Origin of the sequence: Duganella levis, assembly GCF_009857605.1 — a bacterium.
GTDB lineage: Bacteria > Pseudomonadota > Gammaproteobacteria > Burkholderiales > Burkholderiaceae_D > Rugamonas > Rugamonas levis.
Map to the genome: position 1 here is coordinate 56,256 of NZ_WWCT01000013.1, position 56,950 is coordinate 113,205.

52 protein-coding genes (2 of these 52 only partly in view) are annotated in these 56,950 nt (G+C 62.6%); 21 read left to right on the forward strand and 31 right to left on the reverse strand.

Features of this window, described 5'->3' with window-relative positions; genetic code table 11:
* On the forward strand, positions 1 to 721 hold the final stretch of the coding sequence (locus GTP69_RS16535) for a beta-galactosidase (protein WP_161055895.1). The gene continues 1,646 nt to the left of window position 1, outside the view; the window shows 721 of its 2,367 coding nt (coding positions 1,647-2,367); its start codon lies beyond the left edge, outside the window; the stop codon is at positions 719 to 721.
* 24 nt (positions 722 to 745) lie between these two features.
* Here the strand turns inward: GTP69_RS16535 and GTP69_RS16540 are convergent, their stop codons facing one another.
* The 5 genes from GTP69_RS16540 to GTP69_RS16560 form a co-directional block, all read right to left on the reverse strand.
* Positions 746 to 1,003, reverse strand: coding sequence for a PAAR domain-containing protein (locus GTP69_RS16540; protein WP_161055896.1), 258 nt, complete (start codon positions 1,001 to 1,003; stop codon positions 746 to 748).
* Between the two features lie 256 nt (positions 1,004 to 1,259).
* On the reverse strand, positions 1,260 to 2,864 hold the full coding sequence (locus tag GTP69_RS16545) for a T6SS phospholipase effector Tle1-like catalytic domain-containing protein (RefSeq protein WP_161055897.1): 1,605 nt from the start codon (positions 2,862 to 2,864) through the stop codon (positions 1,260 to 1,262).
* Positions 2,855 to 3,451: a DUF3304 domain-containing protein gene (locus GTP69_RS16550; protein ID WP_161055898.1), complete on the reverse strand. Its 597-nt coding sequence runs from the start codon at positions 3,449 to 3,451 to the stop codon at positions 2,855 to 2,857. Before GTP69_RS16550 ends, GTP69_RS16545 begins: the two co-directional genes overlap by 10 nt.
* Positions 3,448 to 4,263: a DUF4123 domain-containing protein gene (locus GTP69_RS16555; protein ID WP_161055899.1), complete on the reverse strand. Its 816-nt coding sequence runs from the start codon at positions 4,261 to 4,263 to the stop codon at positions 3,448 to 3,450. The genes GTP69_RS16550 and GTP69_RS16555 overlap by 4 nt, the downstream gene beginning before the upstream one ends.
* Entirely contained in the window at positions 4,260 to 6,899 is a 2,640-nt protein-coding gene (locus tag GTP69_RS16560; RefSeq protein WP_371867973.1) for a type VI secretion system Vgr family protein, read from the reverse strand. The genes GTP69_RS16555 and GTP69_RS16560 overlap by 4 nt, the downstream gene beginning before the upstream one ends.
* A 140-nt stretch (positions 6,900 to 7,039) precedes the next feature.
* On the opposite strand from GTP69_RS16560, the gene GTP69_RS16565 reads away from it, so the two are divergent.
* Positions 7,040 to 8,530 (forward strand): sensor domain-containing diguanylate cyclase, encoded by a 1,491-nt coding sequence (locus GTP69_RS16565; RefSeq protein WP_229260987.1) that lies wholly within the window; start codon positions 7,040 to 7,042, stop codon positions 8,528 to 8,530.
* Here the strand turns inward: GTP69_RS16565 and GTP69_RS16570 are convergent.
* Complete coding sequence (locus GTP69_RS16570) at positions 8,519 to 9,280, reverse strand: AraC family transcriptional regulator (protein ID WP_229260988.1); 762 nt, start codon at positions 9,278 to 9,280, stop codon at positions 8,519 to 8,521. The two genes, GTP69_RS16565 and GTP69_RS16570, sit on opposite strands and share 12 nt — an antisense overlap.
* Positions 9,281 to 9,371: 91 nt before the next feature.
* On the opposite strand from GTP69_RS16570, the gene GTP69_RS16575 reads away from it, so the two are divergent.
* The 4 genes from GTP69_RS16575 to GTP69_RS16590 are packed head-to-tail and all read left to right on the forward strand — an operon-like array spanning position 9,372 to position 12,916.
* Entirely contained in the window at positions 9,372 to 10,304 is a 933-nt protein-coding gene (locus GTP69_RS16575) for a 4-hydroxyproline epimerase (protein WP_161055901.1), read from the forward strand.
* A complete protein-coding gene (locus GTP69_RS16580; RefSeq protein WP_371867974.1) occupies positions 10,301 to 11,407 on the forward strand; it encodes an NAD(P)/FAD-dependent oxidoreductase in 1,107 nt (368 codons plus the stop codon). Before GTP69_RS16575 ends, GTP69_RS16580 begins: the two co-directional genes overlap by 4 nt.
* Positions 11,400 to 11,657: a (2Fe-2S)-binding protein gene (locus tag GTP69_RS16585; protein WP_161055903.1), complete on the forward strand. Its 258-nt coding sequence runs from the start codon at positions 11,400 to 11,402 to the stop codon at positions 11,655 to 11,657. Before GTP69_RS16580 ends, GTP69_RS16585 begins: the two co-directional genes overlap by 8 nt.
* A complete protein-coding gene (locus GTP69_RS16590; protein WP_161055904.1) occupies positions 11,654 to 12,916 on the forward strand; it encodes an NAD(P)/FAD-dependent oxidoreductase in 1,263 nt (420 codons plus the stop codon). Before GTP69_RS16585 ends, GTP69_RS16590 begins: the two co-directional genes overlap by 4 nt.
* A gap of 6 nt (positions 12,917 to 12,922) precedes the next feature.
* On the opposite strand, the gene GTP69_RS16595 is transcribed toward GTP69_RS16590, so the two are convergent.
* The 6 genes from GTP69_RS16595 to GTP69_RS16620 all read right to left on the reverse strand — a co-directional run bounded on the left by GTP69_RS16595 (position 12,923) and on the right by GTP69_RS16620 (position 19,107).
* Entirely contained in the window at positions 12,923 to 13,915 is a 993-nt protein-coding gene (locus tag GTP69_RS16595) for a LacI family DNA-binding transcriptional regulator (protein WP_161055905.1), read from the reverse strand.
* A 69-nt stretch (positions 13,916 to 13,984) separates the two neighbouring features.
* Complete coding sequence (locus GTP69_RS16600; RefSeq protein ID WP_161055906.1) at positions 13,985 to 15,082, reverse strand: aldose epimerase family protein; 1,098 nt, start codon at positions 15,080 to 15,082, stop codon at positions 13,985 to 13,987.
* Positions 15,082 to 16,485 (reverse strand): MFS transporter, encoded by a 1,404-nt coding sequence (locus GTP69_RS16605; protein WP_110845124.1) that lies wholly within the window; start codon positions 16,483 to 16,485, stop codon positions 15,082 to 15,084. Before GTP69_RS16605 ends, GTP69_RS16600 begins: the two co-directional genes overlap by 1 nt.
* A gap of 137 nt (positions 16,486 to 16,622) precedes the next feature.
* A complete protein-coding gene (locus GTP69_RS16610) occupies positions 16,623 to 17,897 on the reverse strand; it encodes an MFS transporter (protein ID WP_161055907.1) in 1,275 nt (424 codons plus the stop codon).
* Between the two features lie 68 nt (positions 17,898 to 17,965).
* Positions 17,966 to 18,286 (reverse strand): thioredoxin family protein, encoded by a 321-nt coding sequence (locus tag GTP69_RS16615; protein WP_110845126.1) that lies wholly within the window; start codon positions 18,284 to 18,286, stop codon positions 17,966 to 17,968.
* Positions 18,283 to 19,107 (reverse strand): ChaN family lipoprotein, encoded by an 825-nt coding sequence (locus GTP69_RS16620; RefSeq protein WP_229260989.1) that lies wholly within the window; start codon positions 19,105 to 19,107, stop codon positions 18,283 to 18,285. The genes GTP69_RS16615 and GTP69_RS16620 overlap by 4 nt, the downstream gene beginning before the upstream one ends.
* A 286-nt stretch (positions 19,108 to 19,393) precedes the next feature.
* Here GTP69_RS16620 and GTP69_RS16625 point away from each other — a divergent pair, with 286 nt between their 5' ends.
* Positions 19,394 to 19,741, forward strand: a complete 348-nt coding sequence (locus GTP69_RS16625) for a PEP-CTERM sorting domain-containing protein (protein WP_161055909.1) — start codon at positions 19,394 to 19,396, stop codon at positions 19,739 to 19,741.
* Positions 19,742 to 19,768: 27 nt separating this feature from the next.
* On the opposite strand, the gene GTP69_RS16630 is transcribed toward GTP69_RS16625, so the two are convergent.
* On the reverse strand, positions 19,769 to 21,349 hold the full coding sequence (locus tag GTP69_RS16630; protein WP_161055910.1) for a sensor histidine kinase: 1,581 nt from the start codon (positions 21,347 to 21,349) through the stop codon (positions 19,769 to 19,771).
* A gap of 121 nt (positions 21,350 to 21,470) precedes the next feature.
* On the opposite strand from GTP69_RS16630, the gene GTP69_RS16635 reads away from it, so the two are divergent.
* Positions 21,471 to 21,818 carry a hypothetical protein gene (locus tag GTP69_RS16635; RefSeq protein ID WP_161055911.1) on the forward strand — a complete coding sequence of 116 codons (348 nt, stop codon included), beginning with the start codon at positions 21,471 to 21,473 and terminating at the stop codon, positions 21,816 to 21,818.
* On the forward strand, positions 21,811 to 22,656 hold the full coding sequence (locus GTP69_RS16640; RefSeq protein WP_161055912.1) for an HDOD domain-containing protein: 846 nt from the start codon (positions 21,811 to 21,813) through the stop codon (positions 22,654 to 22,656). Before GTP69_RS16635 ends, GTP69_RS16640 begins: the two co-directional genes overlap by 8 nt.
* A gap of 60 nt (positions 22,657 to 22,716) precedes the next feature.
* Here the strand turns inward: GTP69_RS16640 and GTP69_RS16645 are convergent, their stop codons facing one another.
* Together GTP69_RS16645 and GTP69_RS16650 are read right to left on the reverse strand one after the other, a co-directional pair.
* Positions 22,717 to 23,055 (reverse strand): hypothetical protein, encoded by a 339-nt coding sequence (locus GTP69_RS16645; protein WP_154366540.1) that lies wholly within the window; start codon positions 23,053 to 23,055, stop codon positions 22,717 to 22,719.
* A 255-nt stretch (positions 23,056 to 23,310) separates the two neighbouring features.
* Positions 23,311 to 23,634: a hypothetical protein gene (locus GTP69_RS16650; RefSeq protein WP_161055913.1), complete on the reverse strand. Its 324-nt coding sequence runs from the start codon at positions 23,632 to 23,634 to the stop codon at positions 23,311 to 23,313.
* Positions 23,635 to 23,740: 106 nt separating this feature from the next.
* Here GTP69_RS16650 and GTP69_RS16655 point away from each other — a divergent pair, with 106 nt between their 5' ends.
* Both GTP69_RS16655 and ybeY read left to right on the forward strand, forming a co-directional pair.
* Entirely contained in the window at positions 23,741 to 24,841 is a 1,101-nt protein-coding gene (locus GTP69_RS16655) for a PhoH family protein (protein WP_161055914.1), read from the forward strand.
* A complete protein-coding gene (ybeY, locus tag GTP69_RS16660) occupies positions 24,825 to 25,289 on the forward strand; it encodes an rRNA maturation RNase YbeY (protein ID WP_161055915.1) in 465 nt (154 codons plus the stop codon). Before GTP69_RS16655 ends, ybeY begins: the two co-directional genes overlap by 17 nt.
* On the opposite strand, the gene GTP69_RS31730 is transcribed toward ybeY, so the two are convergent.
* Positions 25,280 to 27,040, reverse strand: a complete 1,761-nt coding sequence (locus GTP69_RS31730; protein ID WP_161055916.1) for a DUF4132 domain-containing protein — start codon at positions 27,038 to 27,040, stop codon at positions 25,280 to 25,282. The genes ybeY and GTP69_RS31730 overlap by 10 nt on opposite strands.
* A gap of 182 nt (positions 27,041 to 27,222) precedes the next feature.
* Between GTP69_RS31730 and GTP69_RS16670 the strand changes: the two genes are divergently transcribed.
* From GTP69_RS16670 to GTP69_RS16700, 7 genes are all read left to right on the forward strand, one after another.
* A complete protein-coding gene (locus tag GTP69_RS16670; protein ID WP_161055917.1) occupies positions 27,223 to 28,107 on the forward strand; it encodes a CorC family transporter in 885 nt (294 codons plus the stop codon).
* Positions 28,107 to 29,678 (forward strand): apolipoprotein N-acyltransferase, encoded by a 1,572-nt coding sequence (gene lnt / locus GTP69_RS16675; RefSeq protein WP_161055918.1) that lies wholly within the window; start codon positions 28,107 to 28,109, stop codon positions 29,676 to 29,678. Before GTP69_RS16670 ends, lnt begins: the two co-directional genes overlap by 1 nt.
* An 80-nt stretch (positions 29,679 to 29,758) precedes the next feature.
* Complete coding sequence (gene glyQ / locus GTP69_RS16680; RefSeq protein WP_161055919.1) at positions 29,759 to 30,676, forward strand: glycine--tRNA ligase subunit alpha; 918 nt, start codon at positions 29,759 to 29,761, stop codon at positions 30,674 to 30,676.
* A 15-nt stretch (positions 30,677 to 30,691) separates the two neighbouring features.
* A complete protein-coding gene (gene glyS, locus GTP69_RS16685; RefSeq protein WP_161055920.1) occupies positions 30,692 to 32,800 on the forward strand; it encodes a glycine--tRNA ligase subunit beta in 2,109 nt (702 codons plus the stop codon).
* A gap of 15 nt (positions 32,801 to 32,815) precedes the next feature.
* The gene (gmhB, locus tag GTP69_RS16690; protein WP_161055921.1) at positions 32,816 to 33,382 is read left to right on the forward strand and encodes a D-glycero-beta-D-manno-heptose 1,7-bisphosphate 7-phosphatase; all 567 of its coding nucleotides are present in this window, start codon (positions 32,816 to 32,818) and stop codon (positions 33,380 to 33,382) included.
* A 66-nt stretch (positions 33,383 to 33,448) separates the two neighbouring features.
* Positions 33,449 to 34,141, forward strand: a complete 693-nt coding sequence (locus GTP69_RS16695; protein ID WP_371867980.1) for a lysophospholipid acyltransferase family protein — start codon at positions 33,449 to 33,451, stop codon at positions 34,139 to 34,141.
* Between the two features lie 5 nt (positions 34,142 to 34,146).
* Positions 34,147 to 35,103 carry a M48 family metallopeptidase gene (locus GTP69_RS16700; protein ID WP_371867982.1) on the forward strand — a complete coding sequence of 319 codons (957 nt, stop codon included), beginning with the start codon at positions 34,147 to 34,149 and terminating at the stop codon, positions 35,101 to 35,103.
* 4 nt (positions 35,104 to 35,107) lie between these two features.
* Here the strand turns inward: GTP69_RS16700 and GTP69_RS16705 are convergent, their stop codons facing one another.
* A complete protein-coding gene (locus GTP69_RS16705; protein ID WP_161055923.1) occupies positions 35,108 to 35,590 on the reverse strand; it encodes an Lrp/AsnC family transcriptional regulator in 483 nt (160 codons plus the stop codon).
* A 123-nt stretch (positions 35,591 to 35,713) separates the two neighbouring features.
* Here GTP69_RS16705 and GTP69_RS16710 point away from each other — a divergent pair, with 123 nt between their 5' ends.
* Positions 35,714 to 37,090 carry a M28 family peptidase gene (locus GTP69_RS16710; RefSeq protein ID WP_161055924.1) on the forward strand — a complete coding sequence of 459 codons (1,377 nt, stop codon included), beginning with the start codon at positions 35,714 to 35,716 and terminating at the stop codon, positions 37,088 to 37,090.
* 6 nt (positions 37,091 to 37,096) lie between these two features.
* On the opposite strand, the gene waaA is transcribed toward GTP69_RS16710, so the two are convergent.
* From waaA to rfbB, 6 genes are all read right to left on the reverse strand, one after another.
* On the reverse strand, positions 37,097 to 38,380 hold the full coding sequence (gene waaA / locus GTP69_RS16715) for a lipid IV(A) 3-deoxy-D-manno-octulosonic acid transferase (RefSeq protein ID WP_161055925.1): 1,284 nt from the start codon (positions 38,378 to 38,380) through the stop codon (positions 37,097 to 37,099).
* A gap of 4 nt (positions 38,381 to 38,384) precedes the next feature.
* Entirely contained in the window at positions 38,385 to 39,377 is a 993-nt protein-coding gene (gene waaC / locus GTP69_RS16720; protein ID WP_161055926.1) for a lipopolysaccharide heptosyltransferase I, read from the reverse strand.
* Positions 39,378 to 39,384: 7 nt separating this feature from the next.
* Positions 39,385 to 40,767 (reverse strand): phosphomannomutase/phosphoglucomutase, encoded by a 1,383-nt coding sequence (locus GTP69_RS16725; protein ID WP_161055927.1) that lies wholly within the window; start codon positions 40,765 to 40,767, stop codon positions 39,385 to 39,387.
* A gap of 124 nt (positions 40,768 to 40,891) precedes the next feature.
* A complete protein-coding gene (locus GTP69_RS16730) occupies positions 40,892 to 41,986 on the reverse strand; it encodes an MraY family glycosyltransferase (protein WP_161055928.1) in 1,095 nt (364 codons plus the stop codon).
* A 148-nt stretch (positions 41,987 to 42,134) separates the two neighbouring features.
* The gene (rfbA, locus tag GTP69_RS16735) at positions 42,135 to 43,031 is read right to left on the reverse strand and encodes a glucose-1-phosphate thymidylyltransferase RfbA (RefSeq protein ID WP_161055929.1); all 897 of its coding nucleotides are present in this window, start codon (positions 43,029 to 43,031) and stop codon (positions 42,135 to 42,137) included.
* On the reverse strand, positions 43,028 to 44,098 hold the full coding sequence (gene rfbB, locus GTP69_RS16740; RefSeq protein ID WP_161055930.1) for a dTDP-glucose 4,6-dehydratase: 1,071 nt from the start codon (positions 44,096 to 44,098) through the stop codon (positions 43,028 to 43,030). Before rfbB ends, rfbA begins: the two co-directional genes overlap by 4 nt.
* Positions 44,099 to 44,192: 94 nt before the next feature.
* Between rfbB and GTP69_RS16745 the strand changes: the two genes are divergently transcribed.
* The gene (locus tag GTP69_RS16745) at positions 44,193 to 45,047 is read left to right on the forward strand and encodes a symmetrical bis(5'-nucleosyl)-tetraphosphatase (protein WP_161055931.1); all 855 of its coding nucleotides are present in this window, start codon (positions 44,193 to 44,195) and stop codon (positions 45,045 to 45,047) included.
* Here GTP69_RS16745 and GTP69_RS16750 read toward each other — a convergent pair.
* Genes GTP69_RS16750 through GTP69_RS16775 form a run of 6 tightly spaced genes read right to left on the reverse strand, consistent with a single transcriptional unit; the run spans position 45,044 to position 49,632 of the window.
* A complete protein-coding gene (locus GTP69_RS16750; protein WP_161055932.1) occupies positions 45,044 to 45,790 on the reverse strand; it encodes a lysophospholipid acyltransferase family protein in 747 nt (248 codons plus the stop codon). The two genes, GTP69_RS16745 and GTP69_RS16750, sit on opposite strands and share 4 nt — an antisense overlap.
* Positions 45,791 to 45,799: 9 nt before the next feature.
* A complete protein-coding gene (locus tag GTP69_RS16755) occupies positions 45,800 to 47,110 on the reverse strand; it encodes a dihydroorotase (protein WP_161055933.1) in 1,311 nt (436 codons plus the stop codon).
* Positions 47,107 to 48,072 (reverse strand): aspartate carbamoyltransferase catalytic subunit, encoded by a 966-nt coding sequence (locus GTP69_RS16760; protein ID WP_110845154.1) that lies wholly within the window; start codon positions 48,070 to 48,072, stop codon positions 47,107 to 47,109. The genes GTP69_RS16755 and GTP69_RS16760 overlap by 4 nt, the downstream gene beginning before the upstream one ends.
* Positions 48,073 to 48,089: 17 nt before the next feature.
* Positions 48,090 to 48,599, reverse strand: a complete 510-nt coding sequence (pyrR, locus tag GTP69_RS16765) for a bifunctional pyr operon transcriptional regulator/uracil phosphoribosyltransferase PyrR (protein ID WP_161044957.1) — start codon at positions 48,597 to 48,599, stop codon at positions 48,090 to 48,092.
* Between the two features lie 2 nt (positions 48,600 to 48,601).
* Positions 48,602 to 48,931 (reverse strand): Holliday junction resolvase RuvX, encoded by a 330-nt coding sequence (gene ruvX / locus GTP69_RS16770; RefSeq protein WP_229261016.1) that lies wholly within the window; start codon positions 48,929 to 48,931, stop codon positions 48,602 to 48,604.
* Positions 48,932 to 48,987: 56 nt separating this feature from the next.
* Positions 48,988 to 49,632: a YqgE/AlgH family protein gene (locus GTP69_RS16775; protein ID WP_161055935.1), complete on the reverse strand. Its 645-nt coding sequence runs from the start codon at positions 49,630 to 49,632 to the stop codon at positions 48,988 to 48,990.
* Between the two features lie 153 nt (positions 49,633 to 49,785).
* Between GTP69_RS16775 and GTP69_RS16780 the strand changes: the two genes are divergently transcribed.
* Entirely contained in the window at positions 49,786 to 51,225 is a 1,440-nt protein-coding gene (locus tag GTP69_RS16780) for a cryptochrome/photolyase family protein (RefSeq protein ID WP_161055936.1), read from the forward strand.
* Here the strand turns inward: GTP69_RS16780 and GTP69_RS16785 are convergent.
* Both GTP69_RS16785 and GTP69_RS16790 read right to left on the reverse strand, forming a co-directional pair.
* Positions 51,206 to 56,821, reverse strand: a complete 5,616-nt coding sequence (locus tag GTP69_RS16785; protein ID WP_229260991.1) for a hybrid sensor histidine kinase/response regulator — start codon at positions 56,819 to 56,821, stop codon at positions 51,206 to 51,208. The genes GTP69_RS16780 and GTP69_RS16785 overlap by 20 nt on opposite strands.
* Before the next feature lie 13 nt (positions 56,822 to 56,834).
* A protein-coding gene (locus tag GTP69_RS16790; RefSeq protein WP_161055937.1) for a methyl-accepting chemotaxis protein crosses the window boundary here: on the reverse strand, positions 56,835 to 56,950 show its final stretch. The gene runs 2,203 nt beyond the window's last position; only the last 116 of its 2,319 coding nucleotides appear in the window; its start codon lies beyond the right edge, outside the window; its stop codon occupies positions 56,835 to 56,837.

Below are 56,950 nucleotides of genomic sequence, written 5' to 3' on the forward strand. Positions count from 1 at the left end.
GTCCGGTTGGGGCCAGGGCATCGTGTGGGTGAATGGCCGCTGCCTTGGCCGTTACTGGAGCATCGGTCCGACGCAAACCATGTACCTGCCCGGCCCGTGGATGAAGCAAGGCCACAACGAAGTCGTAGTGCTGGACCTGACCGGCCCACGCAGCGCGCGCATCGAAGGCCTGACCATGCCGATTCTCGACAAGCTGCGGCCGGAACTGGACCTGGCGCGTCCACCAAGCAAAGTAAAGCCGGCGCTGGACGGCGTCAAGCCAGCGCACGAAGGCGAATTCGCACAAGGCTCGGCGGTGCAGGACGTGAAATTTGCGCAGCCGCTCAAAGGCCGCCAGTTCTGCCTTGAGTCGCTGGATGCGTTCGACGGCAAACAGTACGCCGCCGTGGCCGAACTGTCGCTGCTGGGTGTCGATGGCAAAACGCTCAACCAGTCCAATTGGACCATCGTCTACGCCAGCAGCGAGGAAGCCACCAAAGAAGACGGCGGCGCCCTCAACGCCATCAATGGCCAGGCCTCCGACTTCTGGCACACCGCCTACAGCGGCAAGGCAGCGACGGCGCCAAGCAGTAAGCACCCGCACCGCCTGATCATCGACCTGGGCGCCGAAGCCACCATCGCCGGCCTGCGCTACACCCCGCGCCAAGGCCCGGAAGGCATCACCGGCCGCATCAAGCACTATCGCGCATATGTCGGCGACCATCTGGTCAAGGAAAACTGACGCCGATTGGTGACAAGGCTGGACTCAGATTGAGGAGATCAACTTAGCTCCGCACGCAGCCTTGTCGCCATCGTAAGCAACAGCTTTGCCGTGGTGATGCCGATCGCTGGACGCAACCTGTATCGGAAAGTTGCCTTTACATTGCGGGCAGACAGTCATGTCACCATCGACAGCTATCGACTTGCCAAGCGCTTTGAAATCATTGGCCGCAGAAATCACTTTGCCACCGTGCGACGTTGAGTCACCTAGACGAATGACGCCCTTATCCTGACTGTTTTTCATGCGGTACTCCGTTACGCTTCTCATTTAGTTACCAGGAGCGATCTCTGCGCGCCAAAGCTCGGCGTTCTTAAAGCTATCTTCCTCGCCGTGCCAGTTCGGCGTCTTGCTGCGTGGGTCCAAGGGATACGTTTGCGTTTTGTGCGCCTGTGACGTAGCGGCCCACCCGACCGGCATATCGCCAATCGGTTGTTGATTCGAGCATTTAACTAATCGTTCGCAACTCTCCATCATGATCTTCATACGTACCATAGCTCTGCTAGCCGGTATAGGGGATTTCGGACCCACGAAATAGTCTGCGGTAGCGCCAATATCCAGTTGGTTCGACAAGTTGTTCGCGAAAGCCGGCCAGAGAGTCGTGCACAAAATTGTCAAAGAATGTCGCCAATAAAGGGGATATCTTAGGTTGAGCCGTCACCCTCGCCCTCAGTTCGGGAGCTTCAGGCTCTAGAACGAATACTACAGCCTGAGTTCCATCACGATCATAAGGCCGTTGCTTTTTCAGGACCTTGGACGATAATGTCGAACTCATTTGAAGCTCCTCATCGGCGGCACAAAACTGTCGATTTGACGCAATCAGATGGCGGCGATGAGCCGGATTTGCTTTCCTCACCTGTCCACTCCTCTCAAATTCCTTCCTTACCTGCCAGCGCCATACCAGATAAGGCAGCATCCAATCACTCAATGACCTCGGAGCTTCTGTAGATACATCAATAAATTGCTCAAATGCCGTTAGCAAATCGGCGTGAATTGCAAAGTCCGCAGTACCACGCCCTTTTGATAGCGGCACCCCTGCAGCAAGAGCGCAATCGTAGAGATGATTTAGAGGAATCTGAGAAAGTTTTAGCGAATCGTCGACAGCGACCCCAAGCTCTCCTGGCTCGTATCCTCCTCCAACGTCGCTGTGTGACCCCGGATAAGCGAACTCAAGGCAATTCTGAGGGAGTTCGCGATTAAACAAGACCGTGTCTAATGGAAAATTCTTGCGTAACTCATGCACTGCAATTAAATGAACACAATTTTCTATGTTGGGAAGAATCCGCATGACCTCTGGGGTAGCCCAATTAGAGTGACCACCTGTAGAACGTAGTTGATCATTTTTAACTCCCTCCCATATGCCAACCGATGCCACGGTATCCATCAATCCTAAAAAACGAAAGCGGCAAGGAACGTCAGCCAACCCAGTCCGAGTCAACAAATCATTTAGCCAATGGCAAAATACCCGAGCCTCCGTCGCTCCACGAGAAAAGCCGAATATGTCCAAAACGCATTCACAAACCTTCGCCGACCGATTAGTCTTCATTCGAGCTTTAATACTATTTATACAGACACTCAGGAATGGCGCTCTCATCGCGCCGGAATCAGCTACTAGACTGCCATCGATGCCCACACTTTTGAGCAGCTTCTTATCAGCCTTGGATGGGCTACTAGTGCATAGCGCCGTGATCATCGCTGCTGAGAACAGTTCGGTGCTAAAAAGACCTCTATGCAACGCATTAAAAACGCGTAGTAGCGCAACCATGATGCGGGAGTCCCCGCCACTGGCGAAAGCGCTTCCCAAGACACTTTCTGTTGTTTCATTAATCAACGCAAATGGCTTACCCAAACCTGGAATGTATACAGCATGGGTTCCTTTTTCAGGGATATGGGGGTAGGCTTCGTAAAGCCGCGCCACATTAGAGTGACCTTTCTTGTCCTTGTGTAGATAAAGGCTGTTGCCTGTTCCATCAAAAAAAATACCTATTTGTATCGTGATTTCGCATGCCGACGCGTTAGCGTACTGAGGAGGCTTGGAAGGCCTCAGATAGTCCACCGGAGCAGTTCGCGTCGCTCTGAATTTGCCGTTTGACTGCGTCATTTCCATGTGTTCCTCCAACGGTCCATATACTTCTTCTCAGCTTGCGTAAACATTTCACTAATAGGCGATCCTGCCGTCGCCGATGCGCCTCCTTCAGTCAGTCCATATGGCACAGGGTGATTGGGGCTGACAACTGAGTAAGGAGTGGTCAACACTCGAACCCTCCCCTGGGGAAAGAAATGGACATATAGGCTATATGCTTCCTTGTATTTTTCTACAGGCACCTTCGCGAAATACAAGCCTTTTTTCTTAACGCTTCGATAGTTTCCAGCTTGGATTTCGGCATAATCTGCGTGTGACCAGTCCTCCACGCTCCACCGGACCTCAACCATAAGCCCCGGTCGCCAACGCCTCGGAATCATGATGCAACAAATTTCCCCGCTACCGCCCCCTTCGCGTTGCACGCCTGTACCGCCGTATTTGTTAACATAAAATTCTGGTACAAGGTAATCTGTCCCCAGATGGTGCACTCCAATCAATACCGTTCCTACGTAGTCGTCCTCTTCAGCGGACAGGAAAAATGAAACGTATCCGACCGCAAGGGCTATGCCGAGAGTGCAAGCAAGAAGCAATCGCTGTACGTTCTTTCTCATCGCTTGATTCCGCCACAATAATGACTTGCCAAACGATGTAAGTCCTTGCGCCGCAGAATGGGATCAGATTGTTCAAGAACCGGCTTCAAGCCAGGATGAAGTAGAAGACGCCCCTCAGTCTCAAAAACGTCGCGAGCAAACAGCAAGAGATCTGTATTTTCTTCATGTCCTGCGGACAGCCATATCTGACGCGTTTGTTCGGCATATTGATGAGCCTGCATGGTTGAGTATTCGGATTCGCGTTCCGGCCGCATCTTACGCAAGTTTGCCAGCAACTGGTCAGCGCCGAAAGCATCTCTAAGAGCACTCATCTGGATATCGCTTAACAATAAGGGAATCCTCGATGCCGATTCGGCTTTTCGAATGGGCAGTGATTTTAAATTTCCATCACGGGCATGGATTTTCCAGCTTTCAAATGGTGCTACAAGCGCGGTCCATTGTTCTCTGGTCAGGAGGGCGGCGAGATTTGATAACACCATGCAGTCGGCAAACCGCAACGTTAGCTCAATGCCTTCTTCTGTTTGGATATAAATAAATTGACGGAGGTGAAGCAGCACTTCAGTCAACGCTAACTCTGTCTCGATAAATGAAATTCCCAATTTCGGAGAAGCTGCATTAACAAGCGCCATCACCGCATCGATTCGATTGCAGTGCCATGCGCGTTCAACATCGATCAGAATCGGACTGACGACTATGGCATCTCGCCCATAAACCGCGGCAACCCAGGTTGGCTTGCGGCGCTTCTTTATCCATGGCTTGTCGTCCGGGTAGCCAACCAGAGTGGTATCAATAAGAATATATGAGCGACTCATGTTCCAGCTCCGGACTTGGCGAAGGGACTATGAGCATCTGCGGCGATCATCAGGCAAGGGATACAAATCTTGTGTAGCGCCTTGTCTCCGGCGAACGAGACGTTACGGCTCTGACCCGGGAAAGTTTGATGGCTGGATGCGTACATCTCATGCTTTCCCGCGGTGTAGCCTTTAATACCGCCAGCACTCAGTTCCAGTTCTGTTCCACCACCATTGATGCGCACCCCTTTTTTGGCTTTTATAGTGATCCAATCCGTATTACTAATGATCTCCACCACTTTTTGGGCCAGTAACTGCAATTGGTCATCCTGAGCTTGTAGATCAACCTTCCCGCTTGCTGCCGTCAACTTTATGCCGCCTTCGTTCGCGAACAAACTCATAGACTGCGCCGAACGGAATGAGGCACTGTCTCCCGCAGCCAGAGAAGTCGTACTAGCACTAACGATATCAACCGTGGTCGCGGCTCCAATGGCGATGTTCCTGGTGCTTCCACAAATTAAACCAGCGGGGCCACTGACAGCCACAATAGGCGCTCCACTAATTTCAAGATTTTTCAGCTTTCCAATTAGCTCTGAAAGGTCTTTACCGGAAGCCTTATCACCAGCATGCAGCTCGGCCTGCTCCGCTAGTTGGCACACAAGTTTCTGTAAGCCGTCCGCAATACTAAGGAGTTGAGAGCGTTCGAGGTGCTGCCCCTTCTGGTGATCGCTTGGCTCGGCGGTGACCAGAACGCCTTGCAAGCCACGCACAGCTATATTCATATCGCTACGCAATTCGGCGCCAGCCCCACGCTGTTCGCCATGACCCTCGATTCGTGATTGGGATAACCATCCCAAATTCAGTTGACTCGCGCCGTAATCGCTTGCCAGTTGCGCGCTGATTTGGCCATTTGTATCGTCAAATCGCAGTTGATTGGCGCTGGCACCTAGGACTTCCCGGCTTCTTATCCCGGAAAGATAACGGTTGCCCGGCAAGTCGCCACCATCGCTGAGAGCTACTGGCTGGCCTTGCTGGTTATAAAGTTGGGCCACGATAACGGGCTTATCAGGATCGCCACCGAGGAACGTGACCAATACTTCGGTTCCGATCCGCGGCAAGCCAAGCGTTCCGCATTGCCGGACTGCGCCAGAGCCGTTGCCGGCCCAGTTGGACGCGACGCGTACCCAGGCGGAGTCAGTGGTGGTATCTGATGCGCCGGCGCCGGCGGCTTCTTCGTGGTCTTCCGGGCGGGTGCCGGGAAAGCGGATTTTTACGCGGCCTAGTTGGTCGCAGTGGACTTCTTCACCTTTAGGACCGACCACGATGGCGCTTTGCATTTGCGCTTGTGGCACATCCACGCGCGGGTCGAAGGCAGGGACGATACTCACGCCACGGCGCACGGCGGTGAACTGGATGTGCATGCGTAACGGGCCGCTGGCCACTTTGTCCGCCACATCGCGCTGCATCTGCACATCGCTAGCGCCGTGCATCCAGCGGCTGCGGGCGAACAGGCGTTCCACGCGCGTGGCCAAGGCTTTCGGCAGGTTGTTTTGTGCCGTCACCTGCAAGTCGATGACGATGAAGTCGCGTTCCGCAGCGTCGTGTTGGTCCACTTCTGGGTGCTCGGACAAGGTGAAGTATTCACCAGCGCACAGATCGCGCACGCTGCCTTCGCCGTGAAAGCATTTGGATTCGTAGTCATGCCGCTTCATGCGCAGCTGACCGAGGTTGAATAGGTCCTCGTTGTCGTCGCCGGCATGCGGCGGCAGGATCTGATAATCGTCCAGCGTGGCGGCCAGCTCGTTACCGTTGACGCCTTGGTTGTTACTGCTGTTGGTCGACACCAGCATGAAGTCCCGTCCCTGCGGATTCATATAGTCCCAGCTATGCCGCGCGACCGTGCCGGGTTGCAGGCTGCGCACCGCGCTCCAGGCGGTGATGGTGTCGCGTTCTTCGGTGGCGGCGTCGCGGTGGTAGCGGATGGTGCCAGAAGCGTTCTGGCGCAGGCTGTCGGCATTGTTGAACAACACCAGCGTGTGCATCATCTCGCCGGCGCGGATGTACCAGCCGATGCCGCGCCGTCTGAGCAGGCGGCGAATAAAGGCCGCATCTGACTCGTTGTGCTGCATGGTGAATTCGCGCTTGGGATAGGTACGCAGGTCGAAGGCCTCATCCTTCTCGTGATTGAAGCAGACGCCGAGCACTGGGCTTTTCTGCCGCCATTCATCGAGGATGCGCTGGACGATCTCTACTTCGTCCATATTGCGGAACACGCGGGTGTTGGTGCGCTTTTCCAGTATCGCCAGCGCGTCGCGCAGCACCAGCTGGTAGCTGGCCAGGCCACCGTCGCTGTCGCCCGAACTGGCTTCAGTGACGATGCCGCACACGCTGCGCAAGTCGCCACGGTCGGTGACGAAATCCAGTTGGGCCGCCACCGCGATCATCTTCTTCAGCGGCAGTTGCGCATTGGCGGACACGCACAGCACGCGATACTCAATCCCGCCACAGATGCTTTCCGAGCCGAACACATGCTGCGGCAACAGCATGTCGTCGTTAAAGCCGCCTGGAAGATCAAGACGCAGCCGCAATGGCCGGTTGTCGGTGACCAGCTCTTTAGCCGCCGTCATGAAGCTGAAAAAATCGCTGTCGCTCTCCACACTGCCTCCCGTTAGCTGCGCGAGCCTCCGATGATGTCAGGCTGGATAGACGGGATTTTGATGTTAAGCAACTCTAGCTCATACCGGCGCCAAAATTTCCCCATGGCAATCGTTGACAGCAGGCAGGCCGCCGGACGATCATGCTGCTAATGATCAAACGTGAAAAATTCTGGCGGCGGCCGGGCTGGCTGTTTTGCCTGCTGCTGCCGCTGTTCCATTTTGCCAGCGTCAAGCTGACTTTCTTCTGCGCCGTCACGCCGGAAAACGCGGTCGTCGTCTGGCTGCCGAATGCCGTGCTGCTGGCGGCGCTGCTGCGCTTTCGCGGCCAGCGCGCGCCGTTGCTGGCCGCGCTCACCTTCACGTCCGACGTGCTGGCCAACCTCAATGCTTTCCCTTGGTACGAGGCGATTCTGCTCAGCGCCGTCAATGTGCTGGAAGTGACGGTCACCTACCAGCTCATGAAGCGCAGCCAGACCTCGCCACGCCTGCACCGCCTGAAAGACCTGGGCAAGTTCATCCTCGCCGGCCCGGTATTCGGCGCGATGCTGGCCGGCCTGATCGCGGCGGTGGTGCTGCAACAGGTGGGCGGCGCCACCACGCCCTATCTGACGCTGGCGCGCGTCTGGTGGTTTGGCGACGGCCTGGGACTTTTAATCTACACGCCGCTGCTGCTGGCCTACACGCAGTCGCAGCACCAGCGCCCCAATCTCACGCGTTGGGACGACGCGGCGCTGGTCACCACGCTGCTGCTGGCGGTCGCCGTGCTGTCCGCGCACGGTGGTGAGATCGACGGCGTTTCCGTCACGCCGACGCTGCTGCTGCCGGCGGTGGCGGTGATCGCCTTCCGTTTCGGCGTGCGCCTGACTACCCTGCTGGTGGCGCTGATTTCACTCAGCACCGCGATGCTGATGACTACCGGTTTGAAACCGTTCGGCGAAGTGCCGATCCATCTGGAAGTGGTGCGGGCGCAGGAATTCATTCTCACGCTGTGCATCATCGGCATCGGCTTTGCGGTGGTGCTCAGCGAGTTGCAAACGCGCGAGCGTGAACTGGAGAGCCGGGTGCGCGAACGCACGCGCGAGCTGGAACAATCCAATTCGCGGCTGGCCGACATCAGCGCCACCGACGGCCTGACCGGCATCGCCAACCGCCGCCGTTTCGACGAGACGCTGGCGGCGGAATGGAGCCGCGCGCGCCGCAACAAGCAGCCGCTGATGTTGGCGTTGTTAGACGTCGATCTGTTCAAGCAATACAACGACTGCTACGGCCACCAGAGCGGCGACGACGCGCTGCGGGCGGTGGCAAACGAACTGGCAAAGCAGATGCGTCGCGGCGGCGATTTCGTGGCCCGCTACGGCGGTGAGGAATTCGCCGTGATCGCGCAGTCGGCCAACGAAGAACATGCACTGGCGATGGCCGAGTCGATTTGCGCCGCGATCGCCGCGCTGGATCTGCCGCACGCCACCTCGCCGTTCAAAGTACTCACCGCCAGCATCGGCGTGGCGCTGGTGACACCGGCAGAACACCACTCCATCACGTCCCTGATCAAGACCGCCGACGTGGCGCTGTATCGCGCCAAGCAGCTCGGCCGCAACCGCGTCGAGCAGGCCGACGTCACCTCAATCGCCTGAACGTCCAGACGCCACCCGCCGGTACTGGCTGGGCGTCAGCCCGGTGGTGGCCTTGAACTGGCGCGTGAAAGCGGAATGGTCACCGTAGCCGCAGGCTTGCGCGATCTCCGCCACGCTGGCGTCGCCGTTCAGCATGCGCGAGGCGGCGTCCACGCGGGTCTGGATAATCATCTGGCGCGGCGTCAGGTGGAAGATGCGCAGGAAGTAGCGCTCGATCTGCGCCACCGACATATTGGCGATGCGCGCCAGCTCCGGCAGTTGCAAGGGCTGGCCGTACTGCTCGTGAATCACGGTCACTGCCGCCGCCACTTTGCGGTAGGCCGGATTCTTCTTGTCCGCCATCGCCAGGTCGCGCGAGATGCCGGTCAGGCCGACGATGCGGCCTTGCGCATCGCGCAGCGCGGTCTTGCGCGTCAGGCACCAGCCGGGATCGCGGTTGGGATACAGGTGCAGTTCCAGCTGGTCTTCGATGTCGTTATCGCCAGCCAGCACCAGCAAGTCCTGCGCATGATAGGTCTGGCCGAAAGGATGGGCAAACACCTCGGCCGGCGTGCGGCCGATCAGCGCCGACTTGTGCCGCTGACCGCAACGCTGCACCAAGGTCTGGTTGACCACCACATAGCGCCCCTCGCCATCCTTGACGAAGAACACCACGTCCGGCAGTGCATCAAACAGCCCTTCCGCAAAGAAGGGATCGGCGACGGCGGCGCCCAGCGCGGCACGCGTGGTTTCATGGTTGGCAGTGTGCATGGACTTCATTCTGCACCATTGTGCAGATTTCGTCACCCATCGTGCGCAAGCGGTGCAAGACAGGCAACGGCGGCCAGCCTAAGATTTCAACATGAAAACCATCTCGATTATCGACTCCCATACCGGCGGCGAACCTACCCGCCTGGTCATCGACGGCGGCCCGGATCTGGGCCTCGGCCCGCTCAGCGAGCGCGTTGCCCGCCTGCGCGCCGCCCATGACAACTTCCGCTCCGCCGTCGTCTGCGAACCACGCGGCTCGGACGTGCTGGTCGGCGCCCTGCTGTGCGCACCGCACGCGTCGGACTGCGTGGCGGGCGTGATCTTCTTTAATAACGTCGGCTACCTCGGCATGTGCGGCCACGGCACCATCGGCCTGGTAGCTTCGCTAGCCTTCATGGGCCGCATCGGGCCAGGGCGCCATCGCATCGATACGCCAGTGGGCGTGGTGGAGGCGGAACTGCATGCCGACGGCAGCGTCACCGTCGACAATGTGGCGTCCTACCGCAGCCGCGCCGCCGTCACCGTCGAGGTGCCGGGCATCGGCCCCGTTACCGGCGACATCGCCTACGGCGGCAACTGGTTCTTTCTGGTGGCCGAGCATGGCCAGGAACTCAGCGTGCGCAACGTGGAGGCGCTGACCAGCTACACCGTGGCCGTCGCCGCCGCGCTGGCCGACCAGGGCATCACCGGTGATGATGGCGCGCTGATCGACCACATCGAACTGTTTGCCGATTCGCGCACGGGCGCCGACAGCCAGAGCTTCGTACTCTGTCCCGGCAAGGCCTACGACCGTTCGCCATGCGGCACCGGCACCAGCGCCAAGCTGGCCTGCCTGGCCGCCGACGGCAAGCTGGCCGAAGGCGCGTTGTGGAAGCAGGAGAGCGTGATCGGCAGCGTGTTCGAAGCGTCCTACCGCGTGCGCGACGGCCTGCTGCTGCCGAGCATCCGCGGCAAGGCATGGGTGAATGCGCAGGCGCAGCTGATCCTCGATCCGAGCGATCCATTCGTCTGGGGCATACGGTGAACAATGCCGAAGTAATCGTCATCGGCGCCGGCATTGTCGGCGCCGCGTGTGCGGATGCGCTCAGTGAGCGCGGGCTGCGCGTGGCGGTCATCGAGCAGGATATCGCCGGCGGCGGCGCCACTGCGGCCGGCATGGGCCACCTGGTGGTCATGGACGACAACGCGGCTGAACTGGCGCTGTCGGCCTACTCGGTGGCCCTGTGGAAGGACCTGGTGGGCGACCGCCCGCAACGTCACGAATACAGCGGCTGCGGCACCATCTGGGTCGCCGCCGATGAAGAAGAAATGGACGCTGCGCTGCAAAAGGCGCACACGCTGTCCGGCCACGGCCTGCTATGCGAAGTGCTGACGCCTGCCGCGCTGTATGCGCGCGAGCCGCAGCTGCGCGCCGGCCTCGCGGGCGGCCTGCTGGTGCGCGGCGACGGGCTGGTATATCCGCCCAAGACCACGCGCATCCTGCTGGACCGCGCCATGCGTCGCGGCACCATCACCAAGCGCGCCACCGTCACGGCGATTGAAGACCACGGCGTGGTGCTGAGCGACGGCACCCGTCATCAGGCGCAGCACATCGTGCTGGCAGCCGGCGCGCGATCCAGCGCACTGGTGCCTGAGCTGCCAATCCAGCCGAAGAAAGGCCATCTGGCCATCACCGACCGCTATCCCGGCTTTGTGAAGCACCAGCTGGTGGAGCTGGGCTACATCAAGAGCGCGCATGCCGCCAGCGGCGATTCGGTCGCCTTCAATCTGCAACCGCGTCCTACCGGCCAAATCCTGATCGGCTCTTCGCGCCAGTTCGACACCACCGATCCGGCGGTGGAACCGGCCATGTTACAGCGCATGCTGCGCCACGCCACCAGCTTTACGCCGCGACTGGCGGAACTGAACGTGCTGCGTACCTGGACCGGCTTCCGCGCCGCCACGCCGGACGGCCTGCCATTGATCGGCCCTTGCAGCGCAAGGCGCGGTTTGTGGCTGGCCACCGGCCACGAAGGCCTCGGCATCACGACCTCCCTGGCGACGGCGCAGCTGCTGGCCGGTCAGATACAAAACGAACGCACGCGCATCCCGTTTGCGCCCTATCTGCCGGGACGCTTCCATGCCTGACGCCCTGATCACCATCAGCATCAACGCCCACGATATCAGCGTGGCGCACGGCGTGACCGTGGCCGCCGCCATCGCCATGGCGGGCAACACCATTACCCGCCGTTCCGTCAGCGGCGCCGCGCGCGCGCCATTGTGCGGCATGGGCATTTGCCAGGAATGCCGCGTTACCATCGACGGCCGCGCGCATCAGATCTCGTGCCAGACGCTGTGCGCCGACGGCATGCACGTGGTTACCGGAGCAACCGCATGAAGCGCTTCGACGTATTGGTAGTAGGCGCCGGCCCGGCCGGACTGGCGGCGGCGCATGCGGCCATGACACATGGTGCGCAGGTCGGCATCGTCGATGACAATCCGCTGGCCGGCGGCCAGATCTGGCGCGGCGGCGCCGATGTGCAACCCGACCAGCGCGGGCAGCAGCTGTGGAGCGAATTGCGTGACTCCGGCCGCATGATTTTCCTGCCGCAGACGCGCGTGCTGTTCTCGCCGCAGCCAGGCCATCTGCAAGTGCAAACGCCGGGTGCATCGGCCACGCTGCATTACAACAAACTGATACTGGCGACCGGCGCGCGCGAGCGGCTGCTGCCCTTCCCCGGCTGGACGCTGCCCGGCGTGACCGGCGCCGGCGGCTTGCAGGCGCTGTCCAAGGGCGGCTATCCGCTGCAAGGCAAGCGGGTGGTGGTGGCGGGCAGCGGTCCGCTGCTGCTGGCTGCCGCCGCCACCTTGCGAAGCAAAGGCGCGCAGATCGTCGCGATCGTCGAGCAGGCCGCCACGCCGGCGCTGCTGCGCTTCGGTATCGGCCTGCTGGCGGCGCCGTCCAAAATCACGCAAGCACTGCATCTGGGTACGCAACTGCGCGGCGTGCCGTATCTGCGCAACAGCTACGTACTGTCGGCACAGGGCGACGGCACGCTGCAATCGGTGCAGATTCAACGCACCGGCGTGCCGGAAGTCGAAACCCTGCAATGCGATTACCTGGCCTGCGGTTACGGCCTGCTGCCGAATGTGGAACTGGCGCAGGCGCTGGGCTGCGCCACCGCTTCGCATAACGGCCAGACCGTGGTCAAGGTCGACCATATGCAGCGCACCACCGTGCCGGATATCTACTGCGCCGGCGAAGGCACCGGCGTGGGCGGGGTTGACCTGGCGCTGGCCGAAGGCCACATCGCCGGACTGGCCGCCAGCGGTCACGCCAACGAAACGCAGGAAGCCATGGGCCGCCGCGCGCACTGGAGAAAATTCGCCGACCGTCTGGCACGCGCATTTGCGCTGCGTTCGGAACTGCGCACACTGGCCGGCGACGACACCATCGTCTGCCGCTGCGAAGACGTCTGCCACGGCGACCTGCGCACCCACACCGGCTGGCGCAGCGCCAAGCTGCAAACCCGCTGCGGCATGGGGCCGTGCCAGGGACGCATCTGCGGCGGCGCCACCGAAGTGCTGTACGGCTGGCGTCCCGACGCGGTGCGCCTGCCGATTTCGCCGGCACGCATCGCCAGCATCATCGAGTAATCTTCGTTAATTGCGCTTGATGGTCGAGCTACGCAGGATCAGTTGTGGCTCGACCATGGTGGTGGACGGCGCTTCCTTGCCGTCGATGGTGGCGATCAGTTTTTCCATCGCGATGGCGCCCATGCGTTCACTTTGCAGGTCCACCGTGGTCAATGGCGGCGAGGTGTATAGGCCGTAGTGGATGTTGTCGAAGCCTGCCACCGACATATCCTCCGGCAGCTTGAAGCCCAGCGACTGCGCGGCTTTCATGAAGCCCAGCGCCATCAGATCGTTGTAGCAGATCAGCGCATCCGGATGTTCGGCGCCCAGCATGATGGCCGAGCATACGCGTTCGCCTTCGGCCGCTGTCGGCGCGCTGCCTTCGTGCATGGTCAGTTCCAGGCCATGCGCGGCCAGGCATTCGCGGATGCCGCCCAGGCGTTCCTCGTCGCGGCGCGAACGGGGAAAGCTCAGATAGGCGATACGCTGGTGGCCCAGCGAGATCAGGTGACGCGTCAGCATGTAGGCGCCGCGATGGTCGTCGCTGATCACCCACGGAATCTCCAGCCGGTTCAAACGGCCGAAGAACACCAGCGGCTTGCCCAGTTCCGTCATCCAGTCCATTTCCGATTCCAGCATGCGCGAGAAGACGATCATGCCGTCCACGCGGCGGCTCAACGCTTCCAGCAACGGGCGTTCGCGGCCGGGATTTTCTTCGGTGTCGACCAGCAGCAGCGTGTAGCCATGGGCCAGCGCCACGCGGTTGGCGCCCTTGACGATGCTGGTGAAGTGCGGGTTGCTGACGTCCAGCACCGACAGGCCGATGCTCTTGGTGCGGCCGGTAATCATGGAGGCCGCCAGAGGATTGGAACGGTAGCCCAGTTTGGCAATCACCTCCGTGATGGTCGCTTCCACCGCCGGCGAGAACCGCTGCGCGCCGTTGACGAACTTGGAGACGGTGGCTGTCGAAACGCCGGCGGCGGCGGCGACGTCACGGATGGTGGCTACGTTTTTTTTCATGATCAGACTGTCGGAAAGCATGGCGCATGCTGCACCAAAGGGACGATCTTATCATGACGGCATGATTATTCAGTCGTCGCCGAAGCGGAAGATAGTCTGCGAACGAAACACCTGCCCCGGATACAACGCGGTGGTGGGGAAGTTGGCGTGGTTCGGGCTATCCGGCAGGTGCTGCGTTTCAAACGCAAACGCGCCGTGGCGCTGGTAGTTGACGCCTTCGCTGCCGGTCTCCGTGCCGTCAAAGCCGTTGACGGTGTATAGCTGCACCGATGGCTCACTGGTGCTGACCACCAGCCGGCGTCCGGCGGCGGTGATGGTGGCTACGCGGGCGTAAGCGCCCTGCGGTTTGGTCAGCACCAGCGTGTGGTCATAGCCGCCGGGCACCGACGGCAACCGCGCGCTGACGCTGACCGCGTGGCGGAAGTCGAACGGCGTGCCCGCCACGTCCAGCAGTGCGCCGGTGGGCACGCGCACGGCATCGGTCTCCAGATAGCGGTCGGCATCGATCTGGAAGCGGTGATCCGCCAGCGTGTTGGCGGCGGCGCCGGCCAGGTTGAGGTAGACGTGATTGGTCAGGTTGAGCACCGTCGGTGCGGTGGTCGTGGCCTGGTATTCGATGCGGAATTCGTCACGCTTGCGCAGCAGGCGATAGGTCACCGTGATGTCCATCGCGCCGGGGAAATTCTGGTCGCCGTCAGGGCTGTGCAGGCGGTAGATGGAACCGATCGACTCCTTGTCGGCGAAGTCCTGGCGCTGCCATACGCGCTTGTCGTAGGGTTGCGGGTCGCCGTGGATCGCCATGCCTTTGCTGTTGGGGACCAGTTGCACGGTCTTGCCATCCAGCGTATAGCGGGCGTTGGCGATGCGGCCGGCGTAACGGCCGATGACGGCGCCATAGCGGCCGCGCGTGCGCTCGAACGCCGCCAGGTCGGGCAGGCTGAGAATGACGTTGGTGCGTTTACCGTGGCGGTCCGCCACATACGCCGCCACCAGCGTGGCGCCGTAGTCGATGTAGGCCAGCCGCATGCCACGCTCATTTTCGAGCACGACTTTTTCGACCGGCTGGCCGGCGGCCGTGACGCCATATGCCTCGGCATGAATACCCGCCAGCGCCGGCGCCGTGATGACGGCGACGGCGGCAAGCAAGGCTGCCGACAGGCGCCGCATCACAGGTCCGTGATTTCCTTGTGGCGCGGAACCAGCGCCTTCATCACCACCCACGCCGCCAGGTAAGCCAGCGCGCAGATGCCGAACATGATCATGTAGCCGGTATGGATATCGTTGATGGTCTTGTAGTAGTCGAACACCCAGCCACCCAGCTTGGTCAGCAGCACGCCGCCAAGGCCGCCGGCCATGCCGCCGATGCCGATCACCGACGCCACCGATTTTTGCGGGAACATATCGGACACGGTGGTGAAGATATTCGCCGACCACGCCTGGTGCGCCGATGCGCCCACGCCGATCAGCAGCACCGGAATCCAGTAGCTGATCGCGCCCAGCGGCTGCGCCAGCAGCACCACCAGCGGGAAGAAAGCGATTACCAGCATGGCTTTCATGCGGCCGTCATACGGCGCATAACCGCGCGCCATGAAGTAGCTCGGGAACCAGCCGCCGCCGATCGAACCGACCATCGTCATGCTGTACAACACGGCCAGCGGCAGCACGATGGCCTCGCCCTTCATGCCGTATTGCGCCGACAGATAGGTCGGCAGCCAGAACAGGAAGAACCACCACACGCCGTCGGTCATGAACTTGCCGAAGGCGAAGGCCCAGGTCTGGCGATATTTCAGCAGCTGGAACCACGAAACTTTTTTCGCGGCAGCGATCGAGGCTTCCTCGGTCTTTTCCACCGGCGCCACGGTGTCGCTGCGGATGTAGGCCAGCTCGCCGGCCGACAGGCGCTTCTGCTGTTCCGGCTTTTCGTACAGCCACAGCCAGACGCTCATCCAGATAAAGCCCAGCATGCCGATCATGATGAAGGCAGCCTGCCAGCCCCAGATGGCGGCCAGCACCGGCACGGTGATCGGCGCCAGGATCGCGCCGACGTTGGCGCCGGAGTTGAAAATGCCGGTGGCGAAGGAACGTTCTTTCTTCGGGAAGTATTCGGCGGTGGCCTTGATGGCGGCCGGGAAGTTACCGGCCTCGCCCACCGCCAGCACGGCGCGCGAAATCATGAAGCCGACGATGGACGGCGCTGCCGCCACGCCAAACACGCCCAACACCGCCACTGCCGCATGGCCCATCGGCACCGAGAACGCATGCATCAGCGCGCCCAGCGACCAGATGGTGATGGCCACCACGTAGGCGGCCTTGGTGCCGATCTTGTCGACCACGCGGCCGGCAAACAGCATCGAGATGGCGTAGACAAACTGGAAGGCGGCGGCGATGTTGGCGTAGTCGGTATTGCTCCAGCCAAACTCGGTCGATAAGGAGGGGGCCAGCAGACTCAATACCTGGCGGTCCAGGTAATTGACAGTGGTGGCGAAAAACAACAGGGCGCAAATGGTCCAGCGGTATTTACCGACGGATTGCGCCACAGCTTGCGCGTTGACAGGCTCGCTCAGGTTCATGGCATCACTTATTTTATGTTTATGGTGATGATCTCTCGGTCTCCACGAGATCATCCTTAGTCGTATGTCATCGTACAACTACTTAGAACCCGAGGCAAGCGGAAAGATGCGCTTGTCCGTAAATGTTGTACGATGACTTAGCGGGTTTTTACCATGAGCAATGCCAGCAGACTGATGACCGCAGCCACCGACAAATAGTAGCCAACGTACTGCAAGCCATAGTGGGTCGCCAGCCAGGTCGCCGCGTAAGGCGCCAGCGAAGCGCCCAGGATGCCGGCCAGATTGAAGGTCAGCGACGCGCCGGTGTAGCGCACCTCGGCCGGGAACAGTTCCGACAGCATGGTGCCCAGCGGGCCGTAGGTCAGCCCCATCAGGCCCAGGCCCAGCGACAGGAAAATGGTGACTTCGGTCGGGTCGCCCGAGCCGAACATCGGTCCCAGCACCAGGCCGAAGATGGCGATCGCCGCCGACACCCAGATCAGCGTCGAGCGGCGCCCCTTGCGGTCGGCCCAGACGGCGGACAGCGGGATCGTCAGCGCGAAGAACAGCACGGCGAACAGTTGCAGGATCAAGAAGTTCTGGCGCGTGAATTTCAGCGCGCTGGTGCCCCAGCTGAGCGCGAACACCGTCATCAGGTAGAACAGCACGAAGGTGCACAGCGCGATCAGCGTGCCCAGCACCAGCACGCGGCGATGGTCGCGCCACACCGTCAGCACCGGCACCTTGACGCGCTCGTTCTTGTCCAGCACCTTCTGGAAGTCCGGCGTCTCGTGGATCTTCAGGCGGATATACAGGCCGACGATCACCAGCAGCGAACTGGCCAGGAAAGGAATGCGCCAGCCGTAGCTGAAGAATTCGGCGTCGCTCAGCACTTGGCTCAGCAGCAGGAAGATGCCGCCCGACAGGAAGAAGCCGATCGGCGCACCGAGTTGCGGGAACATGCCGTACCAGGCGCGCTTGCCCGGCGGCGCGTTTTCGGTGGCCAGCAGCACCGCACCGCCCCACTCGCCGCCCAGGCCGAGACCCTGGCCGAAGCGGCACAGCGCCAGCAGCGCCGGCGCCAGCGTACCGATGGTGGCGTAGGTCGGCAGCAGGCCGATCACCACGGTCGAGATGCCCATCGTCAGCAGCGCCGCCACCAGCGTCGCCTTGCGGCCGATGCGGTCGCCGAAGTGGCCGAACACGGCCGAGCCGACCGGACGCGCAAAAAAGGCAATGGCGAAGGTGGCCAGCGATTGCAGCGTGGCGGCGGCAGGGTCGCTGGCCGGGAAGAATAGCTTGGGGAACACCAGCACCGCGGCAGTGGCGTAGATGTAGAAATCGAAGAACTCAATCGTGGTGCCGATCAGGCTGGCAAACAGCACGGTGGCTGGCGAATTGGTCTTCGGCGCTCCCTGGTGAGGCTGACTCATACGTGACGCTCCTGCAGTGTGGTGTGCGGGCCATCATACACACCACATTGCAGGATTGCCAAGCTTGGCTATGGGTCGATTTGCGCAAATCCCACGGACAGATCCTCGGCCCGTAGCGGCCGCACCACGCGCGCCTTTTCCTCGCCGTCCAGCAGGAAGATAAAGGTCGGCCACAGCTTGACGCGGAACGAGCGCCCCAGTGGCCGGCCGGGACCGTCCTCGACCTTGTAATGCGTCACACTCTCGCCGCCGGCAAACGCCTGCTCCAGCGGCGGCTGCGCCGCCATGCAGTGGCCGCACCAGTTGGCGCCGAACTCCAGCAATAGCGGGCCTTTGCTGGCGTCGATCTCGGCGCGCTGCGGCGCCTCGGGAATGTAGCGTGTTTTCATTGTCCCCTTTTAACTTGTTTGCACGGGTCGTCGCGTTGCTGCGGCGCCAGTGTCTGGATGCTGTCATAACGGCCGCCATTGTCGCGGTCTTCGATAAAGCCGACGCTGCGCACGCTCAGCGCCGGCGCCACCTGATTGATCCAGTAGCCGACGCCGATGTCCTTGCGCACATGGCCGTTGCCGGCGATGAGTACCACGTCGCGCGGCTGCTGGTCGCGGATGATCTTGGCCATCCAGATATCGCGCGCCACCTGGGCGTTGACCATGCCGCCAATCATCATCTCCGGCAGCATATTGCAATGGCCGGCGACGATTTCCTGCTGCTGCGCGCTGGCTACTGCTGCCGGTAGCGGCTGCTCCAGCTTGTACTCCTTGACGCTTTTCGGATCGAAGCTGGACGCCACGCCATCCCGCACCACGCGCGACGCATCGGCGCGCGACAGATTGCCCGCCACCAGCGGCAGATGGTAAGTCAGCGCCAGCTGGATCACAGGATAATACAATTGCCAGTCCCAGCGCGCACCGCCCACCACCTGGATCACGCACGCCGCGTCGGCGCAACCTTTTTGCGCCTTGTCGACCAGGTCCTGGTTCTCGCGGTCGAACTGCTCCATGACGATGGCCGGCCGCCAGCCGGCTTCCACCCGCTGGCGCAGCAGCTCGTAGCGCAGCTTGTGACCCTGCGCATTGTCATGTACCTCGCCCAGCAGCAGCACTTGCGGATTATTGGCTTCGAGCAACCCTGCTGCCGGCGTGCTGGCGGGCTTGCCGCCGCTGGCGCAGCCAACCATCAACACCGCCGCCGACAGCCCCGAAGTCAATCGAATTTTGCCTGTATATGTAGAAATCATCTGATGAACGCCTGTATGCTTCAAAATTATTTGTTGAAAAAGTGATATCCATCTGCGCCACTGGCAAGCTGCCGGCAGGTGTTGTTGCGGCGCAAAAATTCGTTATATCAAAAGAAAAACTGATGGCAATTTGTTATTGGACATGGTTTAATAGCAGAACGGTAGCGAGTGTCAAACCTGCCCGCTCAGATTTTACAGTTTGTGCATTAGACTGATCTTAACTTCCTGTTCATGCAGCAACGCCAGGAGTGTCATCGTGAAAGTACTGTCCTTGATTTCGACTGCTTTACTAGCTTTAAGCCTCGCCGGCGCCGTACAGGCTCAGCCTGCTGCTCCGGTCACTAGCAATGTTGCACCTGCAACAATCGTCCTGTCCCACTGCGAGTCCAGCGAGACTTTGCCGTGCCGTACCGACGTACCTACCGACAAGATGGACGACGCCGATCATACCGCCTTGCCGTCCAATGATCCGAAACAGCACCAGCAGGAAGTGCCGGCAACGCCGGTGCCGGAGCCACAGACCTTCGTGATGTTGATGCTGGGTTTGGTGGTACTGGGCGTGGCTTCGCGCCGCCGCCAATCGACGGACAAGTTCTCCGATTAAACTCGCAAATCGCTGCGGCCAGCTTGCTTACGCATGCAGCCGGCTGTCAGCGTGCAGCGCAGCCTCATCCACCGGCGTCACGCACGGCATGCGCAGCACAAAGCTGGCGCCCTGCCCCAGCACACTCGACACGGTAACACTGCCGCCAAACTGCTTGGCCATCAGGTTGAACACGATGTTCAATCCCAGCCCTGTCCCGCCCTGACCACGCCTGGTCGTCACAAACGGGTCGAACACCTTATCCAGCATATCCGGCGGAATGCCTTTGCCGTTGTCGGTCACCTGCATCTCGATCCAGTCGCCCTGCTGCGCCACGCCGATCGTGATGCGGCCCTCATCCTCGGGCCCGAAGGCGTGATCGACACAGTTCAGGGTCAGATTGGTGATCACCTGCGCCAGCGCGCCAGGGTAACTATCCAGCATGATGTCCGGCGGACAGGCGATGCTGACGGTGATGCGCGTCTTCTTCAGCTTTGGCTGCAGACTGGACACCACCTCGTTGATATAGTCGCGCAACTCGAAGCGCCGGCGCGCCTCGCTCACCTGGTCCACCGCGATCTGCTTGAAGCTGTGGATCAGGTGCGCCGCCCGATACGCATTGTTCATGATCAGCCGCGTACTCTCCGCCGCCGTCTCCAGGTAACGCGTGATATCGGATTTCTTGATATTGCCGCCATCGACCGAGGCCTGCACCTTCTCGGTGGCCTCCATCAGCACCGAAGCGCTGGTCAGCGCAATGCCGACCGGCGTATTGATCTCGTGCGCCACGCCGGCCACCAGCCCGCCCAGCGACGCCAGCCGTTCCGCCTGCAACAGCGATTCCTGCGTGCGGCGCAAATCGGCCAGCGCCTTGGCGGTGACCTGCGCCGATGTGCGCGCCTCATCCTCCGCCTCGCGGATGCGCTGGATATTCGATTTGATCTTGCGCTGGATGGCGTTAAAGCCGCGGATCACTTCGCCCAGTTCATCCTGGCGATTGTCCGGCAGTTCTTCCACCTCGTCGCTGCCGCGCGTGGCCAGGTCGAACAGACCGTCGCGCAACTGCTTGAGCGGATCGAACACGATACGCAGCGACCATGCCAGCGCCGCCACCAGAATCAGATCCAGCAGCAGCACCTCGGTGACCTTGCGACGCACTTCGGCGGCCAGCGTGGCGTCGATCTGCGCGCGGCTGAAATTGACTACCACGCGGCCGACGATCACCGGCTTCAGCGCCGCCCCGGCCGCGCCGGAATCGCGATACGCCAGATCGGCCACCACCGGCGTACCCGGCACGGCGGCGTCGTTTTCAATCGACGAAATGCTGCCGTTCTCGTTGCGCAGTTTGCCGGAAAACAGGCCAACCGACGTATCATAGACACGGATCGAGACCAGCTCCGGCGGCATCATCTCGGCCGCGACGATGTTGTCGACCTTGGCTTTATCGAGATCCCACAGGGCGGAAGGCAGGCTGGTTTGCAGGCGCGTCAGTACCCCTTGGCGCAGGCGCTGGCTGCTAACCTCAAGTTCATGACCAAGACTGTACTGGGCGTAGGTGCCGGAAACCCCCAGCACCAGAGTAACAATGACCACAAAAAGCAGCGTCAAGCGGCCTTTAATACCAAACATCGAGCGATCTCCCGACAACACGGATTTGACGGCAACGTCCCAATGTACGGTATGGGCTGCATCTTGGCAAGACAATGGTAAGATCGGGAAATATAGTTCAAGAAGCAACCGGGGAGGCAGCATGACAGGCAATTACCATCAACTGACACTGGCGGAGGTGCGGCCCGGCATGGTCTTGTCCGACGTGCTGCTGGATGTGCAGGGCCATGTGCTGCTGCCACAGGGCACGGTGCTGACCGACGCCATGCTGGCGTTGATGCCGCGCCATGGCATCGCCGTGCTGCCCATCGCCAAGGATGAAGTAACGCCGGAAATGGTGGCTGCCACCATGCAGCATCACGATGCGCGCATCGCCCAGCTGTTCCGCAAGAACGATCCCGACAGCCATGGCGACTGGGCCACGGCCACGCTGCGCCGCTTCGTCACCGACTTCCGCCTGGGTGTAGAGGAGACGCCGGAACATGAGTAACACATTAAGCTACGACGACGTGGTGCGCACGCTGGACGACCTGCCCTCGCTGCCGGCGGTGGTGATGGAGCTGCTCAACAGCATCGACCAGGAAGACGTCGACATTTCCGTGCTGGCCAAGAAGGTCAGCTACGACCAGGCGCTGACGGCGAAGACGCTGCGCCTGGCCAACTCGTCACTGTATGGCTTGCAGGTCAAGGTCACCACCATCCAGCAGGCGATTACCTACCTGGGTTTCCAGACCACGCGCAACCTGATCACGGCGGCCGCCGTCACCGGCTGCTTCGCCGAAGGCCATTGCCCCGGCTTCGACCACAAGGCCTTCTGGCGCCACTCGATCGCCACCGCCGCTTGCGCCAAGGTGCTGGCGCGGCAGATGCGCTTCAATCAGGATTACGCCTTCACGGCCGGGCTGCTGCACGATATCGGCCGGCTGGTGCTGGTGTCATGCTTCCCGAACCACTACTCGGAAGCGATCGCCTGGCGCGAGCAGCATGACGCCTATATGCTGGATGCCGAGCGCACCGTGCTGGGCGTCGATCACGTCGACGCCGGCCTGGCACTGGCGGAACACTGGAATTTTTCGGATACGATGCGCCTCGCCATCGGCGGCCATCACGACCCGGAAGCGCCGGGTGCGGGATTTTTGGCGGCCATCATTCATGTGGCCGACGCTATCGTGCATGCGCTCGATCTGGCGCAGGTACAGGACGACCTGGTGCCGCCTGTGTCCACCGTGGCCTGGACTGCGCTGGGCCTCGATGAAGAAATATATCTGCAGATCTTCCGTGAAACGGAGTTGCAATATGAAGAAATCTCTATGGTGCTACTAACCTGAAGTGATGTCCTGCCGGGACGGGTCAAGCTCGCACCGGCAGGCGCATGCGCTGGGGGCGCATCAGTGATGAGCCGCGTTTCCGGCCTGGGCCTTGTCAGCTGCTGGACGATCTTCTGGCTTCGGACGGCCCTGGGCGTCGGACAGGCGGTATTTGGTGCGGCGGTCGCCCATCAGGTCGCGCAGGTCGCGGATGCTCATGCCGGTCACTTCGTGCATGCGGATCAGCAGCGAGGCGCCGACTGGCAGACGGTGGTGGCGGATTTTGCTGATCACCGGCGGCGCGACTTCCAGCAGACGCGACAGCGCGGCATCGTTCTTCAGCTGCATCTTGCCGAGCAAGATATCCAGCAGGTGGTTAGGATTGTAGCTTTCCTGGGAAGCGAGAGCATGATGTGCCATGATGAATTTCCTCGTGAGTTGGGGTGAACAGATAGTGCTGGTTTGAACTTAAGCAAAACTTAGAATACGGAATTGCTATTTACACAAGATACCAGCACGCACCGGGCTAAGATTGTTCGACATCAATCAGTGGCTAGAAACCTTAGCAACAATGCTATTTCATCACATGGGAACGAAAACTGTCGCACACAAGAACTTGTAGGAAACTGTTACACAAAGCAAGTTCAGCTTTACAGCGGCAAGGGGAAGCGCGAATTACGCGGTGGTGTCGATATTGCGGCCCAGCGTTTTTTCGCTGTCGCGGCGCTGGGTGTCGGCTTTTTTGTCGGCCTGCTGGGCCGCGCGGCGGTCGATTGCGGCGGCGTCATCGTTGTTGCGGGATTGGCTGCGGGTGGCTTCGGTGTTTTCCTTGACGCGCTGCTTGAGCACCGCGTCGTCCTTTTGGCTGCGGTTGGTTTGCTCGGTGCGACGCGTCTCCCCCGCCTGCTCGCTACGCTGCTCGGCGCGGTTGGCGCGGGTCTCGCGCAGGTTCAGCTGCACCGGATTCGCGTTGGAGGTGGAAGTAACATTAATTGCCATGACTCCACTGTAGCGCAAAGGCAAGCAAAATCAAGTGCTGCTTGCGGCAAATACGATAAACTAGCGCCTGTGCCGTTTCTGCGGCCTTCTCTCGTAAAAGCACCCATTGAAAACCAAAACTCCAGTCCAGCCGCACTACTTCGTCCCCGAGCCGCTCGATAACGCGCGCCTGGCCCATTTGTGCGGCCCGCTCGACGAAAACCTGCGCCAGATTTCTGCCGCGCTGGACGTCACCATTTTCCGTCGCGGCGAAAAGTTCATCGTCAGCGGCCACAACGCCGAACGCGCGGTCGAGATCCTCGAACACTTCTACGCCATCGCCAACAAGATCGTGCCGATCGAAGAAGTGCAACTGGCACTGGTCGAACAGCGCGCCAGCATGCACGCCAATAACGTCGCCGAGCTGGTGCCGGATACTTCGACAGCCGAGGCGCCGGCCGCCAAGCCGCGCAAGGTCGAAGTGGTGCCGGCCATCGAAATCGACATCAACAGCCCGGTGCTGAAGACCCGCCGCGCCGACCTGCGCGGCCGCACGCCGCACCAGATCCGCTACCTGCGCAACATCCTTGAACACGACATCAGCTTCGGCGTCGGTCCGGCCGGCACCGGCAAGACCTATCTGGCGGTGGCCTGCGCGGTCGATGCGCTGGAGCGCGACGCCGTCAAGCGCATCATCCTGACCCGGCCGGCGGTGGAAGCCGGCGAGCGCCTCGGCTTCCTGCCGGGCGACCTGTCGCAGAAGGTCGATCCGTATCTGCGTCCGCTGTACGACGCGCTGTACGACCTGCTGGGCTTTGACCGCACGCAAAAAATGTTCGAGAAGCAGGTGATTGAAATCGCCCCGCTGGCCTACATGCGCGGCCGCACGCTGAACCACGCCTTTGTGATCCTGGACGAGGCGCAGAACACCACCGTCGAGCAGATGAAAATGTTCCTGACCCGCATCGGCTTCGGCAGCAAGGCCGTGATCACCGGCGACGTCACCCAGGTCGACCTGCACAAGAGCCAGAAGAGCGGCCTGGTGGACGCCATCCAGGTGCTAAAGGAAGTGCGCGGCATCGCCTTCAGCCATTTCAACAGCGAAGACGTGGTGCGTCACCCGCTGGTGGCGCGCATCGTCGACGCCTACGAAACCGCCCATAACCACGAGGCGGAAATCGCGCCCCTCCTCAAAGCTACCGCCCTGAAAAATGTCCGCAAAAAATAAACTGACGCTGTCGGTGCAGTACGCCGATCCGCGCCTGCAAGAAAGCATTACCCGTCCGAAAATCCGCAAGTGGGTGCAGGCCGCGCTGTTCGCGCCGGCCGAGCTGACCATCCGCTTTGTCGACGCCGCAGAAGGCCAGACCCTGAACCGCGAATACCGCGGCAAGGACTACGCCACCAATGTGCTGACCTTCGCCTACAACGAAGGCGAAGAAGAACTGCCCGACGACGCCCCGACCCAAGCCGACATCATCCTCTGCACCGACGTGCTGGAGAAGGAAGCGGCCGAGCAGAAGAAAACCGTGGAAGAACACACCGCCCACCTGATCATCCACGGCGTGTTGCACGCCCAAGGCTACGACCACATGGACGATGAAGAAGCCACCGAAATGGAAGGCATCGAAACCGAGATCCTGGCGGAACTGGGCTACGCCGATCCTTACGCCTGAAGCAGCGCGCTGACCGTGCCGGCGATGCGCTCCAGCAGCACTTCGTCATACGGCAGCCACGGCACGGCGGCCAGCTTGCCGCCAGCCTTGATGTCTATCTCCACCGGCGCACCGGCCCGTGTCACGCGGCCGGTCGCCAGGTTGATCCGGTAATCCGCCAGATCCACTTCCCGTTCCGTCACCACCACCTTACCGGCGTCAATCAGCGGCGCCAGCGCCAGTTCCAGCGCATGCCGCCGCATCGCCACCATGTGCCCGCGCTGCAGCGACGCCAGGTGCGCCAGATGGCGTCCACGCACTTCATCCGGCAAATCATCCCCAACCAGCAACGCCAGTCCGGCCACGCTGACCAGCAGGTCAACCGCGCGGCAGGCTTCCGAATACACCACAGGATCGATCTGCTCCGGCACGCGCTCGCGCCAGTGCTTGCCGTCGCGTAGCTGGAAAGCCAGGCCCAGCGTTTCCGTATAACCGTCGGCGCCGGGATAGATGTCGCCACTGAGCTTGAGCACCACGCGCACTGCGCCGAATTGCCGCGCCAGGCCGGCGTAGGCGGCGATCTTCCAGCCCTCGCGCCGCGCCAGGCCGACCAGTTGGCGCACCGCCAGCACATGACCGGCAAAGTCCTCGGGCGGCAGGTAGAACTCGCGATAAATCTGCCGCAGCGGCTGGCGCAAGCGGCGCTGTGCAGCCAGCGCCTGCCATGCCGCGCGCTCCGCATCGTCGGCATGCAGCGGATGCCACAAGGACAGCCGCGCCGACTCCGACAGACCATCAGGCTCGTCGTCGCCCAGAAAGCTGACGCGCGCTCCTTCCCATGCCGCGCGCCACACCAGCGTGCGCGCCACAGGGCCGCCGGCAGCCGATTGCAGCAGGCCGCGCCACGCCGTCATGTCCAAGGTGGCCCCCAGCCACCAGCTGGCTTCCAGGCTGCCGGCCACCATGCCCTGTTCGCGCTTGCTGGCCTTCAGCATGCCGGTGAGCCGCAACGCCACCGCCGGCCGCTCCAGCAACGTCCGCTCGGCCGGCTTGAGATTGCGCGCCAGCTTCTTCTGCACACCGGCATGCCGCACCACCGCCAGCGCCGCGCGCAGGGCCTGCACTCCTTCCGGCGTCGGCACGCCCTCGATCGAATGGCCGAGCGCAATCGCCAGCGACTGCGACGGCGCCGTCTTCGCCGTGCCCGGCGCCACGCAGGACAAGGTCAGCAGGCGCGGCAACAACTCCGGTAGCCATGGCTCGTCGCGCAAGGCCGCTACCCGCACCGCGCGGGCGATCACCGGCGTATCGTTGACCGAAAACGCGCCATCCGCCACATACGGCACGGCGCCGGCGTGGATCTCATCCAGCCGCCGCCCCGCCTGCTCAAGGATGTCACGGGCGAAGTCGAGATACGCCGCATCTTCCGCCAGCACCAGCGCCGGATCGGCATCCGCATCTTCCTGCCCGGCCCAGAAAATCATCGACCAACGCGAGCCGCCGAGCGCCAGCGCGGATTGATCGCTCAGTTGGCTAAACAGCTCCAACTCCTGCAACAGGTAGGACGAGTTGGCGTAACGGTCGCGCACCAGTGCCGCCAGCCGCGCCTGGATGCCGGCGCCAGCCCAGCGCGCCAGCGCGTGGCTGCGGTGAATGTGCTCGGTCCAGGCCTCCGGCTCGCCCAGCACGCGGCGCAGTTCGGCGGCCACTTCCGGCGGCGGCGCGCAACGCAGCCAGGACAGGCATTCGATCGCTTGATCGGCATTCTCCACAGCCCGGAAAGCAGCGGTGCACGCCGCTGCATCTGCCAATGGTACGATGTGTAAATGAGGCGGTTCTGGTAGCATAAAGCCAATGTAGCATGCCTCCAGAAATGCTGCTTTTCTGACAAAATCGGCCTTCGGGCGCTTTTGGTGTATCCTATACCCCTTCAAAACAATGGCTCACGCCTCCTATGCAAGAGCACTCTAGTAGCGTCAAGACTGACGCTAAACCCCACAGGTCGCTGTTTGAACGGCTGACCGCACTGATTTCCCCCGAGCCCGAGAACCGATCGGAGCTGCTCGAAGTTCTGCATGACGCCCACGAACGCAACCTGATCGACGCCGACGCCCTGTCGATGATCGAAGGCGTGTTCCAGGTGTCGGATCTGTCCGCCCGCGATATCATGATTCCGCGCTCGCAGATGGACGTCATCGATATCTCCAAGCCGATCGAAGAATGGATGCCGCTGGTGCTGGACACCGCCCACTCGCGCTTCCCGGCCATCGAAGGCGAACGCGACAAGGTGATCGGCATCCTGCTGGCCAAAGACCTGCTGCGCTACTACGCCGAAGAATCGTTCGACGTGCGCGACATGCTGCGGCCCGCCATCTTCATCCCGGAATCGAAACGCCTGAACGTGCTGCTGCGCGATTTCCGCGCCAACCACAACCACATGGCCATCGTGGTGGATGAGTACAGCGGCGTCGCCGGCCTGATCACCATCGAAGACGTGCTGGAACAAATCGTTGGCGACATCGAGGACGAGTACGATTTCGACGAGGAAGAAGACAACATCCTGTCGATCCGCGAAGGCCAGCACGGCCCGCGCTGGCGCGTCAAGGCGCTGACCGAGATCGAGCAGTTCAACGAAGAGCTGGACACCGCGCTGCCGGACGACGACGTCGACACCATCGGCGGCCTGGTCGCCAAGCACCTCGGCCGCATGCCGCACAAGGGCGACACCTTCGACTTTGAAGGCTTGCGCTTTGAAGTGCTGCGCGCCGACGCCCGCCAGATCCACGTGCTGACGGTGGAAAAACTGCCGCCGGCACCGGTCCACGACGACGACGCATAATGCGCTTTCGCCGCGCCAATCCCAACGATCCCCCCAAGCCGCAACGCTCGACCCGAGGCCGGATGGTGATCACCGGCCTGGCCGGCGCATTGTGCGTGTTCGCCTTTGCGCCGTTCGGCTGGTGGCCGCTCGAAATCCTCGGCCTGGCCACGCTGTTCTACCAGGTCCTGCGCAGCTCCAGCATCAAGGCTGCCGCGCTGATCGGCTGGGCCTTCGTCACCGGCTGGACCGCCGCCGGCGTCCACTGGCTGTACGTGTCGATGCATACCTATGGCGACATGCCGGCGCCGCTGGCCGCCGCCGCCGTGCTGCTGCTGGGCGCCGCCATGGGCATTTACGGCGCCGCCGCCATGGCCAGCGCCGCCTGGCTGCGTAAGCGCTGGACGCTGCCGCTGCCGGTCGCCAACCTGCTGGTGTTCCCGGCCGTGTGGGCGCTGTTCGAATGGCTGCGCGGCTGGCTGTTCACCGGCTTCCCGTGGCTGTCGTCCGGCTACGCCCATAATCACAGCCCGCTGGCCGGCTTTGCGCCGATCATCGGCATGTACGGCCTCGGCTGGCTGGCGGCCGTCATGGCCGGCGCCCTGCTGTTGCTGCTGCACCGTACCCGGCTGCGCGCCGCCGGACTGGTGGTCGCCATCGGCGTGACCGGCGTCGGCCTCAGCTTCCTGCACTGGACTTACCCGGAAGGCAAGCCGATTTCGGTGCGTCTGCTGCAAGGAAATATCCCGCAGGATGAGAAGTTCAACGGCGCCAAGGTGATGTCCACGCTCAAGCTGTACCAGGACGCCATCACCGCCGCACCGGCCGATCTGATCGCCACGCCGGAGACGGCCATCGTCATGCTGCCGCAGCAACTGCCGCCGGATTACCTGCCGGGCATCGCCCAGTTCCTGAACAAGACCAACAGCAACCTGATCCTCGGCATTCCGCTGGCTGACAGCCAGACCGCGTATTTCAACAGCGCGATCGGCATCACGCCACGCCAGAGCGACGGCTACTACCGCTATGACAAGCACCACCTGGTGCCGTATGGCGAATTCATTCCGTTCGGCTTCCGCTGGTTCGTCAACCTGATGTCGATCCCGCTGGGCGACCAGACCAGTGGCCGCGACATCCAGCCGGCGTTCCCGATCAAAGACCAGCGCGTGCTGCCCAACATCTGCTACGAAGACTTGTTTGGCGAGGAAATCGCCGACCAGTTGAACCACCCGGCGCAGGACCAGAAACCGGCCACGCTGCTGCTCAACATCTCCAACCTGGCCTGGTTTGGCGACACCATCGCCATTCCGCAGCATTTGCAGATCTCGCAAATGCGCAGCCTGGAAACCGGCCGTCCCATGCTGCGGGCGACCAATACCGGGGCCACCGCCATCATCAATGGCGAAGGCAAAGTGGTGCAGCAGCTGCCGGCCAACACCTTCGGCACCCTGGCCGCCAATGTGCAGGGCATGGGAGGCAGCACGCCCTATATCATCTGGGGGAACAAGCTGTTCCTGGCCCTGACCGCGCTGTCCCTGGCGGCCGCATGGTTTTTGACGCGCCGCGCAAAAAATCAGCCAAAAGCCGCTTAACCCGCTAAAATCATCCCTTTAGCGAAACTGCAACCGCGCGCCCGCCGGCCCCTGCCCGGGCGCGCCACCGACAATACAAGATGCTGACATTTCAACAAATTATCCTGACCTTGCAAACCTACTGGGACAAGCAAGGCTGCGCCCTGCTCCAGCCCTACGACATGGAAGTCGGCGCCGGCACCTTCCACACCGGTACGTTCCTGCGCGCGATCGGCCCTGAGCCTTGGCGCGCCGCCTACGTGCAGCCGTCGCGCCGCCCGAAAGACGGCCGCTATGGCGAGAACCCGAACCGCGGCCAGCACTACTACCAGTACCAGGTGGTGATGAAGCCGGCGCCGGAAAACATCCTCGACCTGTATCTGGGTTCGCTGGAAGCACTGGGCCTGGACCTGAAGCAGAACGATGTCCGCTTCGTCGAAGACGACTGGGAATCGCCGACGCTGGGCGCCTGGGGCCTGGGTTGGGAAGTCTGGCTGAACGGCATGGAGGTGACGCAGTTCACCTACTTCCAGCAGGTCGGCGGCCTGGATTGCAAACCGGTGCTGGGTGAAATCACCTACGGCGTCGAGCGTCTGGCCATGTACCTGCAAGGCGTCGAGAATATGTATGACCTGGTGTGGACCACCTGGGAAGAGAATGGCGAGACCAAGACGCTGAAGTACGGCGACGTCTTCCACCAGAACGAAGTGGAACAATCGGCCTACAACTTCGAGCATTCGAACACCGAGCTGCTGTTCTCGCAGTTTAACAACCACGAATCGGAAGCCAAGCGCCTGATCGAAGCGCAACTGACGCTGCCTGCCTATGAGCAGATCATGAAGGCTTCGCACAGCTTCAACCTGCTGGACGCGCGCGGCGCCATCTCGGTCACCGAGCGCGCCGCCTACATCGGCCGCGTGCGCACCTTGTCGCGCCTCGTGGCGCAGGCTTACTACGATTCGCGTGAGCGCCTGGGCTTCCCTATGGCTCCGAAGACCGCCGCTGTCGCCGCTGAATAAAACGATATAAACGATATGACTCAAACTCTGCTCATCGAACTGCTGACCGAAGAACTGCCGCCGAAGGCGCTCGCCAAACTGGGCAAGGCTTTCGCGGACGGCATCGTCAACGGCCTGAAATCGCGCGACTTCCTGGAAGCCGACAGCGTCGCCACCGCCTACGCCACGCCGCGCCGCCTGGCGGTGTCCATCACCAAAGTGCGCGCCGTGTCGCCGGACAAATCGATCCGCGAAAAAGTGCTGCCGGTGTCGGTCGCGCTGGACGCCGCCGGCAACGGCACGCCGCCGCTGGCAAAGAAACTGGCCGCACTGGGCTTCCCTGACCTGACCGTGGCTGATCTGGAACGCGCGCAGGACGGCAAAGCCGAAAGCTTCTTCTACACCTACACCGCCGCCGGCAGCGCGCTGCAAGCCGGCCTGCAAGCGGCGCTGGAAGAATCGGTCGCCAAGCTGCCGATTCCAAAAGTGATGAGCTACCAGCGTCCGGACGGCGCCACCGTGCAGTTCGTGCGTCCTGCGCACGCGCTGATCGCGCTGCATGGTGAGACCGTGCTGCCACTGACCTTGCTCGGCCTGACCGCCGCCAACGTCACCGAAGGCCACCGTTTCCTGACCGCGCCGGGCCAACGCGCCGTCACCATCGCCAACGCCGATACCTACGCCGCCACGCTGAAAAGCGAAGGCAAAGTACTGGCGTCCGTCGAAGAGCGCAAGGAACAGATCCGCGCCGAGCTGCTGGCCAAGGCCGGCGCCGACCTGGTGCTGATGCCGGAAGCGCTGCTGGACGAAGTGTCCGCGCTGGTCGAATGGCCGGTGGTCTACGAATGCAACTTCGAGGAAGAATTCCTGGCCGTGCCGCAGGAATGCCTGATCCTCACCATGCAGACCAATCAAAAGTATTTCGCGCTGACCGACACCAACGGCAAGCTGCGCTCGCGCTTCCTGATCGTCTCGAACATCGCCACCGACACGCCTGACGCCATCATCAACGGCAACGAGCGCGTGGTGCGTCCGCGCCTGTCCGACGCCAAGTTCTTCTTCGAGCAAGACAAGAAGAAGACGCTGGAATCGCGCCTGCCGCTGCTGGACAAAATCGTCTACCACAACAAACTGGGCACGCAAGGCGCGCGCGGCGAACGCGTTGCAGCGCTGGCCGGCTTCATCGCCACCGCCATCGGCGGCGACGCCGCGCTGGCGCAACGCGCCGCCAAACTGTCGAAGGCCGATCTGGTCACCGAGATGGTCGGCGAGTTCCCTGAGCTGCAAGGCATCATGGGCACCTACTACGCCCGCAACGACGGCGAACCGGAAGACGTCGCGCTGGCCGCGTCGGAACACTACCAGCCGCGCTTTGCCGGCGACGCCCTGCCGACCACCATCACCGGCACCGCCGTGGCGCTGGCCGACAAGCTGGAAACCCTGGTCGGCATCTGGGCCATCGGCCTGGCGCCAACCGGCGACAAAGATCCGTTCGCGCTGCGCCGCCATGCACTGGGCGTGCTGCGCATGCTGATCGAAAAGCGCCTGTCGCTGTCGATCAGCAGCCTGCTGGCGCAAGCCGCACAGCTGTTCCAGTCGGTGCCTGGCTTCAAAGACCCATCGGCCGACGTCGCGACCTTTATGTACGACCGCCTGCGCGGCATCCTGCGTGAGCGCGGCTTCTCGGTCAACGAGATCGAAGCCGTAGTCGCGCAGAACCCGGACCGCCTGGACGACATCGTGCAGCGCCTGGAAGCCGTGCAAGCCTTCGCCGCGCTGCCGGAATCGGCCTCGCTGGCATCGGCCAACAAGCGTATCACCAACATCCTGAAGAAGAACGAAGAAGCCCTGGCCGCCGTTGGCGAGCATGGCGTCAACATCGCGCTGCTGCAGGACACCGCCGAGAAAAACCTCAACACCGCCGTGGTGCGAGTGCTGCCGGAAATCGACGCCGCCTTCAACAACGGCGACTTCGCCGGCACGCTGAAAACGCTGGCGCAGCTGAAGGAAGAAGTCGACGCCTTCTTCAACGACGTGATGGTGATGGCGGAAGATGTCGCCCTGCGTAACAACCGTCTGGCGCTGTTGTCCTCCCTGCACGGGATGATGAACCGCGTGGCCGACATCTCGAAACTGGCGGCGTAAATGGGTACGCCGTCCATGAAACTGATCATTCTCGATCGCGACGGCGTTATCAACCACGATTCGCCGGACTTCATCAAATCGCCGGCGGAGTGGATCCCCATTCCCGGCTCGATGGAGGCGATCGCCAAGTTGAACCAGGCCGGCTACCGGGTGGTGGTGGCGTCGAACCAGTCGGGCATCGCCCGCGAGTTCTTCGACATGACCATCCTCAACGCCATCCACCAGAAGATGCACAACCTGGCGCAGCAAGTCGGCGCGGACATCGATGCGGTGTTCTTCTGCCCTCATGCGGCGGCCGACAACTGCGACTGCCGCAAGCCAAAGCCGGGCATGTTCACAGAAATCTCGCAGCGCTATAAAATCAGCCTGAAAGGCGTGCCGGTAGTGGGCGATTCGCTGCGCGACCTGCAGGCTGGTTACGTCAGCGGCTGCGTGCCATACCTGGTCCTCACCGGCAAAGGCGAAAAGACCCAGTCCACCGGCGGTCTGCCGCCCGGCACCGTGGTGTTCCCGGACTTGGCCGCGATGGTCACGCACCTGCTGAAAACCAGCGTGCCGCCGGCGCTGCACGTTGTCAGTTAATTGTTTTTGGAGTCTGCATTGGGTCATCCCATTTTATTTCTGCGTTCCCTGATCTTCACCATCGTCATGGTGGTGTCGACCATTTTCTGGTCCTGCATCTGCTTCCTGGCGGCGCCGCTGCCGTACCGCCAGCGCTTCTTCATCACCTCGCGCTGGAACGTGTTCATGATCTGGTGCCTGAAGGTCATCTGCGGCATCCGCTACGAAATCCGCGGCCAGGAGAACTTCCCGGACGCGCCGGCCATCGTGCTGTCCAAGCACCAGTCGGCGTGGGAAACCATCTTCCTGCTGCCGAACATGCCGCGTCCACTGGTGTTCGTGTTCAAGAAGGAGATCCTGTACATTCCGTTCTTCGGCTGGGCCATGGCGCTGCTGCGCATGATCCCGATCGATCGCAAGCAGGGCAAGCACGCCTTCAAGCACGTGGTCCGTCACGGCAAGCGCCGGCTGGAGCAAGGCCTGTGGATTATCATGTTCCCGGAAGGGACGCGGATTCCGGTCGGCCAGACCGGCAAGTACAAGAGCGGCGGCACCCGGCTGGCGATCGAAACCAACGCCGTGGTTGTGCCGATTGCCCACAACTCGGGCGAATGCTGGCCAAAAAACTCTTTCATCAAACGGCCCGGCCTTGTTACAGTATCGATAGGTAAGCCAATCTCGCCGGAGGGTCAAACCCCGGACAGCATGATGCAACAGGTGGAAACTTGGATAGAATCAGAAATGCGCGTCATTTCGCCCCACGCTTACAACGCTGGTTAGACGATCTGGCGACGCTGGTCAAACCGGCGTCCCCTGATCCGAATCAGCCAGACCTGTTTGGACGGGAGGCCTCCGCACCTCCCAAGCCGGTGTACACCACGCCGGTATGGTCGGTTCCGCCGACGCCTGCCACCTCGACCAAGCCACCTCCCGTATCGCCTTACGTCGCCCCGCCGGAAACTGCGGTACCGGTCAAGACCCGGCCGCTGGTGGCGCCGCCGCCCGACCTGCCGCCGCGCCGGCAGTTGATGGTGGGCGATTTCATCCTCGAATACGAACTGCGTCGCTCGACGCGGCGTTCGATCGGCTTCATGATCGACGACGACGGCCTGCGCGTGACTGCGCCCAAGCGCATCACCATCGCCGAAATCGACGAGGCGATCCGCACCAAGCAGCACTGGATACTCAGCAAACTGAAAGAGCGGCGCGAACGCCGCGCGGCGCGGCTGCAAAAGCCGCCGGTGGAATGGATCGACGGCACGCAGATTCCGTATCTGGGCCAGGACATCACGCTGCGGCTGCTGGTGGGCGGCCGCAATCGCAGCATCTACAATCCCAACACCCGCGAGCTGTGGATGACCATGATGCCGGGCGCCAGCGAGAACCAGCTGAAGGAACGCGTCAAGGCCTGGTACCAGCAGCAGGCCAAGGCGCTGTTTGAAGAGCGCCTGGATTTGTACGCCGCCCGGCTGGGCGTGCAGTACCACTCGTTCGGCCTGACCTCGGCCGGCACACGCTGGGGCTCGTGCACCGCCGACCGCAAGATCCGCCTGAACTGGAAGCTGATCCACTTCTCGCTGCCGCTGATCGACTACGTGGTGGCGCACGAACTGTCGCACATCCTGGAAATGAATCATAGCCAGCAGTTCTGGGACACCGTCGGCCTGATTTATCCCGAATACGAAGACGCCAAAAACCTGCTGCGCAAACGCTCGCAAGAGCTGCCGGTGCTGTTCCCCTGAAGGTTCACACCTGCGGCAGCGGCGGATTGACCGGCGCCTTCACCTCGTGCAGCACGAATGAGGTGTAAATCTCCTTGATGCCCGGCAGGCCGTTGATATGAATCTCGGCAAACGCGCCGTACGCGATCAGGTCTTCCGCCACCACCGTCAGCTGATGATCGTAGCGCCCCGAAATGCGGTGGCACGCCAGCACCTGCGGAATCGCCTGGGCGGCACGCTCAAAAGCCTGGACATTGGCGGTGTCTTTCAGCTCCAGCGAAATCTGCACGAACGCCATGACCTGATACCCCAGCTTGCGCGAATCGAGCCGCGCCTGATAGCCGCGAATGATGCCCTCTTCCTCCAGGCGCTTGACGCGCCGCCAGCACGGCGACGTGGTCAGCGACACCCGCTCCGCCAGTTCGGCGCTCGACAGCCGCGCATCTTCCTGCAGGGCTTCCAGTATCTTCATATCGGTGCGATCCAGCTTCACTTTTAGCATATTCATTGCGCTTACTTGGGTTGAATGACGTTTTCATTGCGAGAACGGTCAGAAGATCCAAAGGAATATAGCAAGATATTGTTTCTTCGCCTAGCTATAATCATTGCATCCGATACGACAAGGAAGTCCATGCAATTCATCACTCGCAAGACCCTGCCGGCGGCGTTGCTGCTGTGCTTTGCCACCGGCGCCATCGCCGCCGACGCCGGTCCCAACGTCACCGCCCATCAGGCCGAGATCGACCAGATCGTCAAAGAGATTTCGCCGCAGCGCATCGAAGGCTATGTGCGCAAGCTGGTCAGCTTCGGCACCCGCCACACCATGTCCGACACCGTCTCCGACACGCGCGGCATCGGCGCGGCGCGGCGCTGGATCAAGAGTGAGCTGGAACGTTGCGGCGCGGCCGCCGGCGGCCGTCTGCAGGTCAGCTACGACAGCCATGTACATCCGGTGATGGCGCGCCTGAGCCAGCCGACCGAGATCGTCAACGTGGTCGCCACGCTGCCGGGCACGCAGGCGGAATCGGTGGACCGCATGTACGTGGTGAGCGGCCACTACGATTCGCGCGTGACCGACGTCATGAACGCCACCGGCGACGCGCCGGGCGCCAACGACGACGCTTCCGGCACCGCCGCCGTGATCGAAATGGCCTGCGTCATGGCGCGCCACAAATTCGACGCCACGCTGGTCTTCATGACCGTGGCGGCCGAGGAGCAAGGCCTGCTGGGTGCTGCCAACTGGGCCGAGCTGGCCAAGCAGAAGAACTGGAATATCGCCGGGATGCTGAACAACGACATCATCGGCAGCTCGCGCGCCGACGACGGCCATGTCGACAACACGCAAGTGCGGTTGTTCGCCGAAGGCGTGCCGGCCGTCAAGGAAATGTCGGACGCCAACCGCGCGCTGGTTGCCACCGGCGGCGAGAACGACTCCATTACTCGCCAGCTGGCGCGCCACATCAAGGAAACCGGCGAACGCTATGTCGACAAGTTCAGCGTCAATGTGATTTACCGGCGCGACCGCTACCTGCGCGGCGGCGACCACAGCCCGTTCCTGGATCGCGGCTACGCAGCGGTGCGTTTCACCGAGCCGAACGAGGACTTCAACCACCAGCACCAGGATCTGCGCGAAGAAGGCGGCAAGAAAATCGGCGACCTGCCGGAATACGACGACTTCAACTACATCGCCCAGGTGGCGCGCGTGAATGCAGCCTCGCTGTCGTCGCTGGCGCTGGCGCCGGCCGCACCGCAGCAAGTCAAGGTGCGCACCGCCAAGCTGGACAACAACACGGAGCTGGTATGGCAGGCCAACAAGGAACCGGATCTCGCCGGCTACCGCATCGTCTGGCGCGAAACCACCGCGCCGCAGTGGCAAGGCGCGCTCTACGTCGGCAATACCACGCAGTATGTTGTTCCACGCTCCAAGGATAACTTCCTGTTCGGCGTACAGGCGGTCGACAAAGAAGGCAACGTCAGCGTCGCCACTTACCCGCTGCCACAGCGCTAGAGCAGACTAGAAAAGAGACGGCAGCAACGCCAAGGTGCGGCGGGTAGCGCCGCGGTGTTGGTTGGCGAAGGACTGGGCATTGTCGCCCATGGTTTTGCGGGCGGCCGTGTCGCCAAGCAGGCGGCCAGTGGTGGCGATCAGGTCGCTGGCGTCGGTGACGCGTTGGGCGCCGTCGGCGGCCAGTGCGTCTTCGGTCACCAGTTCGAAGTTGAAGGTGTGCTGGCCGATCAGCACCGGTTTGCCCAAGGCCGCCGGTTCGATCAGGTTCTGGCCGCCCAGCGGCAGCAGGCTGCCGCCGACAAACGCGACATCGCACGCTGCGTAGTAGGCAAACATTTCTCCCATCGAGTCACCCAGCAGCACGTCGACGCTGTGCGCCATGGCGCCGCCGTCCAGCGCCAGCTTGCTGCGGCGCTCCGCCACCAGGCCGCGCGCGGCGATCAGTTGCTGCACTTCGTCGAAGCGCTGCGGGTGGCGTGGCACGATCAGCAGCAGCACGTCTGCCGGCAAGGCGGAGCGGGCGCTTACATACGCTTGCAGGATCAGTTCTTCTTCGCCTTCGCGCGTGGAGGCGCACAGCAGCACCGGACGTTCGCCGATGGCGGCACGCAGCGCGGCGCCGATGGCCAATGCGGCGTCCGGCACCACCACGTCAAACTTGATGCTGCCGGTGACTTCCACCCGCTGCACGCCCAGCGACCGCACGCGCTGTGCGTCGGCCTCGGTTTGTGCGGCCACCAGCGTGATGCCGCGCGCGGCGGTGGTCAGCAGGGAGCCGAAGCGCGTGGCCTTGCGCAGCGAGCGCTCCGACAGGCGGGCGTTGGCCAGCACCACCGGCACGTCCTTGGCGCCGCAGACGGCGATCAGGTTCGGCCAGACTTCGGTCTCCATCAGGATGCAAACGCTGGGCTGGAAATGGCGAATGAAGCGCGACACCATGCTGGCCGTGTCGTACGGCAGATAGGACTGCACCAGCCGCTCGCCGTGCTTGGCGAACAGCGACTTGCCGGTGGTGCGCCCGGTCGGCGTCATGTGGGTGAGGATGATGCGGCTCGACGGATACTCGGCCAGCAAGGCGTCCACCAGCGGCTCGGCGGCGCGCGTTTCGCCGACCGAGACGGCGTGCACCCATAGCACCGGCGCAGCCGGAGACTCGGCGGCGCGGCCGTAAAAGCCCAGCCGCTCGCCCCAGTGCTGGCGATAACCCGGCTCCTTGCGTCCGCGCAGCCACAGGCGCGTGAGCACCAGCGGCAAGGCCAGCCACCACATCAGGGAATAAAACAAACGCATACACTCAGCCCAGCAAACTCCGGGCTGCAGCCAGCACGTCCGCCACCGCTGGCGGCGTACCCTGATCGCCCAAATTGATAATGCGCGGCGACCAGTTACCTTCAGTCTTCCAGCGCGGCGAATCCGCATAAATCTCCACCGTCGGCCGCACGAAGGCCGCAGCGATGTGCACCAGCCCCGTATCGACGCCGATCACCAGCGACGCGCGGCGCGCCACCATGATGGCATCGGCCATCGACAGCTTGGGCAGCACGCGCGCATTCGGCAAGCCGGCGGCGATCCGCTCGGCCTCGGCCAGCTCTTTCGGCGAGCCCCATGGCAGCAGCACCGGCAATGGCGCCAGCTCACGGCCCAGCGCGATCCAGTTTTCGGTCGACCACTTCTTGGCGTCGCGCGCCGTGCCGTGGAAGAACACGGCATACGACTCCGGCATCCACTCCGGACGCGGCGTATCGTCCGGCACCGCCGGCAGGCCGAAATCGGCCGGCGTGTCGACCGGATAGCCGAGCACCGCACCGGCGACGATGCGCCCGCGCGCCACCGCATGGGTACGCGGATCGGTCGGAATGCTCAGGTGATGGAAAATGCGCGAGACGCCCTCATATCCCGAGCCCTCGCTGCCATTGGCCAGGCCGACCTTACGGCCGCCTTTGACCACGCGCGCGGCGCCCATGATGATGCCGGTCTTCAGCAAGCCCTGGGTATCGAACACAAAATCGTATTCCTGCTGGCGCAGCGTGCGGAAGAACTGCTTGATCTCGGCGCGCGTTTCCGGCTTGCCGAGACTCTTGCGCCAGCGCCGCAGCGCAAACGGAATCACGTTGCGCACGCGGGCATTCAGCCGCACCAGGCTGACAAAGCCCTCCTCCACCACCCAGTCGATATTCGCGTCCGGGTAATGGCGGGCGATGTCGGCCACCATTGGCATGTTATGCAACACGTCGCCCAGGGACGACACCCGCACCAACAGGATATTCAGCGGCTTTGACGTCGACATCACAAGCTTAGAAAGGCAGCTCCGCGTCCGGCTTGGCGGCCAGGATCACGCTCTTGAACTGGCCCTGGATGCGTTCCAGCGCGGCCGGCGTTTCCGCCTCGAAGCGCATCACGATCACCGGCGTGGTGTTCGAGGAACGCGCCAGGCCGAAGCCGTCCGGGTATTCCACCCGCAGGCCGTCGATGGTGATGATGCGCTCATTGCCTGGGAACTTGGCGTCGGCGCGCAGCTTGTCCATGACGATGAAGTTCTCGCCTTCCTTCAGGTGCAGGTGCAGCTCGGGCGTGCTGTCCGACTGCGGCAGCGCGTTCAGCAGCGCCGACGGGTCTTGTTCCTTGGTCAGGATTTCCAGCATGCGGGCGCCGGCGTACAGGCCGTCGTCGAAACCGTACCAGCGGTCCTTGAAGAAGATGTGGCCGCTCATCTCGCCGCCCAGCGGCGAACCGGTTTCCTTCAGCTTGGCCTTGACCAGCGAGTGGCCGGTCTTGTACATCAGCGGCTTGCCGCCCGATTTCTCGATGTACGGCGCCAGGTGGCGGGTGCATTTCACGTCGTACAGGATCTCGGCGCCAGGATTGCGCGACAGCACATCGGCGGCGAACAACATCATCTGGCGGTCCGGATAAATGATCTGGCCATCCTTGGTGACCAGGCCCAGGCGGTCGCCGTCACCGTCGAAGGCCAGGCCGATTTCAGCGTCGGTCTCTTGCAGCGCGCGGATCAGGTCTTGCAGGTTTTCCGGGTGGGCCGGATCTGGGTGGTGGTTCGGGAAATTGCCGTCCACTTCGCAGAACAGCTCGACCACTTCGCAGCCCATGCCGCGATACAGGTCGCCAGCGAATGCGCCGGCCACGCCGTTACCGCAGTCCACCGCGATCTTGATCGGGCGGGCGATTTTCACGTCGCCGATGATGCGCTGCAGGTACTCGGCGCGGATATCGTGGGTGCTGTAAGCGCCCGGCGTGGCGGCCGACGAACCGTCATGCGCCTCGATGCTGTCATACAGGCCGGTGATCGACTCGCCGTGGATGGCCTCGCCTGCGAGCACCATCTTGAAGCCGTTGTAGTCCGGCGGATTGTGGCTGCCGGTAACCATGATGCCGGACGCCGCGCCCAGCACATTGGTGCCGAAGTACACCATCGGCGTGGCCACCACGCCCAGGTCGATCACATCGACGCCGGACGATTGCAGGCCCTCGGCCAGCGCCTTGGCCAGCGATGGACCGGACAGGCGGCCGTCACGGCCGATCACGACTTTCTTCTCCCCCTTGGCCAGCGCGGCACGGCCAAAGGCGGCGCCGATCTGGTGCGCCACGCCGGCGTCCAGGGTTTTATCGATGATGCCGCGAATATCGTATGCTTTAAAGATGGTTTTGGATAAGGTGACCATAGTAGGAATTGTGCGTGCGGGATTAGTAGGAAGGAGCTTGCCTGCATTGCAGCAGACACAACTTTCATATAGTAATTGTGATAATGGCGGCGCGCAAGCCTTGCAATTGTGCGCAGCACAAAAATCAATGTTTCTTATGCCGTATCATCCAGCGCGGCGCCTTGAAGCGCACGATGCGCACGTAAATCCAGATGTAACTGCCGATGAACAGCAGGCAGGAAATCATCAAGACCCAGGTCTGGCGCCAGAACACGGTGGCAGGAATCACCGCCATCAGCGAAAACAGCCACAGATACGGCGACGTCAGCGAATTACGGCGGATCAGCGCGCGCGCCTCCTTGCGGCCCACTGCCCACTGGACGATGCGGCGGAAAATCAGGCTGTGCAGGTGGATGCCGTCCGGCATGGCCGGCGACTTGCCGCGCACAAACATGCGGCGATAGACGGAAAACAGGGTTTCAAAGGTCGGATAAATCAGCAGCAAGGCGGCGTACCAGGTCGATACCTGGGGATTGCGCATCACCAGCAGCAGCGCCAGCTCGCCCAGCATGAAGCCGATGAAATAGGCGCCGCCGTCGCCGAGGAAAATCAGGCCAACCGGGTAATTCCAGATCAGGAAACCGGCGGTGGCGCCGGCCACCATCAGGGCGGCGATCAGCACGAACATATCATTGACCTGCAAGGCCACATAACCGAGCGACAGCAGCATGCAGATGCACACCACGCTGGCCAGGCCGTTAAAACCGTCGATGATATTGACCGCGTTGGCAATGCCGGCCACCGCCAGCACCGTCAGCGGCAGCGTAATCCACATATACGGCAGCGCCCAGGACCCAAACGGCAGATCGAGGCGGTCGATGCGGGCGTCCAGCAGGAAATAGCCGAGCGTGGCGGCGGCCATGGTCAGCAGCAGACGGCGCGTCGGGCTGACGCGGCCGGTATAGTCTTCCAGGATGCCGCCGGCGAAGGCCACGGCAGCGCAGGCCAGCAGCGCCAGCAACAGGTCGCTGAGCACCGGCACGCGCCAGATGGAAATGGCGGAACTGAGCGCCACAGCCACAAAGATCGGCAAGCCGCCGATACGGGCCACATCGTGGGCATGGACTTTTTGCACACCGTCGAAATTGGCGTCCAGGGCCGGGCCGTGCAATCTCGCCTCTTTAATGACCAGCAATGTCAGCAGCGCGGAAGCGATAAAGCTCAGTAAGAAGGAAAACATATTATTTTAATTTCTGCGTTGTATCGCAACACGAAGCATTATCAGCGTGCTAACAGCTGATTGTACAGGATTCACGCGGCGGGATCATACCAGCCACCGCCTGCACAACCGAGCATGCTTACCAATCGATACAACTCCGCAGATTGCATTATCGCGGCACGACCTTGTCTTCCAGGATTTGCAGCAGGTATTGGCCGTAGTTGTTTTTCTTCAACGGCTCGGCCAGCTTGCGCAGCTGGGCGGCGTCAATATAGCCTTTACGGTAGGCGATTTCTTCCGGGCAGGCCACTTTCAGACCCTGGCGCTTCTCGATGGTGGCGATGAACTGGCCGGCTTCCAGCAACGAATCGTGGGTGCCGGTGTCCAGCCAGGCCATGCCGCGTCCCATGACTTCCACGTTCAGCTGGCCCTTGTCGAGGTAGACCTTGTTGACGTCGGTGATTTCCAGTTCGCCGCGCGCCGATGGCTGGATGCTGGCGGCGATGTCGCATACCTGGCTGTCGTAGAAATACAGGCCGGTGACGGCGTAGTTGGATTTCGGCTTGACCGGCTTCTCTTCGATCGACACGGCGGTGCGCTGCTCGTCGAACTCGACCACGCCGTAGCGTTCCGGGTCTTGCACGTGGTACGCGAACACGGTGGCGCCGTCGGTCTGCTCGGTGGCGTGGCGCAGCAGCGCATCGAGGTCGTTGCCGTAGTAGATGTTATCGCCCAGGATCAGTGCCGATGGCGCATCGCCGACAAACTCCTTGCCGATGATGAACGCTTGCGCCAGGCCGTCCGGCGACGGCTGCACCGCATAGCTGATGCTGATGCCCCACTGGCTGCCGTCGCCCAGCAGGTCCTTGAAGCGCGGCGTGTCCTGCGGCGTCGAGATCAGCAGGATTTCCGTCATGCCGGCCAACATTAGCACCGTCAGCGGGTGGTAGATCATCGGCTTGTCATAGATCGGCAGCAGCTGCTTGGAGACGCTCATCGTCACCGGGTACAGCCGGGTGCCGGAACCGCCGGCCAAAATAATGCCTTTGCGTTTGAATGTGCTCATTGCTGGCCTTCACGATTGAAGTAATTGGTTTCCACCCACTTGGCATAGCTGCCCGACTGCACGTCGGTCACCCAGGCCTGGTTATCCAGATACCACTGCACCGTCTTGGCGATGCCGCTCTGGAAGGTCTCGGCCGGTTTCCAGCCCAGTTCCCGCTCCAGCTTGCGCGCGTCGATCGCATAGCGGCGGTCATGGCCGGGACGGTCTTTGACGAAGGTGATCTGGTCGCGGTAGCTGCCTTGGGCTTTCGGCTTCAGCTTGTCCAGCATGTCGCACAGCGTGTGGACGACATCCAGATTGGCCATTTCGTTCCAGCCGCCGACGTTGTAGGTCTCGCCCAGGCGGCCGGCTTCCAGTACGCGGCGGATGGCGGCGGCGTGGTCGGTGACGTACAGCCAGTCGCGCACTTGCTGGCCGTCGCCATAGATCGGCAGCGGCTTGCCGGCTTGGGCGTTGGCGATGATCAGCGGGATCAGTTTTTCCGGGAAGTGGTACGGACCGTAGTTATTCGAGCAGTTGGTGGTCAGCACCGGCAGGCCATAGGTATGGAAGTACGAACGCACCAGGTGATCCGACGCGGCTTTCGACGCCGAGTACGGGCTGTTCGGCGCAAACGCGGTGGTTTCGCTGAACGGCGCATCGTCCGGACCGAGCGTGCCGTACACCTCGTCGGTCGACACGTGCAGGAAGCGGAACGCGGCTTTTTCGTCGTCCGGCAGTGCCGACCAGTAGGCGCGCGCGGCTTCCAGCAGGCTGAACGTGCCGTTGATGTTGGTATTGATGAATTCGCCGGGGCCGACGATGGAACGGTCGACATGGCTTTCGGCCGCGAAGTGCACCACGGCGCGCGGCTTATGCTGCTGGAATAGCGCCAGCACCTGGGCCTGGTCGCAGATATCGCCGCGCACGAAGGTGTGGCGCACATCCTGTTTCAACGACGCCAGATTGTTCAGATTACCTGCGTACGTCAGCTTGTCAAAATTGAGAACAGGCTCATCCGACTGCGCCAGCCAGTCGAGGACGAAATTCGAGCCTATGAACCCAGCACCACCCGTAACAAAAATCATTTAGTATCCCGGAGCAAGCATTAAATTAGTCGTACCTATGATTTTAGGTGAAGTACCCGGCGTTCGGGCAAAAATAAAACAAGCGAGTACACATATGAAAACCTATGTCATCGGCGATTTGCAAGGCTGCCACGCGCAGGCGCTGGCCATCCTCGACCGCATACGCGCCCACGCGGCCGAGAGCGGCGTGGCCGAGCCGGCCATCCTGTTTGCAGGCGACCTGATCAACCGTGGACCGGATTCGCTGGCCACGCTGCGCCAGGTGCGCCAGCTGGCCATCGCCAGCGGCGGCCTGGTCGATAGCGTGCTGGGCAATCATGACCTGCACTTGCTGGCGGTGGCCTATGGCATCCGGCCCGAGCACAAGTCGGACACGCTGGCCGAGATCCTGCACGCGCCCGATCGCGACGAGCTGATCGACTGGCTGCGGCGCCGGCCGCTGGCGATCCGCTCCGGCGAGCATGTGCTGGTGCACGCCGGCCTGCTGCCGCAATGGACCGGCGCGCAAGCGATGGCGCTGGCCGGCGAGGTGCAGGAGATGCTGCGCGGCGATGGCATCGAAGAGTTTCTGGCCGAGATGTACGGCAACGAGCCGGCGCAGTGGTCGGACGATTTGCAGGGCGCCGACCGGCTGCGCTGCATCATCAACGCCATGACGCGGCTGCGCTTTTGCAGCGCCGATGGCGTAATGGACTTCAAGATGAAGGAAAGCGGCACCGTCGATCCATCGACCGGACTGATGCCGTGGTTCGAGGTGCCCGGCCGCCGCAGCCAGCGCGACACCGTGGTGTTCGGCCACTGGTCGGCGCTGGGCTTGAAGATCGAGGCCAATGTGATTGGCCTGGACAGCGGCTGCGTGTGGGGCGGCCAACTATCCGCCGTGTGCCTGGAGGACCGCAGCCTGTTGCAGGTGCAATGTCCGCAGTTCAAGGAACCGAAGAAGGCTTAAACCGCCACCACCACGCCCAGCGCCGTCGCCACCGCCTGCTGCGCGGCTTCCGCCAGATCGCGGCGGTGCGCGCCGGCGGTGTCCAGCGCCGGCAAAATCGCCAGCTGCGCCTGCACCGGCGGCCCGTTGAGGATCAGCGCGATGCTCTCGGCAAAACTGGTCTCGCCGATGAAGTCCACCGACGGATGGCTGCCGCCGCTGCCATCCCGGTAGGTCAGCGCAAACGGCTGCACCGGCACTTGCGCGTCGATGGCCGCCTCAAACAGATTGGCGTGGAACGGCAGCAAACTGCCCTGCGCCGACGTTGTCCCTTCCGGGAAGAACGCCACCCGCTCGCCGTTCTGCAAACTGGTCACCAGCCCTTTGAAGATGTGCCGCAGATCGCGCCGGTTACCACGCGAGATGAACACCGTGCCGGCCTTCTCCGCCAGCCACCCGGCCAGCGGCCACGACCTAATCTCGGCCTTGGCCACGAAATGGCTCGGGTACAGGCTGTGCACCACAAAAATATCCAACCACGAGACGTGATTGGCGACCACCATGGCGCGCTCCAGCACCGGCACGCTGCCCGGAGCCAGCGACACCGTCACATTGCACATTTTCAGCAAGCGCGTGGACCAGCGCCGGATATGCGCATTGCGCTTCTCCTGGCCGATCCACGGAAACACCGTGGCGCAGATAGCCATACCCTTGAACACGTGCAGCAGCACCCGCACCAGGCGGAATATCGTCGACAGTTTCATGCAGCGCGATCAGCGTTGATAAGCAACGTGGCCGGCCACGATGGTGGTTTGGACTTGTCCCGACAGGTTGTAACCCAGGAACGGCGTATGTTTGCCCTGGCTGGCCAGCGCCGACGCTTCCACCGTCCAATGCGCGCCGGCATCGAACAGCACCACGTCCGCCACCGCGCCGACCGACAAGGTGCCGGCGTCCAGCCCCGCCACGCGCGCCGCTTCCGACGTGATGCGCGACAAGGCGCGCGACAGCGCACTGAGGTCGCCGGTGTCCTGTTTCGAGGCGAAGTCGTCGGCCCACTTCAGGGTCAGCGACAGCAGCAGTTCCAGCCCGGTCGCGCCCGGCGAGGCTTCGCCGAACGGCAGCAGCTTCTCGTCGTCATCGACTGGCGTGTGGTCCGAGCACAGCGCATCGACCGTGCCGTCCAGCAGGCCGAGGCGGATCGCATCGCGGTCGCGCTGGCTGCGGAATGGCGGGTCCATGCGCGCATTCGAATCAAAGAAGCCGATGTCGGCGTCCGTCATGTGGATGTGGTGGGCGCCGACATCGCAGGTCACCGGCAGGCCTTCGGCCTTGGCCTTGCGGATCAGCTCCAGGCTGGCGGCAGCGGAAATGCGGCACAGGTGCACGCGCGCGCCGGTGGCACGCATCAGTTCGAAGATGGTGTGCAGCGCGATGGTTTCCGACATCACCGGCACGCCCGACAAGCCGAGGCGCGAGGCCAGCGGACCGGAAGCAGCCACGCCGCCACGGCCGATGTGCGCATCCTGCGGGCGCAGCCACACGGTATAGCCGAAGGTCTTGGCGTACTGCATGGCGCGCAGCAGCACGTTGGTGTCTTCGATGGGTTGCTCGGCGTGCGAGAAGCCGATGCAGCCGGAAGCGGTCAGCGCCGACATCTCGGTCAGCGACTCGCCTTTCAGGCCCATGGTCAGCGCACCCAGCGGATGCACGTGCGCCTGGTTCAGCTTGTGCGCGCGGTGCTTCAGCATTTCCACCAGGCCCGGCTCGTCCAGCACCGGATCGGTATCCGGCGGGCACACCAGCGAGGTGACGCCGCCTTGCATGGCGGCCTGCATTTCCGATTCCAGCGTGGCCTTGTATTCAAAGCCCGGCTCGCGCAGGCGCGCCGACAGGTCGACGAAGCCGGGCGAGACGATCAGGCCGGTGGCGTCGATGGTCTGGTCGGCCGTAAAGCCGGCCGGCGCGCCGCCGATCGTCAACACCTTGCCGTCGGCCAGGTAAAGGTCATGAATGCCGTCGATGCCGTTGGCGGGATCGATCAGGCGGCCGTTTTTAATGTGGATAGTTTTCGTCACGTTCATGCTTGCGTTCCTGCTACGATGCTCATCACCGCCATACGTACTGCGATACCAAACGTCACCTGAGGCAGGATCACTGCCTGCGCGCCATCGGCCACGGCGGAATCGATTTCCACGCCGCGGTTCATCGGCCCCGGGTGCATGACGATGGCGTCCGGCTTGGCCAGCGCCAGCCGTTCCGGCGTCAGGCCGTAGTTGGAGAAATATTCGCCGGCCGACGGCAGCAGCGCGCCGCTCATGCGCTCGTTTTGCAGGCGCAGCATGATGATCACGTCGACGTCCTTCAGGCCTTCATCCATATTGGTGAAGGTGCGCACGCCCATCTGCTCCAGGCCGCCCGGCAACAAGGTATGCGGGCCGATGGCGCGCACTTCCGGCACGCCCAGCGTGGTCAGCGCGTGGATGTCCGAACGGGCCACGCGGCTGTGCAGAATGTCGCCGACAATCGCCACCCGCAGGTTGGTGAAGTCTTTCTTGTAGTGGCGGATGGTGTACATGTCCAGCAGACCCTGGGTCGGGTGCGCGTGGCGACCGTCGCCGGCGTTGACCACGTGCACGTGGTTCTGCTTGGTTTCCATCAGGTGCTTGGCGATCAGGTACGGCGCGCCGGACTGCGCGTGGCGCACCACGAACATGTCGGCGTGCATCGCCGCCAGATTGTCGATGGTGTCCAGCAGCGATTCGCCCTTGCTGGCCGACGAGGCCTGAATGTTCAGGTTGATGACGTCGGCCGACAGGCGCTTGGCGGCGATTTCAAACGTGGTGCGGGTGCGGGTCGAGTTCTCGAAGAACAGGTTGAACACCGATTTGCCGCGCATCAGCGGCACTTTTTTCACGTCGCGGTCGGAGATGCCGACGAAGGATGAGGCGGTGTCCAGGATGTGATTGAGGATGCTCTTGGGCAGGCCCTCGATCGACAGCAAGTGCTGCAACTCGCCGTGTTTGTTCAGTTGCGGATTCAACATAGGTGGGATCTAAGCGGTTATTCAATGGTTAGCGTGAATTTGTCATCATCGGTGCGCTTCAGGACCAGCGCCTGGCCGGCCGGCACCGCCACCTTGGCGGCGACGAAGTCGGCGGCCACCGGCAGCTGGCGTTCGCCGCGGTCGACCAGCGCCGCCAGCATGATGCGCGCCGGGCGGCCGTAGTCAAACAGCTCGTTGATGGCGGCGCGCGTGGTGCGGCCTGTGTACAGCACGTCATCCACCAGCAGGATGTTGGCGGCGGCAACGTCGAAGGTGATGTTGGTCGGCTTGACGTCGGCCGGCAGGCCCTTCTTGGCGTAATCGTCGCGGTAGAAGGACACGTCCAGCACGCCGCAACGCGCCGACAGGCCGAGGTCGGCCGCCAGACGTTCGGCGATCCAGGCGCCACCGGAATGGATGCCGACAATGGCAACGTCCGGCACGCCGGCCAGGCCGGCTTTCACATCGGCCAGCAGCGTCGCGTACAGCGCTTCGGCATCGAGTTGGTGGGGATTGAGGGTAGACATGGTCACAGGGTATCGAAGTATTGTTGCAGAATGATGGCGGCGGCGCGGTCGTCGATGACCTCGCCGCGCTTGGCCGAGATGACGGCCGAGGAATAACGTTCGTCGACCAGCTCCACCGGCAGGCTGAAACGGCCGTGCAATTGATTGGCAAACCGGCGCGCGCGCGCCGTCATTTCGTGTTCGTTGCCGTCCGGGTGCATCGGCAGGCCGACCACCAGCAGCGCCGGCTTCCACTCGTCCAGCAGTTTCTGGATATCGGCGAAGCGCTTGGCGTTATCGATGGCGCTGATGACTTTGAGCGGCTCGGCCTGGCGCAGCATGGTATTCCCCATGGCCACGCCGATTCTTTTCACGCCGAAGTCGAAAGCAAAGATGGTGTCGATACTGCTCACGCGTGTCCTGCCTCGGAGGTGAGCATGAGAGGATCAATGCCCAGCAGGCGCATGGCCGCCGTGTAGCGTTCCTCGATCGGCATATTGAACAGGATCTCGGGATCGGCGCCGACCGTCAGCCAGCCGTTGCGGCCGATTTCGTCTTCCAGCTGGCCCGGACTCCAGCCCGAGTAGCCGATCGACACCAGCATGCGCGGCGGACCTTCGCCGGCGGCCACGGCCTCCAGCACGTCGATCGAGGTGGTAAAGGCGATTTCGTCGGTCACCGTCAGCGACGATGAATAGCGGTGGCCAGGCGTGTGCAGCACGAAGCCACGGTCGTCCTGCACCGGGCCGCCGAACATGATCGGCTCGTCGTCGTGACCTTCCAGGCCGGACTCCACCTTCAGCTCGATGCGCTCGAACAGCGTGTGCATGGTCATGTCGGTAGGCTTGTTGATCACCACGCCGAGCACGCCGTTTTCATTGTGTTCACAAACATACACCACGGCGCCGCCGAAGACCGGGTCTTGCATCGATGGCATTGCAATAAGGAAATGATTAGCCAGATTCAGCGTGCTGGTCGCGACGCCTGCGGACTCACCGGCGTCATGCAGCATGCCGGGGACAGGTAGAGTTGTGCCTATTTTGCTCTTCTTCATACAAGTTGCTCTCTCTGCTGGGTGCGTGTGCTTTCTGTGCTGCTGACAATTACTGTAGTATTCGCGCGGCTAGCAACTATGTTTACCCTGTAGTTTACACTGAATTGAGGGGACGACCATGATTGCGTCTACCACAATATTGATACAGACCGAATGAAACTGACTTCTTCCCTCGTATGGCTGCGCCGCGATTTGCGGGTTTTCGACCATGTCGCCCTGCAGCAGGCGCTGCTGGGCAGCGAAAAAGTGTATTGCGTTTTTGTCTACGACACCACGATCCTGGACAGCCTGCCGCGCCGCGACCGCCGGGTCGACTTCATCCACGCCAGCATTGCCGAAGTGGCGGACGAACTGGCGCAACTGGGCGGCCACCTGATCGTCCGGCATGGCGATCCGGTCGACGAGATCCCGGCGCTGGCCGCCGAACTGGGCGTGCAGGCGGTGTTTTGCAATCACGATTATGAACCGCAAGCGATCGAACGTGACGCCACGGTGGCGGCGACCTTGGAAGCGGCTGGCCGCAAGTTTTTCAGCTACAAGGATCAGGTGATCTTTGAGTGCAGCGAAGTGCTGTCGCAGACCGGCGGCGTGTTCTCGGTGTTCACGCCCTACAAGAATGCGTGGCTGAAAAAGCTGGCGGCCGATCCGTCGGTGCTGGCACCGTACAACATCGAGCCGCATGCGGCGCGCCTGGCGCCGCCGCCCTCGCCTGCGCCGGCTTTGCCGACGCTGGCCGAACTGGGCTTCGAGCCAAGCAACCTGGCCGAGCTGAAGATCCCGACCGGCATGTCCGGCGCCGCGCAGCTGTTCGAGGACTTTTTGCCGCGCATGGCCGACTACAACGTGGCGCGCGACTTCCCGGCGGTGAAGGGACCGTCCTATCTGTCGGTGCACTTCCGCTTCGGCACGCTATCGGTGCGCCACCTGGTGCGCACGGTGCTGGACTTGCAGGAACGCGGCGCCGGCGGCGAAGGCGCGGCCGTGTGGCTGTCGGAACTGATTTGGCGCGAGTTCTACGCCATGATCCTGTATCACAACCCGCACGTGGTGGGCGGCGCCTACAAGCCGGCCTACGACGCGATTGAATGGGAGACCGGCCCGGAGGCCGACGAACTGTTCGCCGCCTGGTGCGAAGGCCGCACCGGCTATCCGCTGGTGGATGCGGCCATGCTGCAACTGAACCAGACCGGCTGGATGCACAACCGCCTGCGCATGGTGACGGCGTGCTTCCTGATCAAGGATTTGGGTATCGACTGGCGGCGCGGCGAAGCGTACTTCGCGCAGCACCTCAACGACTTCGATCTGGCCTCCAACAACGGCGGCTGGCAGTGGGCGTCGTCGTCAGGCTGCGACGCGCAGCCCTACTTCCGCATCTTCAATCCGGTGACACAGTCGCAGAAGTTTGACGCGCAAGGAAAATTCATCCGCCGCTACCTGCCGCAACTGAAAGAGCTGAGCGACAAGGAAATCCACGCGCCATGGCTGGCGCCGCGCATGCTGGCGCCGGGTTATCCAGCGCCAGTGGTGATGCACGACGAAGCGCGCAAGCTGACGCTGGAACGCTACGAGGTGGTCAAGAAGCCTGCGGCGTAAGCAGGCCGTCGATCGCCTCCAGCAGCACCGCTTCCTGATACGGCTTGCCGAAGTAGGCGTTGACGCCCAGTTCCAGCGCCACGTTGCGGTGCTTGTCGGCGCTGCGCGAGGTGATCATGATGATCGGGATGGCTTTGGTGCGTTCGTCTCCGCGCACATTGCGCGTCAGGTCGAAGCCGTCCATGCGCGGCATCTCGATATCCACCAGCATCAGGTCCGGCGTCGACTCCTGCAACTGTTCCAGCGCGTCCACGCCATCCTTGGCCAGCAGCACGCGATAGCCTTCGCGCTCCAGCAGGCGCTGGGTCACGCGGCGCACGGTCAGCGAATCGTCCACCACCATGATGCTGCGGCCCAGTGCAGGCAGCACGGCCGGACTCTCAGCCGCTGCTTGGGCGTACTCCTGCCGCGCCTCCGGATGATGCGCCAGATGCTGCGCCAGCGCCACCGGATTCAGGATCAGCACAATGTCGCCGGTGCCCAGCACCGTAGCGCCGGCAATCCCCACCATTCGCGACAACTGCGGGCCGATATTCTTGATCACCACCTCGCGGTTGCCCAGCACTTCATCCACCTGCAAGGCCAGACGCTCGTTGCCGTTCTTGAGCATCATCACCGGCGATGATCGCTGTACCGGCGGCTGCGCGCTGTCGCCCAGCAGCGTAGGCAGGTACTGCATGCCGTTCTCGCGCGCCTCGGCCAGTGCCGCATCCTTCATCTGCAACACCTGCTCGACCAGAATCGCCGGCAGTGCGTAGGTCTTGCCGCCGGCGGCCAGCAGCACCACCTGGGTGACGGCCAGCGTCAACGGCAGGCGAATGGTGAAGCGCGTGCCTTTGCCTGGCTCCGACAGCATGTCCACGCGGCCGCCCAGTGCTTGCGCTTCCGACTGCACCACGTCCATGCCGACGCCGCGTCCCGACAATTCGGTCAGCGTGTCGGCGGTGGAGAAGCCAGGTTCAAAAATCAGGTCGGCGATTTGCGCATCGGAGGCGGCGTCTTCTTCCGCCAGCAGGCCGGTGCTGATCGCCTTGGCCTTGATGCGCTCCAGATCGAGGCCGCCGCCATCGTCGCTGAATTCGATGACGATCTCGTTGCCCTCTTGCGCCACTTCCACCAGCAGTTCGCCGGTTTCGCTCTTGCCGGCGGCGATGCGGGCTTCGCGCGTTTCCACGCCGTGGGCGATGGCGTTGCGCAGCAGGTGTTCAAACGGCGCGGCCATGCGTTCCAGTACGCTGCGGTCCAGTTCCACGCTGCTGCCGCGGATATCGAGGTTGACGCGCTTGTCGACGTCCTTGGCGCTCTGGCGGGCGACGCGGAACAGGCGCTCCGAGATGCTGGCGAAAGGCACCATGCGCACGCGCATCAGGTCTCGTTGCAAGTCGCGCGTCAGGCGGGCTTGCTGTGCCAGGTCGTTGTGGGCGTTGTCGACGCTTCGGGTCAGACTTTCGTGGAAGCTGGCGACGTCATTGACGCTTTCGGCCATCATGCGCGTGAGTTCTTGCAGGCGCGTGAAGCGGTCGAATTCGAGCGGGTCGAATTCGCGGTCGCTGGAGACGGCCATGCGCGAGGCGATTTGCGATTCGGCCTGCATTTCGACTTCGCGCAACTGGCGGCGCAGGCGGGCCAGGTTGTCGGAGAAGTCGGTCAGCGAGGTGCGCAGGGTGTCGACTTCGTTTTCCAGCCGGGAGCGGGAGATCGAGACTTCGCCGGCCTGGTTGACCAGGCGGTCGAGGATGTCGGCGCGCACGCGGACCAACGGCGATTTGACGCCGGCTTGGGCTTCGTCGGCTGGATGCACGACGGCCGGTGCTGTCGATTGTGGAGCTTCGCCGGACGGCGTGGCTGCCGCATCGCCGGCTGCGCTGTCGCCTTGATGCGCGGCTGCCGGCTCGCCATCCGCCAGCGCGCCAACATTGTCTGCCAAACCGGCTTGCAATGCCTGAGGATTTTGCAATTGCTCGAACAGCAGCAAGGCATGGTCGTAGTGCGCCAGCAGTTCGTCGAAGGCTTGCGGCGTGGCGGAGCCGGCGTGCACCATGTTTTCGATGTGCGTTTCGATCTCGTGGCAGTGCTGACCGAGACGCATCGCGCCGGCCATGCGCGCGCTGCCTTTGACGGTATGCAGGAGACGCAGCAGGCTTTGGGCTTGTGCAGTATCGGCAGGATGGTGCTGCCAGGTGCGCAGCGCTTCGCCGACTTGCGGCAGCAGATCCGCGCCTTCTTCCAGGAAGACCGGCAGCAGGTCGGCGTCCAGTTCATCGTTGAAGATGGCGGGAGCGGCAGCCAGGATTTCCGGCGCCGCAGGCGCCAGCGCGATAACTTCCGCGTCTGGCTCTGGCTCGGCGGCTGGCGCGGGCTCTGGCTCTGGCTCGGCGGTGAGCGGCACGTCTGGCTCTGGCTCTGGTTCGGCGGGGGGTGGCGCGGGCTCTGGCGGCGGTACGGGCGCGATTGGCTCAGCAATCTGTAGCGGCGGATCGGCAAAGGCATCGTCAAAAGCGGCGTTGAACAGATCATCGATACCGTCATCAACATGCACTTCCGGCTTTTTCTTCAACGGCGGCGCAACCGGTGCTTCGGACTCCGGCACCGTTCCGCTGATCGCGTTGTACGTCTCGCGGAACAACTGGTCCAGCGCCGACTCCTGCGCCACTGGCGGCGTATTGATGCCATCCATGGTCTCGGACACCAGATCATCCAGCCGCGCCTCGATTTCATTGCTGGCCGCAGGTGGCGTCGCCGCCAGCTCTTCACGCAAGCCTTGTAAAGCGCCGATCAACTCCGGCTGCGCATCCGGCAGCTCGCCGGCCGCAAAGCTATGCAGCATCTGGCGAACGCGCTCCATGGTGAAGTCCAGCAGATCATGCTGCACCTGATCCAGATGCGGCGCCGGCGGCAGCAGCACTTCCAGCGTGTCCTCCAGCGCCAGCGCCAGTTCGCGCAATGCCTTGAAGCCCACCGTGCCCGAGGTGCCAGCCAGCGTATGCGCAGCCTGCAGCGCCTCCGGATTCACCGGACGGCGCGGCTCATGACGCCACTCGCCAAAGTCCTGCACCAGCTTGCGCACCAAATCATCCGACTCGTGCAGATAGATGTTGTACAGCGGCAGAGGGATTTCCAGATCGCCGATATGCTTGACGTTATCGTCACGTTCCACCGACGGCGGCGTAATGGTCGGGAATTCGATCACGTTGCCATGGCTAACGACCGGCGGCGCGCTCGGCGCAATCACCTCCGGCTCGTCCGGCGCAGCAATGGCCTCGATTTCCTCCACAGCAGGCGGTTCATCGATCGGCGCATCAGTCGGCGCGGCTGGCTCGGTAGGTTCAGCCACCAACGGTTCGTCCGGTTCCGCCGCCTCCAGCGCGGCGTCGCCGCCATCCTGCACGCGCGCAGCGGCAGCAATCAGCGCATCGGCATTACGCTCCGAAACGCCATTCGCAACCAGCTCCGCCACCCACACGTCCAGCGCCTGCGCCGCACTGCCCAACAACTCATACAGCGCATCCGTGACCGGGCGCTGCTCCGCCAGCCACACATTGAGCACCTTCTCAATCGCATACGCCGCATCGGCAAACTGATTCAAGCCCACCATCCGCCCACTGCCTTTCAACGTGTGGAAGGAGCGCCGCAGCATGCTCAGATTCTCTTCGCTGCGCGGCTGCGGCAAAGCCTCGCCGACAAACACCAGCACCTCCTGCGCCTCGGAGATAAAGATATCGAGCAGCTCCGCCTCGACCGCTGCATCGCTGGCCGCAGGCGGCGGCGCTTCGGCCGGCATCGACACCGGCGCGGGCGCCGGCACCTGCTCGTCCAGCACCGGAATCGACTCCGACGCCGCGATCTTCTTGAACGGCACCGAACGGAAACTGCCCTGCTCCGCATCAAACGCAAAGCGCTCGCGCGCACCATCCGCATTCTGCGCCAGCATATCGACGAAGAAGCCCAGCGCGCCGACGTTCTGCGCAATATCATCCAGCGCCTTCGGCTCAGCCGACGGATCGCCATCGCCATGCAGCAGCGCCTGAACATCGGACTTCACCTGCTGCACCGCGCGCGTGGCATCATCCTGATCCAGCACCGACAAGGCGCCCTGCAACTGATGCAGCACCGGGTCCAGTTCCTGCAACGACGGCCGCTTCGACGGATCGGCGTAGTAATCGTCCAGTACCTTCTCCACCTGGCGAAGACCGGACTTCATCTCCATCGCCAGCGCCACCACGGTGTCGTCCTGCTGCATCTGATTGGTCAGACCTTGCTGCCACTGCGCCGGCTCCGGCGGCGTGTCGCCGGCGACCAGCGCCTGCAAACGCGCGCCGATGGTGTCCGCATGGCCGGCGAAATCGTCCGGCAGATGGCGGATATGCTGCAACCCATGTTCCGCAAACAGGAGCGCGGTCGCCATCTCCAGCGCCAGCTCCTCGCTACGGCCAGCTGATACCGCCTTGCGCGCCACATCCGCCAGTTGGCGCAGCAGAGCGCTCAGCGCCGGCAGGTTCAGCGTCTCGCACTCGGCCGCCGTGTCGGACAGCGCCGCTTCAAAAGCCGCATCCAGATCCGGATCGATTTCCGCATTGGCCAGCCGGTCCCAATTGGACTTGGCCTGCGCGATGCCGGCCTTGGCGCGTGCCAGCGCCTCAAGGTTGATCTGGCCATAACGGCGGGTTTCATAGTCGGCCGGCGCCAGGCCGTCCAACGCGTAGGCGCTGCGCAGCTGCTGCACTGTGCTGGCTGGCGATTCCGCGCCAGCGGTGGCGATGAAGAACAGCGCATCGCGCAGCATCGCTTCCGGTTGCGCCGCCGTGCCCTGGCTCAGACGGCGGATCTGCAAATTGATCATGCCGAACAGCTGCTTGACGTACAGGCTGGCCGTCAGCTGACCGCCGGCCACCAGTTCCGCAAAACCCTGCATCGCCAGCCAGAACGCGCGCGCCGCGCCGTCCTGCTGCGCATCGGCTACTTGCTTGACGGCGTCCAGCAACGCGGCAGCATGCTCCTGCTGCTGGGCCGGATCAGCACTCTTCAGATACGGCAGCAACGCGCGCTCGAAGCGCTGGCGGCAGGCCGCGTAGTCCGGCGCTTCAGCAGGGGCTTCAGCAGCGGCCTCGGACGGCGGTAAACCGACCGGCTGCGACAAATCGGGGAAGAACAAATCGGCCGGATGGATGCGTTCCACGCCAATCATCTCCTGCACCGCGCGGTAGTACGGGAACAGCCTGGCCGGCTGCGATGGCGCGCCCGCCAGCAGTTCTTCCAGATACTCCACCAGCGCCTGATACAGCTGCGCCACCGCCTGCGCGTTGTCGGTGCTGCACTTCAGCGTGCCAGCCTTGAAGCGGTCCAGCGCCGCCTCGGCCACCTCGGTCATCAGACTGACGCCATCCAGATCGACCATCTGCAACGCGCCGTGCGCCTGATGCAGGTGCGACTTGGCGTGTTGTAGCTGCGTGGCCTGATCCTCCGGCTCCCGGCCGCCCGCTTCAAACAACGCGGTGCGCGAACGGGCCAGCGACTCGCGGATTTCCACCATCACCCACGATAAGGGGCCGGTGTCCAAGGGCGGTTGCTGCGGGGTCGAAAAATCAGTATGGGTCATGCTTGTCTCAGCCTTAAGCGATGCGGAAGCGCGCCACGGAGTTCTTCAGCTCCTGCGCCAGCACCGATAACTTGTGAATGGATTGCGCGGTTTGCTGGGTGCCGTCTTGCGTCTGCTGCGTCACCGTCA

Excerpts from the sequence above, each read along its gene's own strand:
- GTP69_RS16755 (WP_161055933.1), bottom strand. The coding sequence starts at position 47,110 with ATGAACGTGACGAAAACTATCCACATTAAAAACGGCCGCCTGATCGAT.
- GTP69_RS16780 (WP_161055936.1), top strand. The coding sequence starts at position 49,786 with ATGAAACTGACTTCTTCCCTCGTATGGCTGCGCCGCGATTTGCGGGTT.
- GTP69_RS16750 (WP_161055932.1), bottom strand. The coding sequence starts at position 45,790 with ATGAAACTGTCGACGATATTCCGCCTGGTGCGGGTGCTGCTGCACGTG.
- waaC (WP_161055926.1), bottom strand. The coding sequence starts at position 39,377 with ATGTCGACGTCAAAGCCGCTGAATATCCTGTTGGTGCGGGTGTCGTCC.
- ybeY (WP_161055915.1), top strand. The coding sequence starts at position 24,825 with ATGTCCGCAAAAAATAAACTGACGCTGTCGGTGCAGTACGCCGATCCG.
- pyrR (WP_161044957.1), bottom strand. The coding sequence starts at position 48,599 with ATGTCTACCCTCAATCCCCACCAACTCGATGCCGAAGCGCTGTACGCG.
- GTP69_RS16590 (WP_161055904.1), top strand. The coding sequence starts at position 11,654 with ATGAAGCGCTTCGACGTATTGGTAGTAGGCGCCGGCCCGGCCGGACTG.
- GTP69_RS16760 (WP_110845154.1), bottom strand. The coding sequence starts at position 48,072 with ATGTTGAATCCGCAACTGAACAAACACGGCGAGTTGCAGCACTTGCTG.
- rfbA (WP_161055929.1), bottom strand. The coding sequence starts at position 43,031 with ATGAGCACATTCAAACGCAAAGGCATTATTTTGGCCGGCGGTTCCGGC.
- GTP69_RS16575 (WP_161055901.1), top strand. The coding sequence starts at position 9,372 with ATGAAAACCATCTCGATTATCGACTCCCATACCGGCGGCGAACCTACC.
- lnt (WP_161055918.1), top strand. The coding sequence starts at position 28,107 with ATGCGCTTTCGCCGCGCCAATCCCAACGATCCCCCCAAGCCGCAACGC.
- GTP69_RS16730 (WP_161055928.1), bottom strand. The coding sequence starts at position 41,986 with ATGTTTTCCTTCTTACTGAGCTTTATCGCTTCCGCGCTGCTGACATTG.
- GTP69_RS16565 (WP_229260987.1), top strand. The coding sequence starts at position 7,040 with ATGCTGCTAATGATCAAACGTGAAAAATTCTGGCGGCGGCCGGGCTGG.
- GTP69_RS16570 (WP_229260988.1), bottom strand. The coding sequence starts at position 9,280 with ATGCACACTGCCAACCATGAAACCACGCGTGCCGCGCTGGGCGCCGCC.
- GTP69_RS16595 (WP_161055905.1), bottom strand. The coding sequence starts at position 13,915 with ATGAAAAAAAACGTAGCCACCATCCGTGACGTCGCCGCCGCCGCCGGC.
- GTP69_RS16640 (WP_161055912.1), top strand. The coding sequence starts at position 21,811 with ATGAGTAACACATTAAGCTACGACGACGTGGTGCGCACGCTGGACGAC.
- GTP69_RS16705 (WP_161055923.1), bottom strand. The coding sequence starts at position 35,590 with ATGAATATGCTAAAAGTGAAGCTGGATCGCACCGATATGAAGATACTG.
- GTP69_RS16650 (WP_161055913.1), bottom strand. The coding sequence starts at position 23,634 with ATGGCAATTAATGTTACTTCCACCTCCAACGCGAATCCGGTGCAGCTG.
- GTP69_RS16635 (WP_161055911.1), top strand. The coding sequence starts at position 21,471 with ATGACAGGCAATTACCATCAACTGACACTGGCGGAGGTGCGGCCCGGC.
- GTP69_RS16610 (WP_161055907.1), bottom strand. The coding sequence starts at position 17,897 with ATGAGTCAGCCTCACCAGGGAGCGCCGAAGACCAATTCGCCAGCCACC.
- GTP69_RS16615 (WP_110845126.1), bottom strand. The coding sequence starts at position 18,286 with ATGAAAACACGCTACATTCCCGAGGCGCCGCAGCGCGCCGAGATCGAC.
- GTP69_RS16540 (WP_161055896.1), bottom strand. The coding sequence starts at position 1,003 with ATGAAAAACAGTCAGGATAAGGGCGTCATTCGTCTAGGTGACTCAACG.
- glyQ (WP_161055919.1), top strand. The coding sequence starts at position 29,759 with ATGCTGACATTTCAACAAATTATCCTGACCTTGCAAACCTACTGGGAC.
- GTP69_RS16745 (WP_161055931.1), top strand. The coding sequence starts at position 44,193 with ATGAAAACCTATGTCATCGGCGATTTGCAAGGCTGCCACGCGCAGGCG.
- GTP69_RS16695 (WP_371867980.1), top strand. The coding sequence starts at position 33,449 with ATGGTGGTGTCGACCATTTTCTGGTCCTGCATCTGCTTCCTGGCGGCG.
- GTP69_RS16670 (WP_161055917.1), top strand. The coding sequence starts at position 27,223 with ATGCAAGAGCACTCTAGTAGCGTCAAGACTGACGCTAAACCCCACAGG.
- GTP69_RS16550 (WP_161055898.1), bottom strand. The coding sequence starts at position 3,451 with ATGAGAAAGAACGTACAGCGATTGCTTCTTGCTTGCACTCTCGGCATA.
- rfbB (WP_161055930.1), bottom strand. The coding sequence starts at position 44,098 with ATGATTTTTGTTACGGGTGGTGCTGGGTTCATAGGCTCGAATTTCGTC.
- GTP69_RS16585 (WP_161055903.1), top strand. The coding sequence starts at position 11,400 with ATGCCTGACGCCCTGATCACCATCAGCATCAACGCCCACGATATCAGC.
- ruvX (WP_229261016.1), bottom strand. The coding sequence starts at position 48,931 with ATGGGGAATACCATGCTGCGCCAGGCCGAGCCGCTCAAAGTCATCAGC.
- GTP69_RS16555 (WP_161055899.1), bottom strand. The coding sequence starts at position 4,263 with ATGAGTCGCTCATATATTCTTATTGATACCACTCTGGTTGGCTACCCG.
- waaA (WP_161055925.1), bottom strand. The coding sequence starts at position 38,380 with ATGCGTTTGTTTTATTCCCTGATGTGGTGGCTGGCCTTGCCGCTGGTG.
- GTP69_RS16710 (WP_161055924.1), top strand. The coding sequence starts at position 35,714 with ATGCAATTCATCACTCGCAAGACCCTGCCGGCGGCGTTGCTGCTGTGC.
- GTP69_RS16630 (WP_161055910.1), bottom strand. The coding sequence starts at position 21,349 with ATGTTTGGTATTAAAGGCCGCTTGACGCTGCTTTTTGTGGTCATTGTT.
- glyS (WP_161055920.1), top strand. The coding sequence starts at position 30,692 with ATGACTCAAACTCTGCTCATCGAACTGCTGACCGAAGAACTGCCGCCG.
- GTP69_RS16645 (WP_154366540.1), bottom strand. The coding sequence starts at position 23,055 with ATGGCACATCATGCTCTCGCTTCCCAGGAAAGCTACAATCCTAACCAC.
- GTP69_RS16545 (WP_161055897.1), bottom strand. The coding sequence starts at position 2,864 with ATGGAAATGACGCAGTCAAACGGCAAATTCAGAGCGACGCGAACTGCT.
- GTP69_RS16785 (WP_229260991.1), bottom strand. The coding sequence starts at position 56,821 with ATGACCCATACTGATTTTTCGACCCCGCAGCAACCGCCCTTGGACACC.
- GTP69_RS16600 (WP_161055906.1), bottom strand. The coding sequence starts at position 15,082 with ATGCGGCGCCTGTCGGCAGCCTTGCTTGCCGCCGTCGCCGTCATCACG.
- GTP69_RS16775 (WP_161055935.1), bottom strand. The coding sequence starts at position 49,632 with ATGAAGAAGAGCAAAATAGGCACAACTCTACCTGTCCCCGGCATGCTG.
- GTP69_RS16725 (WP_161055927.1), bottom strand. The coding sequence starts at position 40,767 with ATGGTCACCTTATCCAAAACCATCTTTAAAGCATACGATATTCGCGGC.
- GTP69_RS16605 (WP_110845124.1), bottom strand. The coding sequence starts at position 16,485 with ATGAACCTGAGCGAGCCTGTCAACGCGCAAGCTGTGGCGCAATCCGTC.
- gmhB (WP_161055921.1), top strand. The coding sequence starts at position 32,816 with ATGAAACTGATCATTCTCGATCGCGACGGCGTTATCAACCACGATTCG.